Genomic DNA, 57,671 nt, shown 5'->3' on the forward strand with positions numbered 1-57,671 from the left:
TTGGGTGGAACTTTACAAAAAACAGCCTATGATACACCTCAAGTTATTTTTGAAGCTGATGGTTCTACAGCTAATGAAACAGATATTATTGTTGATGAATTTGTAAGAAATCCCAATTTTTATGGATATTTTAATACAGCTTGGATTCCTAACGAAAAGTTTAATCTAGATGTTACAGGAACTTATACAGGATCTATGCTAGTTCCTAAAGTGATTAGTGACTCGGGTTTTTTACAACTCAATAACGTAGATTCTTTTTTTGATGTAAATGTAAAACTAGAATCTCATTTCGATTTTAGTGAAAACTTTATGACTACATTTTCAGTTGGGGTTAAAAACATATTCAATAACTATCAAGATGATTTCGACTCAGGCCCAACAAGAGATTCTGATTACGTGTATGGTCCAGGAACTCCAAGAACCTTTTTTATCGGTGTAAAGTTTGGTAAATTGCATTAACATGAAAATGATTTCTTTTATTTGTTTTTGTATGATGATGATCACATCAACTAAAATCATTGCGCAGAAAAAAGAAATTAATTGGATAACTTTTGAGCAACTTGATGATTCATTAAGTCGAAAACCTAAAAAAGTATTCATTTCTTTTTACGCAGATTGGTGCACATATTGCAAAAAAATGGATAGAGTTACTTTTAAAAATAACGAAGTAATTGATATTTTAAATTCTGAATATTATGCCATAAAAATGAATGCTGAATCAAAAGACACCATTTTATTTGGAGGGAAAACGTACGTTAATAAGGAAATTAAAATCAGTAGAAGACCAAATCATCAAATATCGCTTTTGTTGGCATCAAGAAAAAACAGGCCATTTAGTTTGCCTGTAAACATAGTTTTAGATGAAAATTTTAAAGTAAAAAAACGATTTTTTGAATACTTATCACCCCAAAAAATGGCATTTATATTAAAATAGATTTTTACAATAATTGTAAACTAGCTACTATTTTTCCCAAAGTCTTTTATTTCTAGAAGGGCTAAAACTATACACAATACCTGCAGAACCAAAAATATGAGACTTCTGTAATTCTCCTCCTATCGTACTGATTTTATACATTAATTGTGCATTCAAACCTATATTTTTAGCCACCCAAAGTGTTCCTCCTCCACCCGCATTTACTGTTAAGCCAGTATCTAAAAGATTTACTACACCTACACCTCCTAAAAGATACGGCCTTAAAAAAGAATCCGGATTAAAAATATCATAGCTTAAATTAAAATCAGAAGAAAAGTATTGCTGTGTATCATTAATAGAGTTAGAAAACATTACAGAAATCGTCATTTTATTTCCTAAATACCTACTTATACTAATGCCTGGTACAGTAGCAATATATCTACCACCAACAGTAGCACCATCTTCGGCAGAATATAAAACTGAAGCTGAGTTTAGCCCAATTCCCCATTTTTCCGTAAAATCTTGTGCGCTTGTAATTAAAACATTAAACAGTATAAAAAAAACGCAAAATTTAATTGAATTAGATTTATTCATAATCATAGAATTCTACAATACAATTTAATACAAATGTAATTAATTACTAAACTAATTTATATCAGAAATATTATTTTTATTAAAAGATTTATTTTTTCATACTAATGTTTCATATCCCATAATCGAGTTCGCGATTTTTTTCTTGATTGATATTTATTACCCAACGAAAAACGATATACAATCCCTCCACTAGCAAAAATATGAGAAGCCTGACTTTGAAAACCTGAGTTATTGTACTTATATAACAACTGCCCCTGTAAACCAAAATTTTCAAAAACCCAAAGCGATCCACCAACACCAAAATTAACAAGTGGTAGCGTAAAACGAGTATCAATTAAACTACCTCCCACTACAGCGTATACATTTAATAAATTTTCTGAAGTACCAAAATCGTATCGTATTTCACCATCAAAAGTTACGTATTTTTTTTGTTCTTGAATAGATTGCGAAAATGAACCAGCAATTGTTACATTTTTAAACATATACCTTGCAATATTCAATCTTGGAAATTGCTCTGAAAACCGATAACCAATTTTTTCTAAATCTTTTTCAGAATACAGTAAACCTCCTGCACCTAAGCCAATAGCCCACTTATTTATTCTATCTTGACTTTGAATAGATAGGGCTAAAAAAAGTAGTAAAGTAAATAAGTGTGTTTTTTTAACCTGTATGTATTTTTTTTTATCTTTCTTTTCCATAATGTCTTAATTTAACAGCTTTTAAAAACAAATATATTGTATTCGACAAGAAAAGAAAATTCTTGAGGGCTTTTTTATTACATAAGTATAGTACATTTGTAAAAATTTATTACGTTGAGCAAGCAGAACATTGTAAACCAATATCAAAAATCTGCGAGTGTATCGCAGTTCGTTAAAGCCCTTCAACAAGACAAAAACCATTTTCAAATTACGAATTTGGTTGGGTCTTCATTGTCTTTTGTTATTTCAGAAACTTTTAAAAAGGCAGACAAACCTTATCTTTTAATTTTTAATGATAAAGAAGAAGCTGCATATTATTTAAATGATTTAGAACAACTTTTAGGCGATAAAAATGTTCTTTTTTATCCAGGTTCTTACAGAAGACCTTACCAAATAGAAGAAACAGACAATGCCAATGTATTGTTGCGTTCAGAAGTATTAAACAGAATAAATTCTCGTAAAAAACCTGCAGTAATTGTTACTTATCCAACAGCATTAATCGAAAAAGTAGTTACCAAAACAGAACTAGAAAAAAATACGCTAAAAGTGGGAGTTAGCGATAATTTATCTTTAGATTTTGTAAATGAAGTTTTGTTCGAATACAAATTTAAACGTGTAGATTTTGTTACAGAACCAGGAGATTTCTCTGTAAGAGGTGGAATTATAGATGTTTTTTCTTTTTCTAATGATGAACCTTATCGAATTGAATTTTTTGGTGATGAAATAGACAGCATCAGAACTTTTGATGTAGAAACTCAATTATCTAAAGAAAAACTGAAAAAAGTTTCGATAATGCCAAATGTAGAAAACAAGGCATTGCAAGAAAAAAGAGAAAGTTTTTTAAAGTACATATCATCTAAAACCATCATTTTTACAAAAAACACAGAATTACTTTCTAATAGCCTCGACAAATTTTTTAGCAAAGCTGATGTTGCTTTTAAAGAGTTATCTAAAGAAATTAAGCATGCAAAACCGTCTGAGTTATTTTGTGATGGTAGCTTCATCAAAAAACAATTGCAAGATTTTACATTAGTAAATTTTGGAAATCCCAATTCTGATGAAAAATCTGATATCGTTTTTAATACACAACCTCAACCCTCTTTTAACAAACAATTTAATTTATTAATTGATAATTTAGAGGAATACCACAAAGCTGGTTTTACCAATTATATTTTTTGCGCTAACGAACAGCAAGCCAAACGTTTTCATGATATTTTTGATGATGCAGAGCAAGAAGTACATTACGAAACTGTTGTTTTTCCTCTTTATCAAGGTTTTGTAGATGTAGATCGTAAATTAGTTTGTTATACAGATCATCAAATTTTTGAACGCTATCATAAATTCAGATTAAAAAATGGTTACGCTAAAAAGCAAGCTATTACGCTTCAAGAATTAAATAAGCTTGAAATTGGCGATTATGTAACACACATGGATCATGGAATTGGAAAATTTGGTGGTTTGCAAAAAATTGATGTTCAAGGCAATAAACAAGAAGCTATTAAATTAATTTACGGCGAACGCGATATTTTATATGTAAGCATTCACTCACTTCATAAAATATCAAAATTTAATGGTAAAGATGGTAAAGCGCCTAAGATTTACAAATTAGGTTCTGGTGCTTGGAAAAAAATCAAACAAAAAACAAAAGCAAGAGTTAAACACATTGCTTTTAATTTAATTCAGTTGTATGCCAAAAGAAAATTACAAAAAGGATTTGCTTTTGGCCCAGACACGCACATACAACACGAATTAGAAGGTAGTTTTATGTACGAAGACACTCCAGATCAATTTACAGCAACTCAAGATGTAAAAAATGATATGGAAAAAGAACAACCCATGGATAGATTGGTTTGTGGTGATGTTGGTTTTGGAAAAACAGAAGTAGCTGTAAGAGCCGCATTTAAAGCTGTAGATAATGGAAAACAAGTTGCCATTTTAGTACCCACTACAATTTTGGCCTTTCAGCATTACAAGACCTTTTCTGAAAGATTAAAAGATTTTCCGATTAAAATTGATTATTTAAATCGCTTTAAAACTGCCAAACAAAAAACTATTGCCATTGATGGTGTAAATAATGGTGAAGTAGATATTATAATTGGTACACATCAATTAACCAATCAGCGTATAAAATTTAAAGATTTAGGGCTTTTAATTATTGATGAAGAGCAAAAATTTGGAGTTGCTGTAAAAGACAAACTAAAAACGCTAAAAGAAAATGTAGATACTTTAACCCTAACTGCTACTCCAATTCCGAGAACTTTACAATTTAGTTTAATGGCTGCCAGAGATTTATCAGTAATAAAAACTCCACCACCAAACAGACATCCCATAGAAAGTCATGTAATTCGTTTTGGTGAAGAAACCATCAGAGATGCCATTTCTTACGAAATTTCTAGAGGAGGCCAAGTTTTCTTTATTCATAATAGAATCGAAAATATTAAAGAAGTGGCTGGTTTACTGCAAAGATTGGTTCCATCAGCAAAAATAGGAATTGGCCATGGACAAATGGAAGGCAAAAAACTAGAGGAATTAATGCTTGGTTTTATGGCTGGTGATTTTGATGTTTTAGTATCAACAACCATTATAGAAAGTGGTTTAGATGTGCCTAATGCCAATACAATTTTTATAAATAATGCCAATAATTTTGGTTTGTCTGATTTACATCAAATGAGAGGAAGAGTTGGACGTTCTAACAAAAAAGCCTTCTGTTATTTTATAACACCTCCTTATCATATGATGACAGATGATGCCAGAAAACGTATTGAAGCTTTGGTGCTATTTTCTGATTTAGGAAGTGGAATTAACATTGCCATGAAAGATTTAGAAATTCGTGGTGCAGGAGATTTATTAGGTGGTGAACAAAGTGGATTTATAAACGATATTGGATTTGATACGTATCAAAAAATATTACAAGAAGCCATTGAAGAATTAAAAGAAAATGAGTTTAAAGAATTGTATCCTACAGATAATTCTAAACCAAAAGAATACGTAAAAGAGGTTCAAATTGATACGGATTTCGAAATTTTATTTCCTGATGATTATATCAATTCCATTACAGAAAGGTTAGCCTTGTACAACAAGTTAGGTACGTTAAACGAAGAAAAAGAATTGCAAGTTTTTGAATCTGAAATTACTGATAGATTTGGAGAAATACCTACTAAGGTTGAAGATTTATTAGATTCTGTGCGTATAAAATGGTTGGCAAAAGATTTGGGTTTAGAAAAAATCATCTTAAAACAAAAAAGAATGATTGGCTATTTTGTATCAGACCAACAAAGTGATTTTTATCAAACAGAAGCTTTTTCTAGAATGTTAAAATACGTTCAACACAACCCAAAAAGTTGTGTTATGAAAGAAAAACAAACAAAATCTGGTTTGCGTTTAATGATAACTTTTATTAAGATTAATTCTGTAAAAACTGCTTTAACAATTTTACAAAAGATATAATTCAATTGCATTGTTTGCATTGCTATAAATTAAAATACAGTTCCTTTACAAACCATTATCACAAACAAAATAATGCAAAATCAACACGCGAAAAATTTATCCATTTTACTTTTAGGAACACTCTTTGTAAGTACTTCTGGTGTTTTAGGCAGGTATATAGCAATGCCAGCAGAAGCTATTATTTTATGTAGGGCTTTTTTAGCTTCAATTTTAATGTTTGTATTTTGTAAGTACCAAAAAATTGACTTTACCATAAAATCTAAAAAAGATAAAATCTCTTTTCTAATTAGCGGATTTCTAATGGGTGCTCATTGGGTAACCTATTTTTACGCATTAAAACTATCTAATGTTGCCTTAGGAATGTTGTCTATTTATACTTATCCTGTAATTACCGCTTTTTTAGAACCTTTTTTCAGCAAACAAAAAATAAATGTTATTCATATTTTCTTGGCTATTTTGGTTCTAATTGGTGTTTATATTTTAGTTCCTGAGTTCTCTTTAGAGAATAATGAACTACAAGGAATTTTATTCGGAATACTTTCTGCATTCTTTTATGCACTCAGAAATTTAATGGTTAAAAATGAAGTAAAAACTTACAATGGTAGTTTGCTAATGTTTTATCAAATGATTGTGGTTACCGTGTTTTTGATACCAACTTTGTTTTTCAGTGATTTTTCTAATGCTATTGATGAACTGCCTTTATTATTGCTAGTTGCTTTATTAACTACAGCCATTGGGCATACATTAATGGTAAATTCTTTACAACACTTTTCTGCCACAACCACAAGTATAATTAGTAGTGTACAACCAATTTTCGGAATTATTATCGCTTATCTATTTGTAAATGAAATACCAAGCTTTAATGTATATATTGGTGGTAGTTTAATTTTACTAACTGTTGTTATTGAAAGCTTACGCAGTAAAAAGTAGATAAATGTCGTTTTTATCTAGTATAGACTGACTTGAAAAGACTACCTCTTCAACTACTAAAAGTAAAATGGCTTTCGTGTATTTATATGGCCACTTTTCCTTTTATATGAGGATGTGGATTATAATCTAACAATTCAAAATCATCAAAAGTAAAATCTTCTATATTTTTTATACTTGGATTGATTTTCATTTTTGGTAATGGTCTAATATTTCTAGACAATTGCAATTCTAATTGTTCTATGTGATTATTATAAATATGAGCATCACCAAAAGTATGGATAAATTCACCTGCTTTGTAACCACAAACTTGCGCAATCATCATTGTAAATAGTGCATAAGAAGCAATATTAAAAGGAACGCCTAAAAAGATATCAGCACTTCTTTGATAGAGTTGACAAGATAATTTTCCGTCAGAAACATAAAACTGAAAAAAAGCATGGCAAGGAGGTAAAGCTGCTTTTCCATTGGCTACATTTTCTGAAAATGAAACTGATGTATCTGGTAATACTGATGGATTCCAAGCAGAAACCAACATTCTCCTTGAATTTGGATTTTTCTTTAAAGTTGCTATCACTTCTTTTAGCTGATCTACCTCATCACTATTCCAATTACGCCATTGATGCCCATAAACGGGTCCTAAATCTCCATTTTCATCAGCCCATTCATTCCAAATTCTTACACCATTTTCTTGTAGATATTTAATATTGGTATCTCCTTTTATAAACCAAAGTAATTCATAAATTATAGATTTTAAGTGTAGTTTTTTTGTAGTTACCATAGGGAAACCTTCACTTAAATCAAAACGCATTTGATACCCAAAAACACTTTTGGTTCCAGTTCCTGTTCTATCTCCTTTTTCATTTCCGTTTGCTAAAACGTGTTTTACTAAATCGTGATATTGTTTCATAAAAAGCCCATCTTAATCTTCCCAAAGGGAAGAAATACTGTTGTGTTATTAGTACCTGTAAAAATAAAAAATGATATAATTAATCTCTTTTTTTTAATAAGATTTTATCAATAGGTTATTAACTAAATTAAAAACTTGCTAAATTTTCCCTTTTGGGAAATGTATGAAAGACAAAGGGGCTTTTAACCTATAATCATCCCTGCAATAGTTGCAGACATTAAAGAAGCGATAGTACCACCAATTAAAGCTTTCATTCCGAATTCTGATAAGGTTTTACGTTGCCCAGGAGCAAGAGATCCAATACCACCAATTTGTATGCCTATGGATGCAAAATTTGCAAAACCGCACAACATATAAGTTGCCATAATTACAGATTTATTAAAGGTTAAGTGACTAGCACTAGCTGCATTTTTCAATTCTGCTAATTGTATATAACCTACAAATTCGCTAGCTGCTAATTTAATTCCTAATAATTGCCCCATTAGTGCCATATCTTCTGCTGCAACACCAATTAACCACATTAAAGGCGCAAAAATATACCCTAAAATAAATTCTAAAGAAAGCTGTTTATACCCAGTATTTGCAGCTATAATATCATTTAAAGTAGTAACATTTCCTGTCCAACCCAAAATACCATTTACCATTGCAATAACTGCTACAAATACCAACAACATAGCACCAACATTTACAGCCAATCGTAAACCTTCTGTAGTACCGTTTGCAATAGCGTCTAATATATTTGAACCTATTTTTTCTTGAGAAACAGTAACATCTGTATTCACATCTTCCGTTTGTGGATACAAGATTTTAGAAATTACAATAGCACCAGGTGCAGCCATAACAGAAGCTGCTAATAAATGTTTGGCAAACACCAATTCTAATTGTTTATCTCCACCACCTAAAAAGCCAATATATGCTGCTAAAACAGCACCAGCAACTGTGGCCATTCCACCAATCATTACCAAAAGCATTTCAGACTTATTCATTTTTTCTAAGTATGCTTTTATCAATAAAGGCGCTTCTGTTTGTCCTAGAAAAATATTTCCGGCTACTGATAAACTTTCCATTCCAGAAATCCCTAAAAATTTAGAAAGGCCAATGGCGAGTATTTTCACTACTTTTTGAATAATACCTAAATAAAACAATAGTGAGGTAAGCGCAGAGAAAAAGATAATTGTTGGCAAAACTTGAAAAGCAAAAATATAGCCAAAAGTATCCATATTACTAACCATTCCTGAAAACAAGAATTCACTACCTGCTTTTGTGTATTCTAAAATCTCAATAAAAATCCCCCCAATAAACTCAAATATTGCTTGAATAAATTTTACTTTTAAGACGCCTATTGCAATTAACAATTGCAAGGCTAAACCAATACCAACTTTTTTCCAATCAATAGCTTTTTTGTTGCTACTAAATAAAAAAGCAATCAAAATTAAAACTAACATTCCTAAAACACCTCTCCACAAACTATGTATAGAAAATCCCTTACTAGGAATAATTTCTGAGGTTGCTATTACTGCATCTGCCTCTTGAGAAAATATTGAAACGGATAAAAAACAAAGAATTAAGACAACTAATTTTTTCATTATTGGTTCTATAATTTAAGGACGTTTACTAATTTCGTCTCTAATTTTGGCTGCAAGTTCATAGTTCTCGTTCGCTACAGCATTATTTAGTTGATTGTGTAATTCCTTTAATGATAAGGTTGAAAAATCATTTGCTTTTTGGGGTGAAGAAACCTCAAAATCTATTGGTAATTCAGAAGATTCATCCTTATTCTCTATATCCATTTCCTCTTCTACCTTTAAATAAATACCAGCTTTATCTAAAATATTTTCGTAGGTGTAAATTGGTGAATTAAAACGAACAGCAATAGCAATGGCATCTGAAGTTCTAGTATCAATTACTTCTTCAACACCTTCTCTTTCGCAAATTAAACTAGAAAAGAAAACTCCATCTACCAGCTTATGAATAATTACTTCTTTTACAACAATACCAAAGGTATCTGAAAAAGTTTTGAATAAGTCGTGTGTCAAAGGTCTTGGTGGTCTAATTTCGGTTTCTAGAGCAATTGCTATAGATTGTGCTTCAAAAGCTCCAATTATAATGGGTAAGGTTCTAGTTCCTTCAATCTCACTTAAAACTAAAGCATAGGCTCCTGTTTGTGTTTGACTGTATGAAATTCCTTTAATGGTTAGTGGTATTAAACTCATATATCATTCTACAAAATCAAAAAAAAGAAATTTATAAGTGGTTTATAAACCATACTTTTTTGAAGGGCACAATTTAATAAAAATAATAGACTGAGCCTTTTTATTTTACGAGTTTTTACCAAAAGAAAAAACCTATTAGGTTACTAAGCTAATAGGTTTTCATTAAAAAACTGTGTTTGAATATTTGAATTAAGCTTGCTTAAAAGCTTTTAGCTTCTCTATTAATTGCGGAACCACCTCAAAAGCATCACCTACAACCCCATAATCTGCAGCCTTAAAAAATGGTGCTTCTGGGTCTGTATTAATAACTACCTTTACTTTAGAGGCATTAATACCTGCTAAGTGCTGAATGGCACCAGAAATTCCAATAGCAATATATAGGTTAGAGGCTACTGGTTTACCTGTTTGCCCCACATGTTCTCCATGAGGTCTCCAGCCTAAATCTGATACTGGCTTAGAACAAGCTGTTGCAGCTCCTAAAACATCTGCAAGTTCTTCTACCATACCCCAATTTTCTGGTCCTTTTAAACCTCTACCTGCAGAAACAACAATATCTGCATCTGCAATGGTTACTTTACCTGTAACTCTTTCTACTTTTGTTGATGTTACTCCTGAATCTACAATTGTAGCTTCGAAATTTTCTGTTGTACCAGCTACAGTATTTTCAAAAACTCCGTAAGAATTTTTAGCAACACCAATAATTTTATTTGCTGTTGTTATTACAGTATTGCTAAAACCTTTATTTGAAAAAGCTTTTCTTTTAACAGTAAAAGGACTAGTAGAACTTGGTAATGCAACTACATTTGATGCATAACCTGCATCTAGAGCAACTGCCAATATTGGAGCTACGTGTAAAGTATCTATACTAGAATCTAAAATTACCGTATCTGAACCTTGTGCTTCTGCAACTTGCTGAATTACTGATGCATATTGTTTGGCATTAAAAGTTTTTAAGATTTCATTAGAAACAGCTACCACTTTTTCTGCTCCATAAGCGTATAACGCATCATTATTATCGGCATTTATTGTTAGAGCCACAATCTTACTCCCTAATTGTTCTGCAACTTTTTTTCCATATGAAACCACTTCAAAAGCACTTTTTTTGAATTTACCATCTGTTGCATCTGCAAAAACTAAAACTGACATATTTTTATATTTTTATCCTGATATTATTTCAGGAACTTTTTAATAATTCTATTTATCTTGAAAAAGATTCCGAATCAAGTTCGGTTAAATTTAATCTTAGGCATTAAATTACTTTCGCCTCATCGTGTAACAAGTTTATCAACTCATCAATATTGTTAGCATCTATTAATTTAACAGTTCCTTTAGGTGCAGGTTTTTCGAAAGATTCAATTAAAGTTGCTGGTTCTGCTTGCACTGGCTCAACAATGTTTAGTGGCTTTTTACGAGCCATCATAATACCACGCATATTTGGGATACGTAAATCTTTTTCTTCAACAATTCCTTTTTGTCCTCCTACAACTAATGGTAAAGATGTACTTAAAGTTTCGTTTCCACCATCAATTTCTCTAATAGCTGTTACAGAAGTTTCATCAATCTCAAGTCCTACACAACCGTTTACAAAGTTATAATCAATTAAAGTTGCCAACATTCCAGGCACCATTCCTCCATTATAATCTATAGATTCTCTACCGGCTAAAACCAAATCATATCCTCCATTCTTAACAACTTCTGCCAATTGCTTGGCAACCGCTAAACCATCTGTAGCCTCCATGTTTACCCTCACAGCATCGTCTGCACCAATTGCTAAAGCTTTGCGCAAAGTTGGCTCTGTAGCTAATGTTCCTACACTTACAACTGTAACTTTTGCACCTTGCTTTTCCTTAAACCACATTGCTCTTGTTAAACTAAACTCATCATAAGGATTGATCACAAACTGAACGCCATTTGTATCAAATTTCGTATCGTTTTCAGTAAAATTAATTTTAGAAGTGGTATCAGGAACATGGCTAATACATACTAATATTTTCATAAAATTCTATTTTGTAGTTGTCTTTATTGTTTACAAAACTACGGCTTTTTTTTAAAAAATACTATGCATGCATAATAAATTTTAAATAATTTAACATTTTTCGAAAACGATTGAGTATACATTGCATTGTAAATATTTCATCTAAAGATTAAACTCTTTTTAAAAACAACTACAATATAAATGCAATTAAAATTAGGTAGGCAATTAAAAAACTAAAACAGCAGTTTTGATTGATGCATTATTTGAAAACTATCTTAAAGAAAAAACAAATTTGGTTTTTGAGTAAATTTATTTTTTAAAGTTTTTATCAAAATATTATTACTTTTCAATGTCATTTTGCATCAAAAAAAGCCTTTTAGATGATGATTCTTTGTTGATTCAAAAAAATTCTAAAATAATTCACAAGATTCTTTAACTTTATAAATAGTATTCTTAAAAAATGTCAATTAATTGCTTATTTTTGCTTACCAAAACAAACAACAATTAATTCTATATGAAAACAGTTCAATTCAGGGAAGCAATTTGCGAAGCAATGAGCGAAGAAATGCGAAGAGATGATAGCATTTACCTTATGGGTGAAGAGGTTGCCGAGTACAATGGTGCCTATAAAGCAAGTAAAGGAATGCTAGATGAGTTTGGTGAAAAACGTGTAATTGATACTCCAATTGCTGAACTTGGTTTTGCAGGGGTTGCTATTGGTTCTGCAATGAATGGAAACAGACCAATTGTAGAATATATGACCTTTAACTTCTCTTTAGTTGGGATTGATCAAATTATAAACAATGCTGCCAAAATAAGACAAATGTCTGGAGGCCAATTTAATTGCCCAATTGTATTTAGAGGACCTACTGCTTCTGCTGGTCAATTAGGTGCTACTCACTCTCAAGCTTTTGAAAACTGGTTTGCAAATACACCTGGTTTAAAAGTAATTGTACCCTCAAATCCTTATGATGCAAAAGGCTTGTTAAAGGCAGCTATTAGAGATGATGATCCTGTAATTTTTATGGAATCAGAACAAATGTATGGTGACAAAATGGAGATTCCAGAAGGAGAATATATCATACCAATTGGCGTTGCCGACATTAAAAGAGAAGGTACAGACGTTACTATTGTATCTTTTGGTAAAATTATTAAGGAAGCCTACAAAGCTGCAGACGAATTAGCTAAAGAAAATATTTCTGTAGAAATCATAGATTTAAGAACTGTACGTCCTATGGATCATGATGCCATCTTAACATCAGTAAAAAAAACAAATAGATTAGTTGTTTTAGAGGAAGCTTGGCCTTTTGCAAGTGTAGCTTCAGAAATTACCTATAGAATTCAAGACCAAGCATTTGATTATTTAGATGCACCTATAAAAAGAATAACTACAGCAGACACACCTGCACCTTATTCTCCTGTATTATTAGAAAAATGGATACCAAATTCTAATGATGTTATTAAAGCTGTAAAAGAAGTAATGTATTTATAGAGTGCAATTTTAACACTTAAAAATCCTTCTTGATTTATGTTAAGAAGGATTTTTTATTCTATTAACTTTTTATTTCAACCGAAAACAATTGCGTAAATAATTTTCTATTTTACTTTATAAAACATAACAGTTTCGCTACATTTGTTTCAAAATTTTAACAAATTGATTTAATTATGAGCGAAAGTAAACCTTTGACCTTTGATGTTTTAATAGAAATTCCTAAAGGAAGTAGAAATAAATATGAATACGATTTTGCACTAAACAAAATTCGTTTTGATAGAATGCTTTTTTCATCAATGATGTATCCTGGAGATTATGGATTTATTCCTGAAACTTTGGCTTTAGACTCTGATCCTTTAGATGTTTTAGTTTTAGGTCATCAACCAACTTATCCAATGGTAGTAATGGAGGTGAGACCTATAGGTGTTTTTTATATGACAGATGAAAAAGGCCCTGATGAAAAAGTGATTTGTGTACCTGTTTCTGATCCTATCTGGAGTAAAAAAACCGATATTTCTGACCTAAATCCACATAGATTAAAAGAAATTGAACACTTTTTTCAAGTGTATAAAGATTTAGAAGAGAAAAAAGTTGATACTGGAGGTTGGGGAAATGCAGAGGCTGCTTTAAAAATTTATCACGAATGTGTAGAACGTTATGATAATAGCGAACATAAGAAGAAAAGAACCTTCACAATTTAAATTATCATATTCTTAAAATTTAAATAAAATATTAAGCTATCTTAAATTTAAGATAGCTTTTTTTATCATATATATTTTCATATTTTTACTGCCGTTTTAAACTAATCAAATTCAAAAAAAAATATGGAATCATTAATGATTTGGATGCCAATTGTAATGGCACTCCTAGGCCTAATCTACATGTGGATTAAACAATCTTGGGTAATGAAACAAGATGCTGGTGATGGTAAGATGAAAGAAATTTCAGATTACATTTATGAAGGAGCTCTGGCTTTTTTAAGTGCAGAGTATAAATTACTTGCAATTTTTGTTGTAATTGTAAGTATAGCACTAGCCGTAGTTTCGTTTGTTGTACCAACTACACACTGGTTAATTGTAATAGCTTTTATTTTTGGGGCTGTATTTTCTGCTTTTGCAGGCAATATTGGAATGAAAATAGCTACTAAAACAAATGTTAGAACTACACAGGCTGCAAGAACAAGTTTACCAAACGCTCTAAAAATATCTTTTGGCGGAGGAACAGTTATGGGATTGGGAGTTGCTGGTTTAGCCGTTTTAGGATTAACTGCTTTTTTTATCGTTTTTTACCAAAAATTTATGGGCGGAATATGGACTACTACTGCAGATATGACCATAGTTCTAGAAACTTTAGCTGGTTTTTCTTTAGGTGCAGAATCTATTGCTCTTTTTGCTAGAGTTGGTGGTGGTATCTATACCAAAGCTGCTGATGTTGGTGCAGATTTAGTAGGTAAAGTAGAAGCTGGAATTCCCGAAGACGACCCTAGAAATCCAGCTACAATTGCAGACAATGTTGGTGATAATGTTGGAGATGTTGCTGGTATGGGTGCAGATTTATTTGGCTCTTATGTAGCCACAGTTTTAGCTGCTATGGTTTTAGGTAACTATGTAATTAATGATATGGGTGGAAGCATTACAGATGCTTTTGGAGGCATTGGGCCAATCTTATTACCAATGGCAATTGCGGGTGCTGGTATTATTATTTCTATAATTGGTACAATGCTGGTAAAAATTAGCTCTAATGATGCTAAAGAAGATCAAGTAATGGGCGCTTTAAATAAAGGAAACTGGACTTCAATTGTTTTAGTAGGTCTTTCTTGTTTTGGTTTGGTTACTTGGATGTTGCCAGAAACTATGCAGATGGAATTTTTTGGTGAAGGTTTACAAGAAATCTCTTCCATGCGCGTATTTTACGCAACCTTAGTAGGTTTAGTGGTTGGTGCTGTTATATCATCAGTAACTGAATATTATACAGGGTTAGGTAAATCTCCAATCTTAAAAATAGTGCAACAATCATCAACAGGAGCTGGAACAAATATTATTGCTGGTTTAGCAACTGGTATGATATCTACATTTCCGTCAGTATTATTATTTGCTGGTGCAATTTGGGCTTCTTACGCTTTTGCTGGTTTTTATGGTGTTGCTTTAGCTGCTTCTGCAATGATGGCTACAACTGCCATGCAATTAGCTATTGATGCTTTTGGTCCTATTTCTGATAACGCAGGTGGTATTGCAGAAATGAGTGAGCAAGAACCTATAGTAAGAGAACGTACAGATATTTTAGATTCAGTAGGTAATACCACAGCAGCAACTGGTAAAGGTTTTGCGATTGCTTCTGCTGCATTAACCTCATTAGCGCTTTTTGCTGCGTATGTAACGTTTACAGGAATTGACGGAATTAACATTTTTAAAGCACCAGTTTTAGCCATGTTATTTGTAGGTGGAATGGTACCTGTAGTTTTTTCAGCTCTTGCTATGAATGCTGTTGGTAAAGCTGCTATGGAAATGGTACAGGAGGTTAGAAGACAATTTAAAGCTATTCCAGGAATAATGGAAGGTACAGGCAAGCCTGAATACGATAAATGTGTGGCAATTTCTACACAAGCCTCTTTAAAACAAATGATGTTACCTGGCTTATTAACTATTGGATTTCCTTTAATAATTGCTTTTTTACCTTTGGTTTTTGGTATGGATAAATTGGCTATTGCAGAAATGTTAGGTGGCTATATGGCTGGTGTAACTGTTTCTGGGGTACTTTGGGCAATTTTCCAAAATAATGCTGGTGGAGCTTGGGATAATGCTAAAAAATCTTTTGAGGCTGGTGTTGAAATCAATGGTGAAATGACTTATAAAGGTTCTGATGCGCATAAGGCTGCTGTAACTGGAGATACTGTTGGAGATCCTTTTAAAGACACTTCTGGCCCATCAATGAACATCTTAATTAAATTAACGTGTTTAATTGGCTTGGTTGTTGCTCCTATTTTAGGAGGACATTCAGAGCATTCAAATGCAAAAAATGATATAAGAAACGAAGTAAAAATAGAAGCTACAACTACTAATAGTAATAATTTAATTGCTGCTACCATTACTACTACAAGAAATAGAAATGGTAAAACTACTACAGAAACAGAAAAATTTACAGGAACTCTAGAAGAAATTGAAGCTAAAGCTAAAAAAGCCGGAGAAATTGTTTCTATGGATGTTCATAAAAACAAAAAAACGAATACTAAAGAAATTGAAATTATTATAAACGATAAAAAATAATTTCTCTTTCTTTAAAAAAATCAAAAAAGCCACTTTTATGTGGCTTTTTTTACGCACTATATGTACCTTTAAACAAAAAATGTCAATTTTTTCTAACGATCCTTTACAAATAATTGTGTTTCAAAGTTATGGTACTGCCAACCATTTTTACGCCAGAGGTAGAGCTTTAGAAGATGAAAAAATAACTTTAGAAAGTAATAATATTTTTAAAATACTACTAAATACCTGGAAACGTTTTGAAAGTGACGAAATTAAACACACAGCGTTAGTGATAACCTTACCAAATCTGCATACAATAAAAACAATAACAGATAAAGATGGCTATTTTTTAGTTGATGAAAAAGTAGAAGGTTTGCAAAGTTTAACAACTTCTATGGGGTGGTTGCATTTCGAATTGTCTTACGCCAACACAAAAATTAATAAAATTATAAGCAAAAAAAATAAATTTAAAGGTAGTTTATTAATACCATCTAAACATGCAGATTTTGGAGTTATAAGTGATATTGATGATACTATTTTACACACTGGTGTTGTGTCTTTATTAAAGTGGAGACTTCTTATTAACACCTTTTTTAAATCACCTTACAATAGAAAAGCATTAGAAGGTACCTCTAAATTTTATAATTTATTACACCTGGGTAACTCTGGTAAGAATAGAAATCCTTTTTTTTATGTAAGCCACAGTCCTTGGAATATGTACAGGTATTTAACTTACTTTTTAAAGAAAAATAATTTTCCAAAAGGAGCCATTTTATTAAGAGCAATGAGATCTGTTTTTTCTAAAAAGAAAAATAGTAAACCACAAAAACAAAAAGAAATTATCAATATTTTAAAAACGTATAAAAAACTGCCTTTTATTCTAATTGGAGATGCAGGAGAGAAAGATGCAGATATTTATATGGAAACAGTAACTCAATTTCCGAATAGAATTAAAGCCATTTATGTAAGAAGTGTAGCTAAAAACAGAAACAATGTTAGAATACAAAATTTGATGCAAAATTATAAAGACACTGAATTTTTATTTGTTACCAATAGCGATGAAGCTATTGCACATGCAAAAAAGCATAAGTTTATTTCATAAAATCAAAAAATGAAAACAAGTAAGCTCTCGATTTTATATTTTCGCTATTTTCTAAAAAAGGCTGGTTGAAAAGTAAATTTACATGTCATTTTTCTCAAAATCAAAAAATCTATACATTAAGTTATCAATTTATAAGTTTTTTCTATTACAGTCCAAACAACAAATTTTAATACTTTTCAGACAGCCTCTTACTATTTTAAATTATAGTATGGTTTATGCTTTTTTTCTTCCGGTAATTAATGAAATTAAAAAAAGTATAATAAATACTACAAATACTATTTTAGCGATTCCTGCAGCTGCTCCTGCTATACCTCCGAAGCCTAATACTCCAGCTATTAATGCTATTATCATAAATGTGATTGCCCAACGTAACATAGTTTAAGTTTTTAGTGATTAATATTTAAATAGTTGTATTACTATTTCTTACATATCAAATTTAATTTATTAATAAAGAGCGCATTAACTCGTTTCGCTTTAATTTTAACTCAAATAAACTCTTAAAAAATCACATCATTACATAAAAAAAGTTGCCCAAAAGGCAACTCTTTTATGTACTGTAAAAGGAATTTGTTTTAATGAATATCTTCTAAAGTTTTGATATTATCTAAACCAAATTCTATTTTGTTTTTCTGTGTTTCTAACAACGATTTTGTGCTACTTGGTAAGTGATTTTCATTTAATACCTCTTCATACTCTTTAACGGCTGTTTTTTCTCCTCTAATAGATTCTTCTAACATGGACGCTTCGTTGTCTAAAGATAACATGGCTTTGATATCCATCCAAGCTCTGTGTGCAGAACCTTTTAAGCTACCACCTTTGTCTACATCTTGATTATAAGATTTAATCTCTTCTTTTAAATCATGTCCAAAATTATATCTTTCTTGTGCTTTTGATTTAAAATAATTTTTTAGAGCTGTGTTTTCAATATTATCAGCAGCATTTTTAAAACCTTTTTCTGCGTCGTAAGTTTTTTCTAAAAGTTCATTTAATTTTTCTCCTACATGTTCTGTGTACGTATTCATTGCATTGTAATTTATTATGAACGTTTATCTTATTTTTTTGATGCTAAACGTTTTACATCATGTAAATTTTATTTTACTTTTTCTTTCACATCAAAAATACTATGAAACAAGATGTTCTTTTTGTTCAAAAGATGTAACCTTTAACTCAAATAAAAAACGATAGACTGATAACTAGTTCATAATCTCTAAAACGTATCTGTCAGTTTACTTTTTCAACATTCTAGTATCATAGCCCAGTTCTGCTAATGATTTTTATCAATAAAAAATGACAATAACTTAATGTTACTCATCTTTTAAATGATGTTCAAGTTTGCCTTTTTAGCTGTTTTTCTAGCTGTTTCGTATGCTATTATTTTATTAGAAATAATTTTTAATCTAAATATTAATTTAAAATGTAAAATCTATTAAAAATTATTTTACTTTTACCATTATCTTATTATTGGTAATTAATTTAACAGTGTAATAAATTATGGTACATATTGAGATTATTGCTGATAGTCCTAAAGACTTTTTAGAGCAGCTTCAAGATGCTATAGGTGGAGAAATAACAGAACGTTGGAGTGAGTTTGTTTTAAGAATGAATAATGAAAATGGAATTGGATATATAAGATATATCCCTTTTGACTGGGGTGTTCATTTACTTGATTTTGAAATAAAATTTCATAAAGAAATACATTTAAACGTAAAATCTCATGACGTATTTAACCCTATTCGTTTTATATATCCTTCTCTCGGTAGCTTAAAACACAAATTTGGTTTACACAATAATGTAAAAGAAGTTGGGCAATTTCAATCTTTAATCTATACAAATAAAGATGGTGGTTTTAATGATATTATTTTTCCAAAGGATGAACAATTGGCAATTAACATCATTCAAATCATTAGAAAACAGTTCCTTAAGAAAAGAACTACAAATGTTTCTACCTTAAATGATAAACTCTATGAAGTTTTTGTAGATACAGATCATGATAACAGGTTTGCTAGCTATGGTACTTTAAATTTAAAAATGGCAGACCTTATTAAGGGAATGCACAAAATAAAAGCTAAAGGTATGCTTAGAATTTTAAAAATAGAATCTCGAATTTATGAGATTTTATCTATGCATATTCAACAACACAATAAAATATTAGCTGGAAATAAATTACCAGAGGGGGTCAATAAAAGCGATTTAAAAATTGTTAGAAAAATTGGCAATGGCATTTTAAGCAATCCTGCTAAAAACTACTCTTTAGATCAGCTTTCATTTAAATCTGGCCTTACGCAAGCCAAGTTACAAGAGGGTTTTAAATTTTTATATCATAGAACTGTAACAGAATATATTAGGCATGTACGTTTAGAATCTGCAAGAGATATGTTAAAAAATACAGATTTAAATATTTCTCAAATTGTATATAGTATTGGTTTTAGTAGTAGAAGTTATTTTTCTAAGATATTCAAAGAAAAATATGGTATCACTCCAAATCAATTTAAAAAAAAACTAAAAAAAGTAGCGTAATAAAAAAGCCCTGATATTTCATAAAATATCAAGGCTCTAATCAACCAACCATTATAATTACATAATTTAACTTATTTTTCTTCTTATTTTAAAATTTTTTTTATCAACATTAAAATACCATATTTACTAATGGTCCTAAAAGCTGACGTTAACCAGTTTACAGGTTTTAAGAATTCCTCAAAATTATGTTTTACAATTTTTAATTCTTCTTTTGCAATTTCTTTTTCAAGTTCTAACTTTCTTAAATCTTTTTCAATTTCAGCAAAAGAGGTGTACGTTTTCATAATGGTTATGGTTTAGATTTAAAAAATTGTTGAGATATTTTTATAATGATTTTCTTATCGATAAGTTGTCTGAATAAATAAACGACAAAACCAAATATCATTAAGGCAAAACCAACAAGTAAATATCCTAGAGACGTATTGTTTAAGTAATCTCCTAAAGCAATTGCTCCTGCAATAGACATAAATATTACACCTACACAGAGCAAGCTACCTATTAAAAAAAGTTTGGTTAAGCTACTTATAGAATGGGTTAAAATCTGAAATACCTTAAGTTTACTATACTTGTAAGAAGCCTCTATATACTTCTTACCAATATCAGCTCCGTCTTCAGAGGTATCTTTTAAAGATTTTAAAATATCCATATTTTAGGCTGTCTTTTGTAATTTTTTATTTTTTTCTTTCAAGTCTTTTAACTTCTTTTCTAAAGTAGTAATTACATCTTCGGTTTTATGACTTACGTTAGATACTACAGACTCTAATTGCGAGTCTAATGTTTCTTTTTTATCTGAATATGTAGCAGCTACTTTTTCTTTAACATCTGCTGCAGTTTCTACTATTTTATCTTTTGCGTTTACAGCTTCGTCTGCAATTTTTTGTCGGGTTTTTACCCCTTTATCTGGTGCAAACAAAATTCCTAAAGTTGCTCCAATTGCTGTTCCTGCTAATAATCCTACTATTGTATTGGTGTTGTTATTACTCATTTGTAATGGTTTTAATGGTTAAACTTAAATATTGTAATTCTATGACTTACATATCAATTACACTACAAATGTAAAGGAAGAGTGCAGTTGTGCTTAACTCTATTAAAGTGAATCTTAACTCAAATGCCAAGGACGGCAAATTGCAGCGCATCATGGGTTGATTTTTGTGCCAATATATTGATAGATCTTTCTGTGAGTTGTAAAACTCTTGGATACCCACCTGTTACCTGACAGTCTTGCATTAACACAATTAGCTTGCCAGATGGAGTTAATTGAACTGTACCTGGCAATACTGCAGAAGTTAAAATTTGTGGCAGAGTATTAGCTATTTCCTCATTAAGCTTGTATCCCATTCTACTATTTTCTTTAGAAATGGTAAATTTCAGTTGGGCAATACTTCTTTGTTGATGTGCATTTAGCAAATCAAACTCAGGCCCTTTATAACAATTCATTATGTTAGATTCAAAATGAGTTTTGTTGATTTTTATGGATGATTGGGAAGCATCACCATCACTATAAAAAGATTTATAAGGAATTACATCATTTTTTCTGAGGATAAAATCTTTAGTAATATGAGAATAAAAACTTATGCTGTTAAGTTTTACATCAGATTGAAAACCTCCTTGAACTGCTAAATAGCATCGAACACCGTAATTTACTTTTCCAAAGGATAAAATAGCACCTTTATTTACATAAATTCTTTTATTGAGTTGTATAGATTTGTTATTGATTTTGGGCGAAAAATCTCCACCTGTAATACTTATTGATGTTGGGGCTAAAAATTCTAACTTACAACCTCCAAATGTAATTTCTAAAACAGCAGCATCAAAAGAATTGTTTACAATACCATTAGCTAAATCTGCTGAGTAAGCATCCATAACCCCTGAAATAGGCACGCCTTTTGATGCAAAACCATACCTACCTTTATCTTGAATAGAAGTATAAAAACCAGCTTTTAAAACTTTAAGCATGTTGTAAAGTTTTTATAAGTTGATATTTTTTTTGCGCAATTTGTTTTTCAATTTTAAAATACTCATCCAAAGAAATGGAGATAAATTTTATAGCATCTCCAGCTTTTGCAAAACAAGGATTGTCTTTATTTACATCAAAAAACTCGATGGGAGTTTTACCAATAATATTCCAACCTCCTGCAGAATCATTAGGATAAACGCCTGTTTGCATCCCTCCTATACCAACAGAACCTTTTGGTACCTTTAATCTCGGATTTGGCTTTCTATCAAAAAATAAGTGTTGATGTAAACCTCCTAAATATAAAAATCCGGGTAAAAAACCAATAAAGTAAATTGTATAATCTTTGTTTGTATGTAACTTAATAATTTCGCTAATTTCTAAATTAGATTTTTCAGACATTTCTTTTAAATCAATTCCGAAAGTAACATCATAACAAACAGGAATTTGCCATTGATAATATTGTTGATTCTTTGTTATTAATTTAGATGCATAAATTGATTTTAATACACCAACTTGAGTGTTAAAATCAGTAACAACATCCTCAAAAATTAGGGTTAAGGAATTATATCCTTGAATAATATCTACACAAGCAATCGTTTGGTTTGATGTAATTTTATCTTTAAAAAGTAAAATATCTTTTAAAATTTTATCATCAATAATAGCTTGCCATTCAATAAGAATTGCTTTTGCTCCAAATGGTTTATATGTAAGATTATTAACCAATAGTTAAACCTTTTTTTGTTAATTCTTTATGTATATATTTTACAATTTCTAGAGCATTTTTAGAATCTCCATGAACACAAAAAGTATCTGCTTTTATAGATACTTCTATGCCTGAAATTGTTTTTACCTTCTGATGTTTTATCATCTGTAAAATATGATTCAAAACGGCTTTTTCATCAACTAATAAAGCATTTTTTTGTTTTCTAGAAACCAAAGTTAAATCGTTATTATAATTCCGATCCGCAAAAGCCTCATACATTATCTTGATGTTATTTTTAAAAGCAATTTTCTCTATTACAGAATGATATGGCACATATAAACAAGCCTGTTTTAAATACGGTTGTATAACATCAATAAAGAAAATAGCCAACTTTTCATCTACAGCAATTGCATTATACAAAGCGCCATGTGGTTTTATGTGATGTAATTTTGCATCAAACAAAGACAATCTTTCTAAAAATAAATTCATTTGATTTTGAATACTTTTCTTTAAGTTTTCGTCAGAAATTTGTATCAACTTTCTACCAAAATTTTCTTTGTCAGGAAAAGACGGATGTGCACCAATTTTTACGTTGTTTTTAATTGCGAGCTTGATGGTTCTATCAATCGAAATTACATCACCAAAATGACCTCCGCAAGCAATATTGCAAGACGAAATATAAGGCATTAACAAATGCTCGTTTGTAACACCTTCACCAACATCACAATTAATATCAATATTCATTTTATAAGAAGTTAAAGACTTTTAAAATACCTTTTGCACCTAAAAATATAGAAATTGCTAAAATTACAAATCCTAAGATATTTTGCGTTTTTGTATTTACAAAATTGCCTAAAACATTCTTTTTATTCATAATCCACAATAAAATTCCTGCAATAATTGGTAATAACATTCCATTAGCCACTTGCGCGAATTTTATAATTTCTATGGGTTTTATACCAATTGATGAAAATAAAACGCCTAAAAATAGAATTGTAATCCAAACTGCTCTAAAAGATTTCGATTGCATATTTCCTTTAAAACCTAAACAACCTTTGACTACATAAGCAGCTGCTAAAGGCGCTGTAATTGCAGATGTAATTCCTGCTGCAAACAAAGCTAAAGCTAAAAAATATTTGGCAAATTGGCCATATAAAGGCACCAAACCCTCTGCTAAATCTGCTGCATTTAAAATGTCTTTTGACGAAATTGAAGCTGCTGAAATGATAATTGCCATAGAAACCAATCCTCCTAAAATAATAGAAACTATCGTGTCTTTTTTTGCAAACTTTACATCTTCTTTTTGATGCCATCGTTCTTTTACCAAAGAGGCGTGTAAAAACAAATTGTAAGGCACCACTGTTGTACCAATTAAACCAATAATGGTGAGTAAACTTTTTTCTGGAAATTTGGGCACAAACATTACTTTTAAAATCTCTAAAACATTGGGTTTCGTTATAATTGCAGTAATTACGAAAGAAAAACTCATCAACAAAACCAGTGCAACTAATGCTTTTTCTAAGAATTTATAATTGCCTATGTACAATAATATAAAAGCAATTATACCAATTACAATACTCATCAAATTGATAGAAAATGAATCAAAATTATATTTGAATTCGCCAAAAATGGTTTCTAATCCTAAAATACCTCCACTAATATTTCCTGCTTCGTAAGATGCATTTCCAATAACAATAGCTGACAATATTAAAATGGTAATAATTTGTTTTAAAAACGGAATTTTAATTTCTTCCCTAATAACTTCCGATAATCCTTTTTGAGAAATAACACCCAATCTTGCAGCCATTTCTTGTAAAACAATGGTTGCAATGATTGACAATAACATTGCCCACAACAAATTGAATCCAAAATTTACACCAGCCAACGTACATAAAGTTACTGTGCCTGGACCAATAAAAGCTGCTGCTACTAAAGTGCCTGGACCTATATTTTTGAAGTACTTTTTTAGCATAAAAAATATTATTTCGTTTACTGAATAAAGATACTTTTTTAAATAGAAAATATACTTTGGTTAAATTAAAACTTATAATTTAATTCAAATAAGAAAACTCTGGGTAAGGTAAATATTTGATTAGAGATAAATACGTTACTACTAAAATTATTTCTAACAATAACACCATTATCATAAATGTTTCTGAAGTTAATGTTGTAAGAGAAAGGACTATTTGGTTTTGAGTACCCTAAAAACAAATTTTGAATGGTATAATTTTGTGTACCTTCATCAAAATTTGAGACAAAATTTGTAGAAAAATCGGTTTTAAAAATTAAGTTTTTAAACAGTTTTGTATCGAAGTATAGTGAAAATGTGTGTTCACTAGAGTTATTATCTCCCTCAGCTACTACATTATAACCAGAATATTTATATTGTAAATTTATTTGTGATACTTTAGTTAACTTATAAAGCCATTTCGTTTTTAGATAGTATTCGTAAGAATTTATTTGTGTAACATTATTGTTGATAACTTGATTAGTCTTAAACCAATCTAAACTAAAGGTAAAGTCTAAACTCGATTTGTTGAAAACAAAACCAAACTCATTAAAAGAACTCAAACTTTGCTCTGCCAAACGTAATAAAATGGGTGCATTCAATTGATTAATTCCATTTTGAAAAATACCATTATTTCTTACTGGATTATTAATACTGTAATCCAAAGATGAGCTAAAAAAGTACTCGTCAACATTTTTGTAATTACTATAAAATAAGCCAAAATTATGAGACCTTTCATCTACAAGGTTAGGATTACCTTGTAAAACTGCATTAAAACTCAATATTTTTAAATTCTCTAAATAGTCTAAATCATTCAGAAACTTGTTGCTGTAGTTATAATCTAAATCTAGTTCAATATCATCATCAATTTTGTAAGTAAGTGTAAGTTTTGGTTCTATAAAAAAGATGCTATTTTCAAACTGTACTCTGTTGAAGTTATAAAAATGAGGTCTGCCTTCCAAAGTAAACTCAACTTTACCTATCAATGATTTAATACCTAACCCAAAACTAGCATCAGAAAGTTGTAAAACATTGTTATTATCTAAATTTGAAAAGCTTACCACTGTTGCATCAGGAAGAATTTGACTAATATTGGTGTTTATTGTGGAATTTTTCTTAGAGTATTTTACATCGTAAAACAAATGAAAATACCTACTTGCTAACCAATAGTCCTTAGCTAAAAAAGCAACTTGTTTTGCATCAATATCATTATTTTGACGTATTTCATAATTAGATGCATTTTGTAAAGGTAAAAAATCATTCAAGAAAATATTGTTGCTTGACCAACTATTAGTTGAGTTCGTTTTTACCAAATTTTGATAAAAAGCTACACCTAATGTATGTTTTTTACCTACTTTAAAATACCCTTCTAAGTTGTGGGAAAAATTGTAATTATCACCATTAACGTCTGTAAAAAATTGGTTTGCATCGTCTAAAGTGGATCGTGATTCTTTATCGAAAAGGGAACTATTAGTTAAATAGTTCGCATTGTACAACCACTTTTGATTGCTATTTGGGTCATAATCTAATTTTATGGTAAACATTGAAGCTTTATTAGCTGTATTACTAAAATCTTCTCTATTTTCCTCTATGGAAGTATCATTAACTATATATTCTCTTTGAGAAATTGCTTTGTTTTGAATATCATTATTTGAGTGAACAGCATAACCAGAAATGGTAAATTTACCACTAATTTCTTTTTGAAAATTAAAAGCAGAAAATCTTGTTAACGATTGAAAACGTTCTTCATTACCAGTTGCTAGACTTAATAAACTGTTGGCTGAACTTCCTTGTCTTAATAGATTGCTGGCATTACCAACCAATCTTGAAAGGTCACTAAAACTTAAACTATTGTCATTAAAGTTATTTACATCTGCAATAAAGCTAAAGTTTGATTTTGGATTGTATTTAAATAGTGCAGGATGCAACTTATAAAACTCATCTAAAGCGACACCTGAGCCTGTTTCAATATCACCAAAAATAAAATTCTTTTTATCTTCTTTCAATACTACGTTTAATGCCAAATCTTCATTGTCTGCCAAATTTCTTAATAGCTCAGATTCTTTGTAGTTGGATATGATTTCAATTTTATCCATAACATCTGCAGGTATGTTTTCTATGGCAAGTTTTGTGCTCCCATCAAAAAAAGGCTTACCTTCTACCAACAGCTTTGTAACAGTTTTACCTTGAATTTTAACGGTGCTATTTTCTACTTTTACACCAGGTAACTTTTCTAAAACATCTTTCATTTTAAATTCGTTACCATTGGTAAACGCATTAAGTTTATAAGTTATGGTATCTTTCTTTTTTACAATGGGTTGATAATCATAATTAATGATAACCTCATCTAACTGCTCATCTTTTGAAGTTAAAATGATATTGTAGTTGTCTATATTTTTATCAAAAACAACTTCTCTTTTTAAGCTATTATAACTTATATGAGATATACTTAATGCATAAGTTACATTACTAACAAGATTTAACTTATAAATCCCAATTGAATTTGTAATAGCATATACTATTTTAAAATTGCCTTCTTTTGGTTTGGCAATAATTGTAGCACTCTCTATAGGTTCTTTATTTTCATTTAAAACAGTTCCTGAAAAAGTAATGTTTTTACTTTGTGCTAAGAAAACACTAGAAAAAAAAAAGAAAGCAATACAATATTGCTTTTTTGGATTTTGTCATCTTGATATTGAAAAATTAATTATTACGTTTACGCCAACGTTTTTCATCTTCTGCAGCCAGTTTTTCAAATTCCACTTCTGTTATTAGTTTTTTCTTTTTTAGCTTGGGCATTAGGTTCTTTTTATCTTCCCCTTCTATAAATTCAATTTTTTTTACACCATAGGTAAAACTTTCTCCTTGTAGTTCTATAATTAAACCAGGTAGATTTCCATAACCTATTGGGCCAAATTTATAAGGTAACTCAGGTGCATACCAAGCTGTAAAATCTTTTCTAAATATTTTTCCTTTCGGATTAGTTACTGTACTAAAAGAGGTTGCTTTAAAACACAAATAATCCCCTATTTGTTTAGTTTCTTCGTGCAATTTCCATTCTTGGTATGCACGTGATACTAGAAACTTACCAAAAGCTTCATTTAACTCTTCCGTTATATAATTTTCAGAATTTTGAATAATACGACCATAATATTTAGCATCTAATAAAGCAAAGGCTGCAATTGAATTATCAGAAAAAAGTTTTTCTTCTAAATAAAATACTGACGTTGTATCATTAAAAACTAGTGTAAAATCGAATTCTGAAGATATGCTTTCTTTTTTCATTGCAACTTCAGGCATTCGCTCGAGCAAAAATTTATAGCTTTTTTTTGTTTTATCTACTTTAGTCTTTACACCATAACTTGCTTTTACTTTAAAATATTGTTTTTTATTTTGGGATGTTAGAAGACCAAAATAAAAAAGAAAAAAAATACTGAAAATAATATTTTTCATTTTTTAAAAATTAAAAAGGCTTAACTAAAAAGTAAGCCTTATGTAACGTTTATAGTTTTAATTGTTTAAAGTCCGATTGTTCCGAAAGTCCATATACCAAAAACCCAATTCCAACCACCACCTCTACATTTTCTTACATAAGCTCTTCTAGACTCTCTCGCGTCTCTATGAGTTTCGCCTTCCATAATAAGCATACTATAGTAGGCATTTCCTTCTGAACCACAACCAAAAAAAGCGATGTTTTCAATATTTTCTTTTAGTTTTACTTCTTCTTTTTCAATTTTAGTAGTGCTAGACATAAGCACAATACTAAACAATGTAATACATAATAATTTTTTCATAGTGTAATAATTTAATAGTTAATATTACACCAAATAAATAAATAAATAAATAAATAAATATGCAAGGAAAATTTATACTTTTTCTTAAAAAGAAAGCTATTTCTAATTTTCTCTACTAATTTTTAAATATTCTATACTTTTTTCTTTAAATAATTTTATAATTTCGAGCATTTTATTCTGTTTGTACAAACTTTTTAATTTATACATTTTACAATACCCTATAAAAAAGAAAATATTTTTCTTTAGGTATTTTTAAAGTTTTAGTAAAAAAATCTTCGCCTAACTCTTTCTCTATTTTTTCAGAAAACTCTTTGTCTGATAAATCTTTATGTTTTTGTACAGGTTCATAAGTTTTTCGTTTTTTAAAAAGGGAAAGCAGACCAGAAAAATTAAGCCCTTGATATCTTTGTGTAGGGTTAGTAATTACTATTGGTGGTTTCATTCTATCAATCTCGTCTATTCTATAATCTTTCATAGAAAAATCTACTTTACTAAAATCTAAATTGTCTTTTACAATAGAATCTATTTTATCTTTTGGAGCTTTTTTAGCGTCAATATCTAAAATTTTGGATAATGTGTGGTTTTTTAGTTTTATTTCTTGTAATAAATAGGTTTTAAATTTTAACAAAATATCTAACTTGTGATTTTTATAAATATGCTTTGTAACAATAATTTTTTTACTACTATGCTGTATAGAGGAAATCATAATTGTATCTCAAGTAACAGCTAATATTTCGAACTCTCCTTTATAGTTGGTATTTGTTCCTTGAGATGTATTCAGATTAATATTTTCAGTTAGTCCCAAAGAATCTCTAACTATTCCTTTTACAAGATTTCTACTATTTTGAGAGGAGATAGTAAAAGAAAATAGAAAAAATATTAAATAGCACTTTTTAATCATACAAATTAAATTTCTGAAATTTAAGGTAATTATAATGTAACGAACAGAATAATTTTGTTAAAAAATAGTTTAAATCTTCAACAAAACATTAATGAGTAGTGTGTTTTTTCAATAATATAATCTCACACCAATGAAAAAACACCTCAAAAATTGAGGTGTTTCTGTCTAAACAAAAATCAATAACGGCTCGTTAATGAGCATAACGTTGAGGACCTCCTCTACGTATTTCTTCGTTCGCAAATTCCTCAAATTGCTTAAAATTGTGTCTAAATGCGTTTGATAATTTAAAAGCGGTTTCATAATACGCTTCATCGTTATTCCATGTTGCTCTTGGGCTCAATAATTCTGTGGGCACTCCAGGACACGTTCTTGGTTGTGCAACACCAAATACAGAATGAATATGGTATTTTTCATAAGTATAATCTCCTAACTCTCCGTCTAAAACAGCATTAATCATTGCCCTGGTGTATTTTAAAGGCATTCTTCTACCTACTCCGTATTTTCCACCAGACCAACCTGTATTAATTAGCCAAACATTTACGCCTGCATCTTTCATTTTTTTACTTAGCATTTCTGCATATTTTGTAGGATGTAAAGGCATAAAAGGTGCACCAAAACATGCTGAAAAACTTGGTGTTGGTTCTGTAACACCTGCTTCTGTACCTGCTACTTTTGCTGTATAACCAGAAATAAAATGATACGCTGCTTGTGCTGGTGTTAATTTAGATATTGGAGGCAACACCCCAAAAGCATCTGCAGTTAAAAAGAAAATATTTTTTGGATTTTTACCTATAGATGGCTCTTGTATATTATCAATATGACAAATAGGATAACTTACTCTTGTATTTTGAGTGATAGAAGTATCTGCAAAATCTACAACTCCATTTTTATCTAGAACCACATTTTCTAAAATGGCTCCCTTTTTTATGGCTGCAAAAATTTCTGGTTCTTGTTCTTGTGATAAATTAATCACTTTGGCATAACAACCTCCTTCAAAATTAAAAACCGTGTTTTCTGCTGTCCAGCCATGTTCATCATCACCAATTAAACTTCTATTTGGGTCTGTAGAAAGCGTAGTTTTTCCTGTGCCTGATAATCCAAAGAAAATAGCTGTATCACCAGCTGTACCAACATTTGCAGAGCAATGCATAGGTAATGTATTTTTATAAACAGGTAGCACAAAATTTAAAGCAGAAAAAATTCCTTTTTTAATTTCACCTGTATATCCTGTACCCCCAATTAAAGCTATTTTTTTACTAAAATTTAAAATGGCAAAGTTATGTTGACGCGTTCCGTCTACTTCAGCATCTGCCATAAAACCTGGCGCATTTATAACAGTCCACTCAGGTGAAAAGTCTTTTAATTCTTCTTCTGTTGGACGTAAAAACATATTATACGCAAACATATTGCTCCACGGATATTCGTTTACAACTCTAATATTTAATTTATAGTTTTCGTCTGCACAAGCATAACAATCTCTAACATAAATTTCTTTTTCAGATAGGTAATCAACAACTTTATCGTAAAGTTTATCAAATTTTTCTTCTTCAAAAGGTAAGTTGATTTTACTCCACCAAACTTTATCTTTTGTAATTTCATCTTTTACAATAAAACGATCCATAGGAGAACGCCCTGTAAACTCACCTGTATTTACGGCAATTGCTCCTAAAGAAGACGTTTCACCTTGTTTTTTTTGTATTGTTTCTAGGTGCAATTCATTAGAGGTTAGTTGGTAACGAATTGTAGCATTTTTGATTCCTAGACGATTTAACGAAATCGATTTCGTATTTGTATCTACCATATCAATATTTTTTTATTTTAAGTATAACACAAAATTACACAATAATTTAAAATAGAAGTATTTTAACCAAAAAAATATCAAATTTTTATCACTTTTTCAATTTCTTTACGAATATTACAATCATTGAAAGCCAACCGATTATAAAAAACAAACCGCCTAAAGGTGTAATAAACCAAATTGATTTTGCAGTAATTGAGGTAATTTGTATAAGATAAATTGAACCTGAAAAACAAAAAATTCCAGCAAATAAAAGGGAACTAATGGTGTTTTTTTGTTTTAACGAAAAACCATCATAAATATTTACAAACAATAAAACAAGTGTATGATACATTTGATAACGAACTGCGGTTTCAAAACTCTGTAACTGATCTGCAGTTAAAGTTTCTTTTAACGCATGTGCACCAAAAGCACCTAAAATAACTGCTGACAATCCTAAAAAACATGTAATTACTAAATTTTTAAACATTTATTATTCTTTTTGTTTAATTTTAAACATTATTGATATCTTTACAAAAAGACAAAAATACGGTATTCTTTATGAAAAATATATTGCTTGTTGGTGCAGGAAAATCTAGTTCTTATTTAATAAAATACTTGCTAGAAAAATCTGATGAAGAACCTATTTTTCTAACCATTGGAGACATTGATATTGAAAACACCAAAAAGTTAGTACAAGAACCAGAAAAAGTGACTATTGTACAATTTGATGTATTTGACAAAAACCAAAGAAAGAAATATATCGAAAAATGCGACATCGCTATTTCTATGTTGCCTGCAAGGTTGCATCTAAAAATTGCCAAAGATTGTTTAAAATTGGGCAAACATTTAGTTACAGCTTCTTACATTTCTAAAGAAATGAAAGCTTTACATAAAGAGGTAAAAGAAAAAGGCTTGGTATTTATGAATGAAATTGGTTTAGACCCAGGTTTAGATCATATCAGTGCAATGAGAGTAATTGACAGAATAAGAACTAATAATGCCAAACTGTTATTATTTGAATCTTTTTGTGGTGGTTTGGTGGCTCCTGAAAGTGATACCAATTTATGGAAGTATAAGTTTACTTGGAACCCAAGAAATGTGGTTTTAGCTGGTCAAGGAGGTGCTGCTAAGTTTATTCAAGAAGGTACCTATAAATACATACCTTACCATAAATTATTTAGAAGAACTGAGTTTTTAAACATCAACAATAACAAGTTTGAAGCTTACGCCAATAGAGATTCTTTAAAATATAGAAGTATTTATGGTTTAGATGATATACCAACCATGTATAGGGGTACTATTAGAAAAGTAGGATTTTCTAGAGCTTGGAATATTTTTGTGCAATTAGGAATGACTGATGATTCGTATGCCATTGAGCATTCTGAAAACATGAGTTATCGCGATTTTGTGAATCTATTTTTAGCGTATTCTCCTTCAGATTCTGTAGAGTTAAAATTACGCTCTTACTTAAAAATTGATCAAGATGATGTGATGTGGGAGAAATTAGTTGAGCTAGATCTTTTTAATCCGAAGAAAAAAATTGGGCTTAAAAACGCTACTCCTGCTCAGGTATTACAAAAGATTTTAGAAGATTCTTGGACACTGCAACAAGAGGATAAAGACATGATTGTAATGCAACATTTGTTTGGTTATGAAATTGATGGTAAAAAGCATCAAATTGAAAGTAGCTTAATGGTGATTGGTGAAAATCAAATTTATACAGCCATGGCTAAAACTGTTGGTTTACCAGTTGCAATTGCGACTTTAAAAATTTTAAAAGGTGAAATAAAATCGCCTGGTGTACAATTGCCAATCTCTAAAGAAGTGTATATTCCTATTTTAAAGGAATTGGAACATTATGGTATACAGTTTACTGAAAAAGAAGTCCCTTATTTAGGATATAACCCCAATCATGTAATTGGGTGAAAAATTAGATCTAATTAAGGATGTGCATTAACCCAAATTTCACCGTCAGAAAAGTGCTCTTTTTTCCAAATAGGCACAGTTTCTTTTAAGGTGTCAATCGCAAATTCACAGGCCAAAAAAGCAGCTTTTCTGTGTTTGGCAGATGCTGTTATAATCACTGGTATATCTTTTATTTGCAACATGCCTTCTGCATGATGAATGGCTATTTTTTTAATATCGAATTTTTCTAAAGCCAAATTAGCGATTTTCTGCATTTCTTTAATCGCCATTGGTTTGTAGGTAGAAAAATCGAGTTGGGTAACTTCTTTGCCTTGCGTATCATTTCTTACGGTGCCCACAAATGCTGCTATACCTCCACAGGCATTATCTTCTACAAAATCGTAACATGCTTGTAGGTTTAATTTTTCAGAAGTTATTTTTATATAAGTTCTTTTCATCTAAGCGTAAAAATAACAATTCATATTTTATCTTTGCCAAGTAATTTTCTATACTTTACAAAATGAAAAATATATTTAGAATTGTTAGTTTTTTAGAGGGCGTTTCTTATTTACTTTTATTGTTTATTGCAACTCCAATTAAATATCTACAAGGTAATGCTGAATATGTAAAAATTTTAGGGATGCCTCATGGAATTTTATTTATGTTGTACATTGTTTTAGCTATTGTGATAAAAAAAGAAATGGGTTGGGACAATAAATCACTAAGCATCATCATGTTGTGTTCAGTAATCCCATTTGGTACTTTTTATGTTGATAAAAAGTATTTACGTTAAAATTTCGATTTGATTTTTCTTCCCTTTGGGAAGCCTTTATCCTCCACTTACAGGCGGAATTATAGCCACAACATCGCCATTTTTTAACAGGTAGTCATCATCTGTATACGCTTCATTCACTGCAATTGCATAAGAATTTATCTTTGCTAAAGTTGAAAAATTATGCTGTACAATAGTTTTAAAGGCTTCAATTGAGGTGTTTTTAGCAACCTCAATCTCTAACTGAGTGGCACCCACTAAATCTGTTGTTATTCCAAAAAAAAGTGTTTTAATTTTCATAAGCTACAAATATATACAACTTAAAAAGATAAATCTAATCCCAATAGAATGCCATCTTTTTTAGAAGTTCCGTGAAAAGATCGTATAAAATCTACTCTTAAAAACTTCCATTTTCCAATACCTATATTTTCTAAACCTAAAGAAAACTCAGAATACGGTTTTATATCTGACATAACCATTGCTTTTGCACCAGCAATTAAATGAAAATTCAACTTATTTATCAACGGTACTTTACCCAGCAATGCTCCTTTAAAATTATGCTCTATATGCCCTTCTGCATATTTATCATTGGTATAAAATTTATAATAGTCAAGCAATCCAAAATTATTTTTTCGATTGGTATCGGTTACAACAAACATTTGGTTTCCTTTCACTTGTAAATGATCCATAAATGCAATGTTCTTTTGCTTTAAAAACACACCACCTCTAACATAGTAAAATAACTTTCCATAATTTCCTGCATTCATATTTTGCTTTAAACTTGCAATAAAAACATCAGCATTAAATTCAGAATTATCTGCCGCAAATGTTTTTCTATAATTTACACTTAATGTAGGATATTTATCATTACCAACATTAAATTTTTGATTAGGATAAGACAAGTATTTTTGGCCAAATACAAACCTTGCTCCAATATTTAAAGTAGCTATTTTATGGGTTTCAAAAACTGAACTCGTAAAATTGTTAGGCTCTAAAGGATTGTTAGATGTGTACGGATCATTTTTACTTTGCCTTGCAAAAGAGTAATTTGAAGTATTAAAAAGCGGTTTTCTGTTGGCGTACTCTAAAGATGATGAAAAGAAAACACCATTTGTAATTTCTTCAGAATATCCAATTCTGGCAAATTCTTTTTCATAAATTTTAAGATAATTTAATCTTCTTGTTAACGAACGAATTAAATTATCTAATTTTTTTATTGGGTTTCTTCTATTAAATTGAGCAGTAGTTACACCACCAGTAATATACATTCTTGGCCTAGAAATATTATTCCATTTTTTACTAAAATAAAAAGTAGGTCTAACTTTTTTTTCTGAAAAACCATAATCAACATCAAAACCAGCTGACCACCATTTGCCTTTATCATCTTGACTTTTAAAATAACTAGCTCCTAAAGAAGTATGAAATCCTTGCACCGTATTAAAACTCAAAGTTTCAATTAAGCCATTAAATGATAGCGACCATTTTTCGTAAGAATTTCGATAGGTGTACCCTGTTATAGGTGATAAAAAATTGAACTTGTTTTGTTTTTTATTAATAGAATCTAAATACGGTTTCGATTTGCGAACTACCTTAATACTATCTTTTATTTTATAGTCTTTAACTTCTTCTTTTGTTAAAGGAACAGGACGTAACTGATTCCAATACACAGAATCTTTTTCGGTAGCTTCTTTTTCAAAAGTTAACACTTCATTGGTAAATGTATTTTCATTAAAATCTGGTGAAAAATTGTAATTGGAATAAGCTGATGAAAATCGACCATCAAACTTAAAACCAAAAGCATTTACCTTAAAATCGATACTTTGACTGATTAAAACCCAGGCATCATTTTCTGCTGAATAATTATAGTTTTGTTTTAGTTGTAAAGCATCTACCACTGGTATATTTACCTGTGTGCCAGTTACTGTAACATCTGCACCATATAAAGCCCAATCATCTTCTACTATATATAAAGAACCACTAAAAACGGCATCGTTTTTACGTTTAGGTATTACATTAATTTTATCGATAAGTTTGCCATTCTTATCATAAAAAGAACCTTCTAATTTATAGGTATAATAGCTAAATGCATTTGTAGAAATTGGTGATACTAAATAATTACCAAATTCAACACTGTTGTTATAAAAATTGATATTTGCATCTTCTGCCCTATTAAAACTGATGCCATTATCTCTACCACTTACCTTAGATGCAATGATGTTTTCTTTAAACTTTTTTGGCTTTTTCTGGAATTTAATTTCAGAAACAGTTTCAGAGAGGTAAATAATACCACTTCTGGTAGAATCTAAACCTCCACCAAAATCTCCCATAGTTTGTCCAAGAAACTTCTTTGGTGCGTCTTTAATTCTGTATAACCCTCTGCTGTAAAATTTTGCGGTGTACTTGGCAAACTTGTCTGTATTTTTATCCTTATTGGCAATTACATTTCTGATGATTCGATTCGCAGGATTGTCTTTCGTAGAAATCGAAATTTCATCCAACTGAATATTTTCTTCTTCTAATTGTATGTTTAACGTAAAGGGTAAAGTGGTAATGTTGATCTCTTTTTTTTGAGTTTTGTATCCTAAAAATTGATAAACAACAGTGTATCTTCCTGTTTTATTGAGTTCTAAAACATAATCTCCATTATCATTAGAAGTTGTTCCTGTTACAGTGTTATCTAAATAGATACTCACAAAAGATAGAGGTTCTTTGTTAATATCTGTAATTTTTCCTTTTACTTGTGCAATACTTATCCAAGATGTAAACAATAAAAGCAGATAAAGATTTCTTTTCATTTGGTTGGCTTTAATTGATAGACGCAAACATAAAGTATATGTTACAATCATACCTTTAAAAATTGTTAAACATCTTACAATTATTTACGAATTCAAAATATGTAACAACTACGATTTCACAGGTTATTTAAAATTACCTTGTAGAATTTCTAACAATTAAATCTGTTTCTAAAACTATTTCTTTAAATGCAGTTTTTTTATTCTTTTTTTTAGCTTTTATCTCTTTGTATAAAGTTTTAAAGGCTTTTTTTCCCATTTCAAAACCTGGCTGATTTATTGTGGTTAAAGTTGGTGATATTACTGAAGACATAAACCAATTACTAAAACCTACAACACTGATATCTTCTGGCACTTTAATGCCGTTTTTTATAAATTCTGTCATAGCACCAATGGCTACTAAATCTGTATTGATAAAAATACCATCTACATCGTTATGTTCTTTAAGTAACTGACGTGCATTATTTTTACCTTCTTCAAAACTCATATCACCACAATCATTCGTATACACTAATGAGGCATCATAAGTAATATTGTTATCTAACAAAGCTTGTTTGTATCCAAGAAATCTGTCAATAGAGTTTTGTGGCAATAAAGGTCCTCTAAAATGAGCAATTCTTTTACAACCTATTTGTATTAAGTATTCTGTTGCTTTATAAGCTGCTTTTCTATCGTCAATAATCACTTTAGAGCATTTTACCAATTTTGCTATTTTATCAAACATCACTAAAGGTGTTTGTTGCTCAATAATTTCCTTTAAATGTTTATAATCTGCAGTACTATTGGCTAAAGAAATTAAAATGCCATCTACCCTTTTACTTAATAATAAATCCAATTGCTTTTTTTCGAGTTCAAAAGATTCATTAGATTGTAAAGTAATTACCAAATACCCTTTTTTTTCTGCTTGAGAAATAATACCTTTAATAACACTCGAAAAAAAATGATGTACAATCTCCGGAATTATTAAACCAATAGTTTTAGATTCTTTAGTTCTTAAATTTACAGCAAACGAGTTGGGCTTATAATTTAACATAGCAGCCGTTTCTCGAACTAGTTTTCTAGTTTTTTTACTAACATCAGGGTATTCTTTTAAGGCTTTAGATACTGTGGTTATAGAAATACCCAACTCTTCTGCTATTTGTTTTAATGTTACCAAACTATCTTATTTTTGTACAAATTAAACATTGCTTTTTTACCCTATAAATATAGTAAATTATCTTTACCGAAAACGTTTTCGGTAAATCGAAAACGTTTTCGATTTATTTATTTGATAATTAATAAGCGAATAAAAATACATTTGACAAAAAATAATTAACTTTTTTACTAAATTAATACTAAAATGAAAAAACAATTAAGCTTTAAAAAATTGCTTTTAATGATGTTTATGCTAACATCAACAGTTTTTGTTGCGCAGTCAACAATTTCTGGTACTGTAAAAGATGACAGTGGCAACCTCATTCCTGGTGTAAACATCCTTTTAAAAGGAACCACAAAAGGTGCCAACACTGATTTTGATGGTAATTACGAAATTACAAACGTAACTAATGGAAACTATACAATTATAGCGTCCTATATTGGTTATGACAATTTTACAAAAGAAATTACAGTGAATGGTAATCTAAAACTAGATATTATCATTAAAGAAAACGCTCAATCATTAGATGAAATTATTGTTACAGGAGTTGTAAATCCTAAATCTAAAATAGAGTCGAGTGTTTCTGTTTCTACAGTAGGAGTTAAACAAATTGCGCAAGCATCGCCAAGATCTGCGGGTGAACTTTTTAGAAGTATTCCTGGTATACGTGCAGAATCTTCTGGTGGTGAAGGTAATGCAAATTTTAACGTACGTGGTGTACCAGTTTCTTCTGGTGGTTCTAGATATTTACAATTGCAAGAAGACGGACTTCCGTTAATGTTATTTGGTGATACTTCTTTTGGTAATGCCGATAACTTTTTACGTATAGATTCTAATATCGGAAGAGTAGAAGCTATTAGAGGGGGTTCTGCGTCTACGCAAACTTCTAATGGTCCAGCAGGTATTATTAACATGATTAGCAAAACTGGTAGAAAAGAAGGTGGTACAATTGGTGCAACGTATGGTTTAGATTTTCAAACTAGTAGATTAGATTTTGAATATGGTACTCCAATTGGAGATGGATTATATTATCACATTGGTGGTTTTATGAGAGTTGGAGAAGGACCCAGAGACATTGGTTACCAAGGTAATAAAGGTGGTCAGCTAAAAGCAAACATAACTAAAGAATTTAAAAATGGTTATGTACGTACATACTTCAAATATTTAAACGACAGATCTGTAATGTACATGCCTATGCCAGTAGCGTTAACAGGTACAAATGCTGATCCAACTTTTGGTAATCTACCTGGTTTTGACATAACTTCAGATAGTCCTCATTCTGTAAACATGCAAAATACATACAGTGTTTATGATGGTAATCCTACACAAAATGATATGAGAAGTGGTAACAACCCTGTTAGTGCTTCTGTTGGTGCAGAGTTTTCTTTTGATTTAGGAGATGACTGGAAAGTAAATGGAAAAGCAAGATACTCTAACAATTCTGGTCAATGGAATGCTCCATTTACTGCAAACGTAGGTACAGTAGCAGATATTGAGGCTTTAGTAAGAGGAGCTTCTGGAGCAACTGGTGCTTTAACTTTTGAAGACGGTACACCTTTTAATCCAGCAAATGGATTGGCTCAAGATATTAGATATTTTGATGTAACTATCGAAGATTTAAGTAACTTTTTTAGCGATATTAAAGTAACAAAAGCTTTAAATGATAATATTGGTCTTACAGTAGGTATGTTCTCTGCAACACAAAACACTAAAATTGGTTGGCAATGGAGTTCTGCAATTTCTGAAGTAGCAGGAGATGGTCAAGCTAGATTAGGTGTTTTTGAAGGTTTCTCTGAAGGTGGAGCTTACTCTTATGGTCAACCTGTTTGGGGTAACTGTTGCCAAAGAAAATACAATACTGTACACAATGTAAATTCTCCTTATGTAGGTGTTGATGCAGAAATTTCTGAAAAATTAAATTTTGATGGAAGTGTACGTTTCGAAAACGTAAATGTAAACGGTTCAATAAACTCAGGACAATTAAGTAATTTAGATGCAAACGGAAATTTAATTGGTTTTGACTATAACAGTGATGGAGTGATTAGCCCTTTTGAATCTACAATACCTACAATAGCAGGTAATCCAGGACAAGCAATTAGCGATGATTATAATTTTGTTTCTTATTCTGCAGGTTTAAATTATAAAATTAATGACGGAGCAGCTGTTTTTGGTAGATATAGTAAAGGTGCATCTGGTAGAGCTGCAGACAGAAATACTTATGGTTCAGACGGCTTAGCTGATGTACAGTTTGATGAAATCTCGCAACTTGAAGTTGGTTTAAAAAAGAGATTAGAGAATGGTGTTTTAAATGTTACAGGTTTTGTTAGTAACACAGATGAAGGTATTAGTAACGAGTTAAACAGAACTGTAGGAAACCCTTTTAAAGCATTAGGTTTAGAGGTAGAATCTGCTTTAGGGTTTGGAGATTTTAGCATAAATGGATCTGTTACTTATACAAAAGCAGAGATTGATGGTGGCGCTAATAAAGGTAACAAACCAAGAAGACAAGCAGACTTTGTATATAACTTTGCTCCTTCTTATGCTTTTGGATCTGAAAAACAACACCTTTTAGGAATTACAGTTTTAGGTACATCTAAATCGTTTGCTCAAGATGATAACGACCTTGTAATGCCAGGTTACGCTTACATTAATGCTGTAGCAAAAGTTAGCTTAACAAAAGGATTATCTTTAAGTGTAAACGCAAACAATTTATTCGATACCATTGGTGTTACTGAAGTAGAAGGAAATGGAAACATTGCTGCTGGTTTAGCTGCTGCAAGAACAATTTCTGGTCGTTCTACAACAATGACATTGCAATATAGTTTTTAAGTAACAAGTAGTTTTTTATTATTGATTTTGAATGAGAAATAGAGCCAATGAAATATTTATTGGCTCTGTTTTTAAAACTTTAAAAAACTAAACCTAATAAATCTTATTTTAAAATGAAATATTTCATCATTACCATCCTTTTACTTAGTTCTCTTCAAAATATTGCTCAAGAAGTGGTGCATCAAAAAAAAGAATCAGAAAAAGAAAAAATGATTGTGTATGGTAGTGATAGTTGCCATAGTTGTTTAGATACTAAAGCTTTTTTAAAAGAAAAAAATATCAAATTCACGTATTATGACATCGATGTAAATAAAGTAAAAGAGCAAGAAATGTTAGTAAAACTACAAAAAGCTAACATTCCTATTTACACTCTAAGTTTGCCTGTAATAGACAATAAAGGAGATGTATTTTTAAACAAAGGTAATCTTAAAGAATTTCTAATCGTATTAGGTAAAAAAATTGAAGAAAATGAAAATTAAAAAACCCACATTAAGTTTCTGGCAAATATTTAACATGAATGTTGGTTTCTTAGGCATTCAATTTAGCTTTGGTTTACAACAAACTGCGGTAAATCCAATCTTCTCTTTTTTAGGAGCAAATCACGAAGATTTGCCACTACTCAACTTGGCAGGTCCAGTAACAGGTTTAATTATTCAACCAATTATAGGCGCAATTTCAGACAAAACTTGGTCTCCACGTTTTGGAAGAAGAAAACCATTTTTCTTAATAGGAGCTTTAATTGGTAGTTTGTGTTTATTCGCATTTCCATACAGCCCTTCTTTATGGTTCGCTGTAGGTTTACTGTGGATCTTAGATGTTGGTAACAATATGGCAATGGAACCCTATAGAGCCTTTGTTGGAGATAAACTACCAAATAAACAATTAAGTTTTGGTTATCAAATGCAAAGTTTATTTGTTGGTGCAGGTATTGTGTTGGCAAACGCATCTATATTTATTTTTCAAGATCAATTTGGTGGCGCAGAAAATGTAGATGAAACTGTAAAAGCAATTCCTAGATGGTTGTATTACTCCTTTTTTATAGGGGCAATTTTATCTATTGCAACCATACTTTGGTCGGTAGTAAAAACTCCAGAAATACCTCCATCAGAAGAAGAATTAAAAGAAATAGAACAACACAACAAACTATCTTTTATAGATAGAGTAAAAACGCCTTTTAAAGAAATAGTTGGCGCTATAAAAGACATGCCAAAATTTATGTGGAAGTTAGCAGGAGTCTATCTTTTTCAATGGTATGCCCTATTTATTTATTGGCAATTTATTTCGCCAATGTTCGAAGAAAGTATGGGTTTTAATAAATCAGAAGCATTAAGTCAGGCCGCAAAAATGAATACAACCTATAATATTTCTACCATTGTTTTTGCTTTGGCATTAGTGCCTTTTGCTCTAAAATGGGGTGGTAAAAAGGTGTATGTAATTAGCCTCTTTTTAACAGGTATTGCCATGTTAAGCATACCCAATATTCAAGACCCAACATTAGTTATTTTACCTATGATTTTATTTGGTATTGGTTGGGCAGCAATGATGGGTATTCCGTATTCTATGGTATCTAAAATTGTACCTCAAGAAAGACGTGGTGTATACATGGGTATTTTAAATATGATGATTGTAATTCCAATGGGAATTCAAACATTAACTTTTGGGCCAATTGTAAAAAACCTTTTAAATAATAGTGCAATAAATGCCATTTTACTAGGAGGTGCCTTTTTTATAATTTCTGGTTTTTTAGCACTTAGACTTAAAGAACCAAAATCAATTGCAGATTAAATTTAAGATGCAATTTGCATCCAAAAAGAAATAACTGATAAAGAAATTAATTTTGAAAAACAGTAATAAAAACATAGATATTTTATGCGTTGGCGAAGTCTTAATCGATTTTATAGGCCATCAAAATAATGTACTCATCAACGAAACAAGAGATTACCATCGCTATTTAGGAGGATCTCCTGCCAATGTTGCCATGAATTCAGCAAGATTAGGATTAAATCCTTATATGATTTCTGCTGTTGGAAATGATGGTTTTGGAGAGTACATTTTTAAAAGATTAAATGAAGTAAAAGTAAACACAAACCATTTAAAAAAATCAGAAAATAATTCTACGAGCGTAATTTTTGTATCTCGTTCTAATGGCACACCAGATTTTATGCCTTACAGAAATGCAGATTATCACATTTCAGAAGATCAAATTACTGCTGAAATGTTATCAAAAACAAAAATATTTCACACAACTTGCTTTGCATTAAGCAAAAACCCAGCTCAAACCACAATTCTTAAAAAAGCAAAAGAAGCCGTTAAAAATGGTTGCACATTAAGTATTGATATTAATTATGCTAAAAAACTTTGGTCTAGCAAGCAAGAAGCACTAGATGTTATTAAAACCTATTGCAGTTTAAACCCTTTAATTAAAATTAGTGAAGATGATATGTTACGTCTTTTCGAAAAACAACTTCCTCATGAAGAAATTTTTGAGTTCTTTCACAATTTAGGGGTAGAAACTGTTTGCCTTACACTTGGAAGTGAAGGTGTAAAACTTTCTCAAAAAGGAAAAAACATGATTCAATTACCCGCTATAAAAATAGAAAAGGTAATGGATACAACAGGAGCTGGAGATGCTTTTTGGTCTGGTTTTTTATTTGCATATATGAAAGAAAAAACCATCGAAGAATGCTTACAAATTGCATTAAAATTAGCAGCATTAAAACTACAAAATGTAGGTAGATTACCAGATAATATCAATATTTTATCAAAACTCTTATAATTTTATTTAACAAATTATGAATCAAGAAAAAATGAAGAGTATCTCAAATGGTGTAATGTTAAATGCATACCCAGATAGCATTGGTCATAAATTAAGTGACACGATTAAAATGTTGCAAAAGCCAGAATTTAAAGATGTTTTTTCTTTATTTTATGTGCTACCTACTTTTTTTAATAGTGATTTAGATAGAGGTTTTTCTATTATTGATTATAACATCAATAAAGAATTAGTTTCTAAAGAAGATTTAATAGCTCTAAAAGAATTAAATATCGATCTAAAATTTGACATTGTTTTAAATCATCTTTCTGTAGCTTCTCCTCAATTTAAAGATCTTTTAAAAAACGGAAAAAATTCTAAATTCAAAGATTTTTTTATCAACTGGAATGAGTTTTGGAAAGGTAATGGCGAGGTTAATGATGATGATATCGTTATTCCAAAAGAAGAATTTCTCAATAAATTATTTATGAGAAAATCAGGACTTCCAATTTTAAAAGTTCCTTTTCCAGATGGTACAGTAAAACCATATTGGAATACTTTTTATCAAAAAATCAAATACAATAAAATTACAGAAAAAGATATCATTGAAGTTATCCCCCAACTTTCAGAAAATGCTGAATTGGTTTGTAATAAAATCAATTCAGCTATTCTTAAAAATGAAAATCTATCTACTATAAACTTTGAAGACCTTAATGAGTATAAAGAAGAAGTATTGTTATTAGTTGCCCGTAAAGCAACTTATCTAGGTCAGATGGATGTAAATGCCAAATCTGAATTGGTTTGGGATTTTTACAAAGAAACCCTAGCAAAAGTAAAAAGCTTTGGATGTTCTATTTTAAGATTAGATGCTTTTGCCTATCTGCATAAAGAAATTGGGCAAACTAATTTTTTTAACAAACCTGGTACTTGGCAATATTTAGAAAGAATTAAACAAATTGCAGATAAAAACAACTTAACACTATTGCCAGAAATTCACGCAGAATATGGCCTACATTTACACGATGAAGTAGCAAAAGAAGGCTATCAAATTTACGACTTTTTCTTACCAGGGTTAATGATTCATACCTTAGAAAAAGCAAGCAATAAAGCCATTTTACATTGGGCGAAAGAAATTGTTGCAAAAAACTATAAAACAGTAAATATGCTGGGTTGCCATGATGGTATACCTGTTTTAGATTTAAAAGGCAAAGAAGTTAATGGCAGTTACAACAAAGGTTTATTAGAAGATGCTGAGATTGAATTTATAATGAATACCATTATAGAACGAGGAGGAAGAGTTAAAAATTTATACGATCCTGCAGGAAACAAAATCTCTTACTATCAAATTAATGCAACCTTTTTTAGTGCTTTAGGTGAAAATGAACAAAAGTTTTTACTTGCCAGAGCTATTCAATTATTTATGCCAGGTATTCCACAAATTTGGTATTTAGATGTATTTACTGGTAAAAATAATTATGCTGCTGCAGATAAAGGTGGCGCAGGAGCTCACAAAGAAATTAATAGAACCAACTTATCTATGCAAGATATAGAAGCAGGTTTAAAAACAGAAATTGTTTTACATCAACTTCAATTAATGCAGTTAAGAAATACCTTAGAAGCGTTTTCAGGTAAAATTACATTTCATGATTGCCCAGAAAATCAACTGCATATCAGTTGGCAACATAACAGTGCTTTTGCAGAACTAAAAGCAAATCTTAACACCTTTGGTTTTACCGTAAACTTTTCAGAAAATGGTACAATAAAAACTTTAACCTTTTAAACCGATTTTCTTTAAAAGAAAAGAATAATTATTTGCTCTTTACATGAAAAGCCTATATTTGTGAACAACTTAATATAAGCTAAATAAGAATGAGCAATTCAAGAAAAAGACACGAGGCTTTACTGTATCATGCAAAACCAAAACCAGGTAAAATAAAGGTTGTACCTTCTAAAAAATATGCTACTCAACACGATTTAGCATTGGCCTATTCACCAGGTGTTGCAGAACCTTGCTTAGAAATTAAAAAAGATGTTAATAATGTATATAAATACACCTCTAAAGGAAATTTAGTTGCAGTAATTTCTAACGGAACTGCTGTGTTAGGTTTAGGTGATATTGGCCCAGAAGCCTCTAAACCAGTAATGGAAGGAAAAGGCTTATTGTTTAAAATTTTTGCGGATATTGATGTTTTTGATATCGAAGTAGATGCTACAGATGTAGATAAATTTGTAGAAACCGTAAAAGCAATTGCACCCACTTTTGGTGGCATTAATTTAGAAGATATCAAAGCTCCCGAAGCTTTTGAAATTGAAAGACGCTTAAAGGAAGAACTTGATATTCCTGTAATGCATGATGACCAACATGGTACAGCAATCATCTCTGCAGCTGCTTTAAAAAACGCTATAGAAATTACAAGAAAAAATATTGCAGAAGTAACCTTTGTAGTAAATGGTGCAGGTGCTGCAGCAATTTCTTGCACTCGCTTGTATGTAGAGTTAGGTGCTAAAAAAGAAAATATTATAATGTGCGATAGCAAAGGGGTTATTAGAAAAGATAGAGAGCATCTAACCTCACAAAAAGCAGAGTTTGCAACAGATAAAAACATCAACACCTTAGAAGATGCCATGCAAAATACAGATGTTTTTATTGGTTTATCTATGGGTAATGTAGTTACTCCAAAAATGCTACTTTCTATGGCTAAAAACCCTATTGTTTTTGCCATGGCAAATCCTGTGCCAGAAATAGATTACGATTTGGCTGTTGCCACAAGAAAAGATATTATTATGGCTACTGGTAGGTCAGATCATCCTAACCAAGTAAACAATGTACTTGGTTTTCCTTTTATTTTTAGAGGTGCTCTAGATGTTAGAGCTACCAAAATTAATGAAGAAATGAAATTGGCAGCTGTACATGCCTTGGCAGATTTAGCTAAAAAATCTGTTCCTGAACAGGTAAACATTGTTTATGACGAAGTGAGTTTAACTTTTGGCGAAGAATATATTATTCCTAAACCTTTTGATCCTAGATTAATTTACGAAATTCCACCAGCTATTGCAAAAGCTGCAATGGATTCTGGGGTAGCATTAGAGCCTATTACAGACTGGAACAAATACCGAGAAGAATTAATGGAACGCTCGGGTTCTGGTAGCAAAGAAATTCGATTAATTCATAACAGAGCTAAAAGCAATAAAAAAAGAATTGTGTTTGCAGAGGCAGATCATTTAGATGTGTTAAAGGCGGCTCAGAGAGTTCATGAAGAAAAATTAGGACACCCAATTTTATTAGGAAGAAAAGAACTGATTTTAGCCCTAAAAGATGAAATAGGTTTTACAGATGATGTGCCCATTTTTGACCCAAAAACAGATGAAGAAAGAGAAAGAAGACATCGTTTTGGTGAAGCCTATTGGGTAAAAAGGCAACGTAAAGGAAAAACGCTTACAGAGGCAAAAAAATTAATGAGGGAGCGCAACTACTTTGGTGCCATGATGGTAAATGAAAACGAAGCTGACGCACTAATTACGGGCTACTCCAGACCTTATCCTACAGTTGTAAAACCTATTTTAGAATTGATTGATAAAGACAAAGGCATTTCTAAAATTGCAGCATGTAATTTAATGCTAACACAACAAGGTCCAATTTTCTTGGCAGACACCACTATAAACATCAACCCAACTGCTAAAGACTTGGTTAAAATATCTCAGATGACTTCTAAACTCGCCAAAATGTTTGGAATGAAACCTCATGTAGCCATGCTTTCGTTTTCTAATTTTGGATCGTCTAATACAGAAACCTCTAAAAAAATCAGAGAAGCAATTTCATACATTCATCGTCATTTTCCGGATGCTGTGGTAGATGGAGAAATTCAAGCCGATTTTGCATTAAATCCAGAAATGTTAGCAAAAAAATTTCCGTTTTCTAAACTAAATGGTAAAAATGTAAACGTATTAATTTTTCCAAATTTAGAGTCTGCAAACATTACCTATAAATTATTAAAACAAGTTGATAAAGCAGAATCTATTGGCCCAGTTATTTTAGGATTAAGCAAAGCTGTACATGTTTTACAATTAGGGGCAAGTGTTGATGAAATGGTTAATATGGCAGCATTAGCAGCTGTTGATGCGCAACAAAGAGAAAAGAATAAAAAATAGTACTTTTGGGGCGTTAATAATATTTTATGATTACACAAATTAGAGGAAGGCTCGTTGAAAAAAAGCCAACAGAAGTAGTTGTTGATTGTAATGGTGTTGGATATTTACTACATATTTCTTTACACACTTTTTCTAGTTTACCTGCAGATGAAAACGTGGTTTTATACACTCATTTAGCTATCAGAGAAGATGCTCATACGCTTTTTGGATTCATCAATAAAACAGAAAGAGAAATTTTTAAATTACTAATTTCTGTTTCTGGTGTAGGGCCAAGTATTGCTAGAACCATGTGTTCTTCTATGACATCCGAAGAAATTCAAAATGCAATTGCCTCAGAAAATGTAAAAGTCATCCAGTCTGTAAAAGGAATTGGCGCAAAAACAGCACAAAGAGTTATTGTAGATTTAAAAGATAAAGTGCTAAAAACTTTTGATATTGACGAAGTTTCTGTAACTAAAAACAATACGAATAAAGATGAAGCGTTATCAGCTTTAGAAGTTTTAGGCTTTCAGCGAAAACAATCTGATAAAATTGTAACAGCTGTTTTAAAAGAAAACCCAGACGCAACTGTAGAAAAAATCATAAAACTAGCTTTAAAAAACCTATAATCAATTGATTCGATTATTAAAACACATACTTTTATTAGTTTTATTTACTTTTTTGGTAAATTCATCTGTATTCGCACAAACTCAACAAACAAAAGATTCTACTAAGGTTAAAAAAGACACCTTAACATTAAGGTACGACTTTAAAAACACACAAAAAGGTGGGCTCTTTTTAGATGATTTAGCAAAGAAAGAAGTCATTTTTGACAAAGCCTTAAATAAATATGTAATCCTAGAAAAAATCGGCGATTATTATACCAAAACACCTATTTTTTTAACCCAAAGAGAATATGCACAGTATCGCTTAAAACGAGACATGTTGCAGTATTTTAAAGATAAAGTAAGCGCAACAAACAGTAAAAAGAAAGGTGCAGAAGCCGCTCAAAGAGATCTACTGCCTGAATACTATGTTAACTCTAAATTTTTTGAATCTATTTTTGGAGGAAACACTATTAAGGTAACCCCAACAGGAAATTTAAACTTAAAACTTGGTTTTATCTATCAAAATACCGAAAACCCGCAAATTTCTGAAGATAATAGAAGCAGTTTGGTTTTTGATTTCGACCAACAAATTAATGCCAGCCTTCGTGCAAAAGTTGGTGAGCGTTTAGAATTTAGCGCAAACTACGATACACAATCTACTTTCGATTTTCAAAATTTAGTAAAAATAGATTACACCCCAACCGAAGATGATATTTTACAAGGTATAGAAGCAGGTAACGTGGCAATGCCTATTAAAAACTCATTAATTAACGGTGCACAAAGTCTATTTGGTGTAAAAGCAAAATTACAATTTGGCAACACCAATGTAACCGCTGTTTTTTCTCAACAAAATTCAGAAAGTAAAACTGTTGTGGCAGAAGCTGGCGCATCAATTGAAGAGTTTGAACTCCAAACCACAGATTATGACAATGATAGGCACTTTTTCTTATCGCAATTTTTTATCGATAATTATGCCAATTCATTAAAGCAATATCCACTAATTAGTAGTCAGGTAAATATAACTAGAATAGAAGTTTGGATTACCAATAGAAACGCAACTACCGAAGATTTTAGAAGTATTGTTGCCTTTGCTGATATTGGTGAAACCAATACCCCAAATGCCGATAATAATTTTTACAGCAATTTTGTAAATAGCTCTGGTGAGGTTGAAAACGCTACCAATCCAATAACGGTAAATGCTAATGGTGAGGCATTATATCTTCCTCATAATAATGCAAATAACATTTACCAAGACAATATTTTAAACTCCATTCGAGATGTATCTTCTGTTGAATCAACATTAAGACAAGAATTCTCTATGTCTTCAGGAACAGACTATTCTATTTTAGAAAATGCTAGAAAACTGAACCCTAACGAATATCGTTTAAACGCTCAATTGGGCTATATTTCTTTAAACAGAAGGTTAAATGACGGAGAAGTTTTAGCAGTTGCATACGAATATACAGTTGCTGGGACTGTAAATGGCAGTACCCAAAAATCTTTTAAAGTTGGTGAGTTTTCTAATGATGGTGTACAAGCCCCTAATAACTTAGCTGTAAAACTTTTACGTTCAGAAATTTTACAAACTGTGCGTAAAAACCCAAATACTGGCGAAAATGAATCTTTTCCTACTTGGCGTTTAATGATGAAAAACGTGTATGCTTTGGGCGCTTTTCCACTAACGCAAGACGGTTTTCGCTTTGAGATTCAGTATAGAGATGATGATACTGGTATCGCATCTAATGTGCTACAAAATGCAGCTACTCAAGATATCGCGAATACTCCATTAATTCAAGTTTTAGATTTAGATCAACTAGATCAAAGTCAATTTAGAACCGCTGATGGTTTTTTCGATTATGTTGAAGGTATTACTGTAAATTCTCAAAACGGATATGTTATTTTTCCTGATCCTGAACCATTTGGAAGTGGATTGGCAAAAGATTTAACCAACTCTTTAGATGATAAATTTATTTTTAATGAATTGTATTTAAATACCAAAATCAACATTAAAAACAATTTTCAAAACAAAGACAAATACTTCTTAAAAGGATATTTTAAATCTGAAAGTGCTGGCGGAATTCCTATTGGCGCGTTTAATGTGCCTAGAGGATCTGTAAGAGTTACTGCTGGTGGTAGGCAGTTGGTAGAAGGTGTAGATTACGTAGTAGATTATCAATTGGGTAGAGTACAAATTATTGATCCTGGTTTACGAGCTTCAGGGACACCAATAAATGTATCCACAGAAAATAACGCGGTTTTTAATCAACAAAGAAAAACCTTTATGGGGGTTGATATTGAGCACAAATTTTCTGATGATTTTGTAGTGGGCGGAACTGTGTTAAACGTAATGGAACGTCCTTTAACGCCAAAGGTAAATTTTGGTTCAGACCCTATAAACAACACCATGTTTGGGGTAAATATTGATTATGCTACAGAAGTGCCTTATTTTACCAAACTGGCAAATAAACTGCCATTTGTAGATACAGATGCGCCTTCTAACATCTCAGTAAGAGCGGATATGGCCTATTTATTGCCTGGAACTCCCAGCGGAATTGATGTGGCTGGTGCAGCTACTTCTTATATTGATGATTTTGAGGCTTCTCAAATACCCATTAGTTTATTATCTGCTTTAGACTGGTACGAAGCAAGTACACCAAAATATAACGATATTACAGACCGTTTTAATGGTACTGCAGATGGCTTAGCATACAATGATAAAAGAGCAAAATTGGCTTGGTATAGCATTGACCAAATTTTCTATGGTTTGGGTGATACACCTGCTAGTATTAATGCTGATGAACTTTCTAGAGCAGAAACAAGACAAGTAAATTACAATGAATTGTTTCCTAATCAACAGTTTGACATCACACAAAACACCTTATTAAGAACATTAGACTTGGCATATTTTCCTGAAGAGAGAGGTTCTTACAATTTTAATATTGATGCCAATGATGTGAATGACGATGGTACTTTAAAAAACCCTGAAGAAAATTGGGGTGGAATTATGAGACCATTAAACACCAATAATTTTGATCAAGCTAATGTTGAATTCATTCAGTTTTGGGTGATGGATCCTTATCAAAATTATTCTATTACACCAGAAGAAGGTTTACCTGCAGGTATAAACCCAAATGATATATCTAATCAAGTAGGTGATTTATACATCAATTTAGGAAATGTTTCTGAAGATATTGTAAAGGATAGCCGCAAAATGTTTGAAAATGGTTTACCTGAAGATGGTATAAAAGTAAACGATGTAAATGTAAATAGAACAATTTGGGGAGATGTGCCTAGAAACCCTTCAATCATTTATGCATTTAGTGAAGAAGATGATGCAAGAAACAATCAAGATTTAGGTTTTGATGGTTTAACAGATGCTGAAGAGTTGGCCAATTTAGCCACTAATTTAGGCGTTGATCCGCAGACTTTACCTAACTATCTTATTAATGACCCTGCTTCTGATAACTTTCAATTTTTTAGAGGCAGTAATTTAGATGCTATTAATGCATCTATTGTAAGAAGATATAAAAATTTTAACAATACACAGGGCAACTCACCAACCTTAAATCAATCTCCTGAAACCTACCCTACTTCATCTACAACCTATCCAGATGTAGAAGATATCAATAGAGATCAGACCATGAATACTGTAGAAAGTTTTTATGAGTATAAAATTTCTATGAATAGAAACGATTTACAAAAAGGTAAAAATTTTATTGTAGATCAAAAAACAACCACAGTAACTCTAGAAAACGGTAACACACAAGAAACCACTTGGTATCAATTTAGAGTACCAATCAGAAATGGTACTCCAATTAACGGAATTTCTGACTTTAACAGCATTCGTTTTGTGAGAATGTATTTAACCAACTTTAAAATGCCTGTGGTTCTTCGTTTTGGTGAGTTAGATTTGGTTAGAGGAGATTGGAGACGTTACTTAAAAACTATAGATCCAGACATTGACCCAAGTAGAGATTTAAATCAAGCTGAACTTGAAAGTTTTGAGGTTGGTGTGGTTAGTATTGAGCAAAATAATGGAACCTATCAAACTCCACCAGGTATTGAACGAGAACGTTTACAAGGTACAACTACAGTTCAGTTACAAAATGAGCAATCTGTAACGCTAAAAGTAAACCAACTTGAACCTGGAAAAACAAGAGCTATTTATAAAAACATTAGTGTAGATTTAAGACGTTTTAAAAATTTACAAATGTTTATGCACTTGCAAAGTGTAGAGGGTGAAGCCCCTGCTGCAGACAATGAATTTGCAGGAGTTATTCGTTTAGGAACAGATTTAGATGAAAACTATTACGAATTAGAACTGCCCTTAAAAGTATCTGAAAATGGGAATACAGCCGAGCAAATTTGGCCAGAAGAAAATAACTTGAATGCCTTTTTAGAAACATTAGGTAAAGTTAAGCTAGAAAGAGATGGTTTAGGAGCAGCTATTAACGAACCTTTTACTTCTCAAAATCAGGGAGATTTACCTTATAAAGTAACTGTAAAAGGTAACCCTACTTTAGCGCAATTAAGAACCATTGTTTTAGGGTTAAAAAATATTAGCCTTAGCAATAAAAGTGGAGAAATTTGGTTTAACGAATTACGTTCGTCTGATTTTGATAACGAAGCTGGCTGGGCTGCTGTGGTAAATGCAGATGCCAATTTTGCTGACGTTGCCAACGTTTCACTGTCTGGTAGCATGCAAACCATTGGTTTTGGTAATGTAGAAGATAGAGTAGCGCAACGTACCTTAGATGAAACCAAACAATACGACATCAACACTTCTGTGAATTTAGGAAAAGTACTAACCCCTCAAAAATGGGGCGTTCAAATACCAATGAGTTATAGTGTTGGTGAAACGTTTATTGATCCTAAATTTGATCGTCAATATCAAGATGTTGAATTTAGTGAGGTAAAATCGTTCTTTGAAAGTCAAACTGATAGCCCACAAAAAGAACAGGCTCTAGAAAACATCAATAATTCTCAAGATTACACAAAACGAACTAGCATTAGTTTCATCAATGTAAAAAAGAACAGAAACCCAAATACTACTAAAAAGCCTAAATTTTATGATATTGAAAATGTAGCGGTTTCCTACTCACACAATCGCGAATTTCGACGCGATTATAACATTCAAAAGTTTATCAACGAAAATGTAATGGCTTCTGCTGGGTATAATTTTAATTTCGATGCTAAACCTATTGAACCTTTTAAAAAGAACGATTCTTTATTTAGAAGTAAGTATTGGAAATTTTTAAAAGACCTTAATTTTAATCCAGTTCCCACTACTTTAGCCATCAATTCTAGAATCAATAGAAGTTATAACGAACAACAATCTAGAAATTTAATTGAGGGGTTATCACCACAACCAGAACTAATTCAACGCAGGTTTTTATTTGATTGGGATTATACCATTGGTTTTGATTTAACAAAATCGCTACAACTCAACTTTAACGCTACCAACAATTACATTTATGATGCCTTTGGCAGTGGAGAAGAATTGCAAATTTTTGATGATTTCTTTAATACAGGTAGAGCCAATCAATATCACCAAAAGTTAAACGGAACGTATCAATTGCCTTTAAACAAATTCCCTTTCTTAAAATTCATTAAAGCAGATTATGCATATACAGCTGATTTTGATTGGCAAGTATCTTCGCAAGACAAAACCATTGCAGCACAAATTGGTAATGTAATTCAAAATGCCAATACCCATAATTTAAACACCACCTTTACGTTTGATAAGATTTACAAAAGTATCGGTTTTGAACGATTGTTGTTAACCAAAACACAACGTAAAAATGCAAAAGGAAAAAACTTATCTAGAATAAGACCCAAGAAAAAATTACCCATTGGTAAACAAATTTTAAAAACTACTTGGGGGTTATTAACTTCTGTAAAACAAGGTAAAATTAGTTATACCGAAAATAATGGCCAATATTTACAAGGTTATGATCAGGGCGTTGGTTTCTTAGGTGGCCCTCCAACAGCATTTGCCTTTGGTAGTCAAGTAGATATTAGAAACAAAGCGTTAACAAACGGTTGGTTAATAAACCCAAGAGCAGCATCAGAAGAATACTTTAACAAAAGATATAGCAGAACACATTATAACAAATTAGATTACAACTTTACCTTAAAACCAATTAACGATTTAAATATTGATGTGCGAGGTAATAAAATTCAAACACAAGACATATCGCAACAACTCGATGTTATTACTGCTCCAGATCCTTTAGCAAATCCAAATGGTATTTTAGACGATACGATAGACACCTTTGAAACAGGTAACTTTAGCACAAGCCACTCCATGTTTGCTACCGCTTTTACAGATGGTGATGCACTGTTTCAAACCATGAAAGATGCACGAGTTGAAATTTCGCAAAGGTTGGCATCAGAGAGTGGTATAGACACCAACGACCCCACTAATATTAATGACGATGGTACAGTAAAAGGTTTTGGTGGTAATAGCCAACAAGTTTTATTACCGGCTTTTATGGCAGCATATTCTGGTAAGAGTCCTGCAAAAGTAAATACAGGCTTGTTTAGAAATATACCAATTCCTAATTGGACTTTACGATATAATGGATTTATGAAAATGCAATGGTTTAAGAAAAACTTTTCATCATTTGTGGTTTCTCATGGCTATAAATCTTCATATACCATTTCTAACTTTACAAATAATTTGCAATACAACGAGGCCACTGCATTCACAGAAACGAATGCTGCAGGCAACTTCGAGTCGCAAAGATTAATCGCAAGTGCAACTTTAGTAGACGAGTTTTCGCCATTGCTTAAAGTTGATATGAAAATGAAAAACTCTTTCTCTTTTAGAGGAGAAGTGAAAAGAGACAGAACCTTAACCATGAATTTTAACAACAGTACTTTAACAGATATTACTGGAACAGAATATATTTTTGGACTAGGTTATGTATTTAAAAATGTAAAAATGAACACCCGTTTTACGGGTAAAAAAACAACCTTAAAAGGTGATATCAATTTAAGGGCAGATGTTTCATTACGAGATAATTTAACGCAAATTAGGTATATAGATGAAGATAATAATCAAATTAGTGGTGGACAACGATTATTTTCTATTAAATTTACGGCAGATTATATTTTAAGTAGAAGTTTAACCGCCTCTTTTTATTATAATCACCAAACATCTAGATTTGCAATATCTACCACATTCCCAAGACAGGCAATTAATGGTGGTATTAATATTATTTACAATCTAGGAGGAAACTAAAATAAGTACATTCAAATTTATAAAAAACAGTAAAAAATGAACATTCCATCAGAATTAAAATATACCAAAGATCACGAGTGGATTAAAATTGAAGATAGCATTGCAATAGTAGGTATTACAGACTTTGCGCAAGGCGAATTAGGAGACATTGTTTATGTTGATGTTGATACTTTAGACGATACTGTTGAAGAAGGTGAGGTTTTTGGATCTGTAGAAGCCGTAAAAACGGTATCTGATTTATTTATGCCCTTAACAGGTGAGGTAATTGAATTTAATGAAGGCCTAGAAGATGAACCAGAATTGGTAAATTCTGACCCTTACAACAAAGGCTGGATGATTAAAATTCAAATTTCTGACAGCTCACAAATAGAAAACTTACTCGATGCTGAAGCGTATAAAGATCTTATTACTCAATAACGTAATTCTTATTGCAATAATAATTACCATAGGTATTTTATGCTTAAGTTTAATAAAAGTTTCTAATGTACCAAGTATGGAAATTAAAAACGTAGATAAAGCTTACCACTCAATTGCCTATTTTACATTAGCTACAGCATGGTTATTTAGTTTTTATAAAAAGCCTCAAAAAAAATATACTATCGTTATTTCGTGTATCATTTTTGGCATAATTATTGAAGCTTTACAGATGAATTTAACTGTATACAGATCTGGAGATCTTTTAGATGTAGTGGCCAACAGCGTAGGTGTTCTCTTAGCTTTAGTGGTTTTTAATATTTTTTTAAAAAAAAATCGCATTAATTCATCTTCATAGTTGTATTTAACACAATAATTTAATTAAATTAGCAAACTATAAAACTCTCTATAATGGAAATTAAGAAAAATCCTAAATCGAACTTAGAAAATTTTAGTAAAATTTTTATGCAAATAGGGTTAGTGTTAGCCTTATTTGTTACTTACATTGCCATAGAACAAAAAACCTATGACAAAACTTATGGTGAATTAGCAGTTGTAAATATGAATGCTGAAATGGAAGAAGAAATTCCTATTACAGAAAGAGTTGAACCTGTAAAACCTAAAACACCACCACCACCAACTCCAGAAAAAATAGAGATTGTAGAAGACGAAAAGGAAATTGAAGAAACTGTAATCGAATCTACTGAAACAGACGAAACCGAAGCAATTGAAGTGGAAGAAATTGAAGAGGTAGAAGAAGTAGAAGAAGTAATTGAAGACGTAAGTTTTATGATTATTGAAGATGTACCGGTTTTTCCTGGATGTAAAGGAAATAAGGCAGAACTAAAAAAATGTTTTAGCCAAAAAGTACAAAAACATTTTTCTAGAAAATTTGATGCAGATTTACCAAATGAATTAGGGTTATCTCCAGGTAAAAAAAGAGTATTTATTGCTTTTAAGATTGATAGAAGTGGAAATATTACCAACATTCAAGCAAGAGCACCACACCCAAAAATTAAAAGTGAGGTAGTTAGTGTAATGAATCAACTGCCTAAAATGAAACCAGGTAGACAGAGAGGTAAGCCTGTAGGTGTTAAATACAGTATTCCATTTACTTTAATTGTTGAATAACAATTAAAATTGAATTCTTATAAATAAAAAAACGTTTAGATTGGTCTAAGCGTTTTTTTTGTACTTGTACTTAAAGTTTACTTTTTTATACCAGAATTCAGACGATTAAAAAATAAGGTTCTAAAAGATATTCATTATAAGAAAGATACACCAAAACTACGATAATTTATCCTGTTTGCTTGCCAGAATATTTTAAACCAAATAGACGTTGTTTTCAAGTAATACGAATTATAACAGCCCATTGGTTTTTAAAAGTAAAATACTTCCAAACCAAAAAGTGATATTGAAATCGAGTTCAATCACCCATAAAATCTAACAGGTTCTAAGCCAAATAAAAGTTATTCAGCCATTTCTAGCAATTTTAAAACGGTATTGTAATTTCTTGTGGTAGCTGTTACTTTTAATTTTCTTTCAAATAAATGATTAGTGATTTTTGAGCTTCCAAATCCGTTTGGGCAATACATATAAATGACATTTCCATCAATTTTAAAATCATCTTCTGCAATATTCTTGATTTCAATTTCAGTGATTTTTGGTGATCTATCTAAAAAAGTAAAAGCAACTATTTTTTTATTCTCGGTAGAAAAAGGATAATTCTCAATGGCTTTTTTCCATTCCGAAATTGTTCTTGCTATTACAGGAACCTCATGGCCGAATTTTTCTTTAATTGCTATTTTTATAGTATCGCAAATAACATTGGTACTTAAATTAGATTCTAAGATAATATTACCACTTTGAATGTAAGTTTGTACTTTTTGAAATTTCAATACTGTTAATAACTGACGT

At 30.9% G+C, this 57,671-nt stretch carries 49 protein-coding genes and 1 pseudogene (2 of these 50 cut by a window edge); 22 read left to right on the forward strand and 28 right to left on the reverse strand.

Going from position 1 to position 57,671, the window contains the following annotated elements; all coding sequences use genetic code 11:
• Both ACW9UN_RS07990 and ACW9UN_RS07995 read left to right on the forward strand, forming a co-directional pair.
• Nucleotides 1–459: the 3' end of a TonB-dependent receptor gene (locus ACW9UN_RS07990; RefSeq protein WP_459485568.1), read on the forward strand. The gene continues 1,893 nt to the left of window position 1, outside the view; 459 of the gene's 2,352 nt are visible here — the last part of the coding sequence; its start codon lies beyond the left edge, outside the window; it ends in the stop codon at nt 457–459.
• Nucleotides 460–496: 37 nt separating this feature from the next.
• On the forward strand, nt 497–934 hold the full coding sequence (locus ACW9UN_RS07995) for a thioredoxin family protein (RefSeq protein WP_459485723.1): 438 nt from the start codon (nt 497–499) through the stop codon (nt 932–934).
• Between the two features lie 27 nt (nt 935–961).
• Here the strand turns inward: ACW9UN_RS07995 and ACW9UN_RS08000 are convergent, their stop codons facing one another.
• On the reverse strand, nt 962–1,507 hold the full coding sequence (locus ACW9UN_RS08000) for a hypothetical protein (protein WP_459485571.1): 546 nt from the start codon (nt 1,505–1,507) through the stop codon (nt 962–964).
• Between the two features lie 101 nt (nt 1,508–1,608).
• Nucleotides 1,609–2,205, reverse strand: a complete 597-nt coding sequence (locus ACW9UN_RS08005) for a hypothetical protein (protein ID WP_459485573.1) — start codon at nt 2,203–2,205, stop codon at nt 1,609–1,611.
• 114 nt (nt 2,206–2,319) lie between these two features.
• Here ACW9UN_RS08005 and mfd point away from each other — a divergent pair, with 114 nt between their 5' ends.
• A complete protein-coding gene (gene mfd / locus ACW9UN_RS08010; protein ID WP_459485575.1) occupies nt 2,320–5,652 on the forward strand; it encodes a transcription-repair coupling factor in 3,333 nt (1,110 codons plus the stop codon).
• Nucleotides 5,653–5,724: 72 nt separating this feature from the next.
• Complete coding sequence (locus ACW9UN_RS08015) at nt 5,725–6,582, forward strand: DMT family transporter (RefSeq protein ID WP_459485576.1); 858 nt, start codon at nt 5,725–5,727, stop codon at nt 6,580–6,582.
• Nucleotides 6,583–6,664: 82 nt separating this feature from the next.
• Here the strand turns inward: ACW9UN_RS08015 and ACW9UN_RS08020 are convergent, their stop codons facing one another.
• From ACW9UN_RS08020 to ACW9UN_RS08040, 5 genes are all read right to left on the reverse strand, one after another.
• On the reverse strand, nt 6,665–7,489 hold the full coding sequence (locus ACW9UN_RS08020; RefSeq protein WP_459485578.1) for a thymidylate synthase: 825 nt from the start codon (nt 7,487–7,489) through the stop codon (nt 6,665–6,667).
• A 182-nt stretch (nt 7,490–7,671) separates the two neighbouring features.
• Nucleotides 7,672–9,075 carry a NupC/NupG family nucleoside CNT transporter gene (locus tag ACW9UN_RS08025; protein WP_459485580.1) on the reverse strand — a complete coding sequence of 468 codons (1,404 nt, stop codon included), beginning with the start codon at nt 9,073–9,075 and terminating at the stop codon, nt 7,672–7,674.
• Nucleotides 9,076–9,090: 15 nt separating this feature from the next.
• A complete protein-coding gene (locus tag ACW9UN_RS08030) occupies nt 9,091–9,702 on the reverse strand; it encodes a bifunctional nuclease family protein (RefSeq protein WP_459485582.1) in 612 nt (203 codons plus the stop codon).
• 189 nt (nt 9,703–9,891) lie between these two features.
• Complete coding sequence (locus ACW9UN_RS08035; protein ID WP_459485585.1) at nt 9,892–10,848, reverse strand: electron transfer flavoprotein subunit alpha/FixB family protein; 957 nt, start codon at nt 10,846–10,848, stop codon at nt 9,892–9,894.
• 103 nt (nt 10,849–10,951) lie between these two features.
• Nucleotides 10,952–11,698, reverse strand: coding sequence for an electron transfer flavoprotein subunit beta/FixA family protein (locus ACW9UN_RS08040; protein ID WP_459485586.1), 747 nt, complete (start codon nt 11,696–11,698; stop codon nt 10,952–10,954).
• A gap of 493 nt (nt 11,699–12,191) precedes the next feature.
• On the opposite strand from ACW9UN_RS08040, the gene ACW9UN_RS08045 reads away from it, so the two are divergent.
• The 4 genes from ACW9UN_RS08045 to ACW9UN_RS08060 all read left to right on the forward strand — a co-directional run bounded on the left by ACW9UN_RS08045 (nt 12,192) and on the right by ACW9UN_RS08060 (nt 17,513).
• A complete protein-coding gene (locus tag ACW9UN_RS08045; RefSeq protein ID WP_459485588.1) occupies nt 12,192–13,169 on the forward strand; it encodes a pyruvate dehydrogenase complex E1 component subunit beta in 978 nt (325 codons plus the stop codon).
• A gap of 173 nt (nt 13,170–13,342) precedes the next feature.
• The gene (locus tag ACW9UN_RS08050) at nt 13,343–13,870 is read left to right on the forward strand and encodes an inorganic diphosphatase (RefSeq protein ID WP_397445477.1); all 528 of its coding nucleotides are present in this window, start codon (nt 13,343–13,345) and stop codon (nt 13,868–13,870) included.
• A 123-nt stretch (nt 13,871–13,993) separates the two neighbouring features.
• Nucleotides 13,994–16,432, forward strand: a complete 2,439-nt coding sequence (locus ACW9UN_RS08055; RefSeq protein WP_459485590.1) for a sodium-translocating pyrophosphatase — start codon at nt 13,994–13,996, stop codon at nt 16,430–16,432.
• 79 nt (nt 16,433–16,511) lie between these two features.
• A complete protein-coding gene (locus ACW9UN_RS08060; RefSeq protein ID WP_459485592.1) occupies nt 16,512–17,513 on the forward strand; it encodes an App1 family protein phosphatidate phosphatase in 1,002 nt (333 codons plus the stop codon).
• Between the two features lie 213 nt (nt 17,514–17,726).
• Here the strand turns inward: ACW9UN_RS08060 and ACW9UN_RS08065 are convergent, their stop codons facing one another.
• Both ACW9UN_RS08065 and ACW9UN_RS08070 read right to left on the reverse strand, forming a co-directional pair.
• Nucleotides 17,727–17,888, reverse strand: a complete 162-nt coding sequence (locus tag ACW9UN_RS08065; protein WP_459485593.1) for a DUF1328 domain-containing protein — start codon at nt 17,886–17,888, stop codon at nt 17,727–17,729.
• A gap of 197 nt (nt 17,889–18,085) precedes the next feature.
• The gene (locus ACW9UN_RS08070; protein WP_459485594.1) at nt 18,086–18,535 is read right to left on the reverse strand and encodes a ferritin-like domain-containing protein; all 450 of its coding nucleotides are present in this window, start codon (nt 18,533–18,535) and stop codon (nt 18,086–18,088) included.
• A 469-nt stretch (nt 18,536–19,004) separates the two neighbouring features.
• Between ACW9UN_RS08070 and ACW9UN_RS08075 the strand changes: the two genes are divergently transcribed.
• The gene (locus ACW9UN_RS08075; RefSeq protein WP_459485596.1) at nt 19,005–20,030 is read left to right on the forward strand and encodes a helix-turn-helix transcriptional regulator; all 1,026 of its coding nucleotides are present in this window, start codon (nt 19,005–19,007) and stop codon (nt 20,028–20,030) included.
• Nucleotides 20,031–20,113: 83 nt separating this feature from the next.
• On the opposite strand, the gene ACW9UN_RS08080 is transcribed toward ACW9UN_RS08075, so the two are convergent.
• The 14 genes and pseudogenes from ACW9UN_RS08080 to ACW9UN_RS08145 form a co-directional block, all read right to left on the reverse strand.
• On the reverse strand, nt 20,114–20,314 hold the full coding sequence (locus ACW9UN_RS08080; RefSeq protein ID WP_459485598.1) for a DUF6327 family protein: 201 nt from the start codon (nt 20,312–20,314) through the stop codon (nt 20,114–20,116).
• A 5-nt stretch (nt 20,315–20,319) separates the two neighbouring features.
• Nucleotides 20,320–20,676, reverse strand: a complete 357-nt coding sequence (locus ACW9UN_RS08085) for a hypothetical protein (protein ID WP_459485599.1) — start codon at nt 20,674–20,676, stop codon at nt 20,320–20,322.
• A 3-nt stretch (nt 20,677–20,679) separates the two neighbouring features.
• Nucleotides 20,680–21,015, reverse strand: coding sequence for a YtxH domain-containing protein (locus ACW9UN_RS08090; protein WP_459485600.1), 336 nt, complete (start codon nt 21,013–21,015; stop codon nt 20,680–20,682).
• 119 nt (nt 21,016–21,134) lie between these two features.
• A complete protein-coding gene (locus tag ACW9UN_RS08095; RefSeq protein WP_459485602.1) occupies nt 21,135–21,986 on the reverse strand; it encodes a 5-oxoprolinase subunit C family protein in 852 nt (283 codons plus the stop codon).
• Nucleotides 21,979–22,710 (reverse strand): 5-oxoprolinase subunit PxpB, encoded by a 732-nt coding sequence (pxpB, locus tag ACW9UN_RS08100; protein ID WP_459485604.1) that lies wholly within the window; start codon nt 22,708–22,710, stop codon nt 21,979–21,981. Before pxpB ends, ACW9UN_RS08095 begins: the two co-directional genes overlap by 8 nt.
• Nucleotides 22,703–23,434 (reverse strand): 5-oxoprolinase subunit PxpA, encoded by a 732-nt coding sequence (pxpA, locus tag ACW9UN_RS08105; protein WP_459485606.1) that lies wholly within the window; start codon nt 23,432–23,434, stop codon nt 22,703–22,705. The genes pxpB and pxpA overlap by 8 nt, the downstream gene beginning before the upstream one ends.
• Nucleotide 23,435: 1 nt before the next feature.
• Nucleotides 23,436–24,662, reverse strand: coding sequence for an Nramp family divalent metal transporter (locus ACW9UN_RS08110; RefSeq protein WP_459485608.1), 1,227 nt, complete (start codon nt 24,660–24,662; stop codon nt 23,436–23,438).
• Nucleotides 24,663–24,727: 65 nt separating this feature from the next.
• A complete protein-coding gene (locus tag ACW9UN_RS08115) occupies nt 24,728–26,947 on the reverse strand; it encodes a hypothetical protein (RefSeq protein WP_459485610.1) in 2,220 nt (739 codons plus the stop codon).
• Between the two features lie 96 nt (nt 26,948–27,043).
• A pseudogene (locus tag ACW9UN_RS08120) lies at nt 27,044–27,358 on the reverse strand (carboxypeptidase-like regulatory domain-containing protein); the annotation flags it as partial.
• 43 nt (nt 27,359–27,401) lie between these two features.
• On the reverse strand, nt 27,402–28,151 hold the full coding sequence (locus ACW9UN_RS08125) for a GLPGLI family protein (RefSeq protein ID WP_459485611.1): 750 nt from the start codon (nt 28,149–28,151) through the stop codon (nt 27,402–27,404).
• Nucleotides 28,152–28,216: 65 nt separating this feature from the next.
• Nucleotides 28,217–28,492 (reverse strand): hypothetical protein, encoded by a 276-nt coding sequence (locus ACW9UN_RS08130; RefSeq protein ID WP_459485613.1) that lies wholly within the window; start codon nt 28,490–28,492, stop codon nt 28,217–28,219.
• 208 nt (nt 28,493–28,700) lie between these two features.
• Complete coding sequence (locus tag ACW9UN_RS08135) at nt 28,701–29,198, reverse strand: hypothetical protein (protein ID WP_459485615.1); 498 nt, start codon at nt 29,196–29,198, stop codon at nt 28,701–28,703.
• A 385-nt stretch (nt 29,199–29,583) separates the two neighbouring features.
• Entirely contained in the window at nt 29,584–31,194 is a 1,611-nt protein-coding gene (gene pckA / locus ACW9UN_RS08140) for a phosphoenolpyruvate carboxykinase (ATP) (RefSeq protein WP_459485617.1), read from the reverse strand.
• A gap of 88 nt (nt 31,195–31,282) precedes the next feature.
• Entirely contained in the window at nt 31,283–31,660 is a 378-nt protein-coding gene (locus ACW9UN_RS08145) for a DUF423 domain-containing protein (protein ID WP_397445463.1), read from the reverse strand.
• A 71-nt stretch (nt 31,661–31,731) separates the two neighbouring features.
• Between ACW9UN_RS08145 and ACW9UN_RS08150 the strand changes: the two genes are divergently transcribed.
• Complete coding sequence (locus tag ACW9UN_RS08150) at nt 31,732–33,099, forward strand: saccharopine dehydrogenase family protein (protein ID WP_459485620.1); 1,368 nt, start codon at nt 31,732–31,734, stop codon at nt 33,097–33,099.
• A gap of 14 nt (nt 33,100–33,113) precedes the next feature.
• On the opposite strand, the gene ACW9UN_RS08155 is transcribed toward ACW9UN_RS08150, so the two are convergent.
• Nucleotides 33,114–33,536 (reverse strand): molybdenum cofactor biosynthesis protein MoaE, encoded by a 423-nt coding sequence (locus ACW9UN_RS08155; RefSeq protein WP_459485622.1) that lies wholly within the window; start codon nt 33,534–33,536, stop codon nt 33,114–33,116.
• Between the two features lie 62 nt (nt 33,537–33,598).
• Here ACW9UN_RS08155 and ACW9UN_RS08160 point away from each other — a divergent pair, with 62 nt between their 5' ends.
• The gene (locus tag ACW9UN_RS08160; protein ID WP_459485625.1) at nt 33,599–33,871 is read left to right on the forward strand and encodes a DUF3817 domain-containing protein; all 273 of its coding nucleotides are present in this window, start codon (nt 33,599–33,601) and stop codon (nt 33,869–33,871) included.
• 36 nt (nt 33,872–33,907) lie between these two features.
• Here the strand turns inward: ACW9UN_RS08160 and ACW9UN_RS08165 are convergent, their stop codons facing one another.
• The 3 genes from ACW9UN_RS08165 to ACW9UN_RS08175 all read right to left on the reverse strand — a co-directional run bounded on the left by ACW9UN_RS08165 (nt 33,908) and on the right by ACW9UN_RS08175 (nt 37,798).
• Nucleotides 33,908–34,150 carry a MoaD/ThiS family protein gene (locus ACW9UN_RS08165; protein WP_459485626.1) on the reverse strand — a complete coding sequence of 81 codons (243 nt, stop codon included), beginning with the start codon at nt 34,148–34,150 and terminating at the stop codon, nt 33,908–33,910.
• A gap of 20 nt (nt 34,151–34,170) precedes the next feature.
• On the reverse strand, nt 34,171–36,645 hold the full coding sequence (locus ACW9UN_RS08170; RefSeq protein ID WP_459485629.1) for a DUF5686 and carboxypeptidase regulatory-like domain-containing protein: 2,475 nt from the start codon (nt 36,643–36,645) through the stop codon (nt 34,171–34,173).
• A gap of 133 nt (nt 36,646–36,778) precedes the next feature.
• Nucleotides 36,779–37,798: a LacI family DNA-binding transcriptional regulator gene (locus ACW9UN_RS08175; RefSeq protein ID WP_459485631.1), complete on the reverse strand. Its 1,020-nt coding sequence runs from the start codon at nt 37,796–37,798 to the stop codon at nt 36,779–36,781.
• Between the two features lie 183 nt (nt 37,799–37,981).
• Here ACW9UN_RS08175 and ACW9UN_RS08180 point away from each other — a divergent pair, with 183 nt between their 5' ends.
• The 11 genes from ACW9UN_RS08180 (at nt 37,982) to ACW9UN_RS08230 (ending at nt 56,885) form a co-directional block, all read left to right on the forward strand.
• Nucleotides 37,982–40,606 carry a TonB-dependent receptor domain-containing protein gene (locus ACW9UN_RS08180; RefSeq protein ID WP_459485633.1) on the forward strand — a complete coding sequence of 875 codons (2,625 nt, stop codon included), beginning with the start codon at nt 37,982–37,984 and terminating at the stop codon, nt 40,604–40,606.
• A 113-nt stretch (nt 40,607–40,719) separates the two neighbouring features.
• Nucleotides 40,720–41,085, forward strand: a complete 366-nt coding sequence (locus ACW9UN_RS08185) for a glutaredoxin family protein (protein ID WP_459485635.1) — start codon at nt 40,720–40,722, stop codon at nt 41,083–41,085.
• On the forward strand, nt 41,075–42,391 hold the full coding sequence (locus ACW9UN_RS08190) for an MFS transporter (protein WP_459485637.1): 1,317 nt from the start codon (nt 41,075–41,077) through the stop codon (nt 42,389–42,391). The genes ACW9UN_RS08185 and ACW9UN_RS08190 overlap by 11 nt, the downstream gene beginning before the upstream one ends.
• Nucleotides 42,392–42,443: 52 nt before the next feature.
• Nucleotides 42,444–43,382 (forward strand): carbohydrate kinase family protein, encoded by a 939-nt coding sequence (locus tag ACW9UN_RS08195; RefSeq protein WP_459485638.1) that lies wholly within the window; start codon nt 42,444–42,446, stop codon nt 43,380–43,382.
• 31 nt (nt 43,383–43,413) lie between these two features.
• A complete protein-coding gene (locus ACW9UN_RS08200) occupies nt 43,414–45,138 on the forward strand; it encodes an alpha-amylase family protein (protein WP_459485640.1) in 1,725 nt (574 codons plus the stop codon).
• A gap of 89 nt (nt 45,139–45,227) precedes the next feature.
• Nucleotides 45,228–47,507, forward strand: coding sequence for an NADP-dependent malic enzyme (locus ACW9UN_RS08205; protein ID WP_459485642.1), 2,280 nt, complete (start codon nt 45,228–45,230; stop codon nt 47,505–47,507).
• Nucleotides 47,508–47,533: 26 nt separating this feature from the next.
• On the forward strand, nt 47,534–48,115 hold the full coding sequence (gene ruvA, locus ACW9UN_RS08210; protein WP_459485645.1) for a Holliday junction branch migration protein RuvA: 582 nt from the start codon (nt 47,534–47,536) through the stop codon (nt 48,113–48,115).
• 4 nt (nt 48,116–48,119) lie between these two features.
• Nucleotides 48,120–55,340, forward strand: a complete 7,221-nt coding sequence (sov, locus tag ACW9UN_RS08215; protein ID WP_459485648.1) for a T9SS outer membrane translocon Sov/SprA — start codon at nt 48,120–48,122, stop codon at nt 55,338–55,340.
• 36 nt (nt 55,341–55,376) lie between these two features.
• On the forward strand, nt 55,377–55,757 hold the full coding sequence (gene gcvH, locus ACW9UN_RS08220; RefSeq protein ID WP_459485650.1) for a glycine cleavage system protein GcvH: 381 nt from the start codon (nt 55,377–55,379) through the stop codon (nt 55,755–55,757).
• Nucleotides 55,723–56,112 (forward strand): VanZ family protein, encoded by a 390-nt coding sequence (locus ACW9UN_RS08225; RefSeq protein WP_459485653.1) that lies wholly within the window; start codon nt 55,723–55,725, stop codon nt 56,110–56,112. The genes gcvH and ACW9UN_RS08225 overlap by 35 nt, the downstream gene beginning before the upstream one ends.
• 53 nt (nt 56,113–56,165) lie before the next feature.
• Complete coding sequence (locus ACW9UN_RS08230; protein WP_459485654.1) at nt 56,166–56,885, forward strand: energy transducer TonB; 720 nt, start codon at nt 56,166–56,168, stop codon at nt 56,883–56,885.
• A 338-nt stretch (nt 56,886–57,223) separates the two neighbouring features.
• Here the strand turns inward: ACW9UN_RS08230 and ACW9UN_RS08235 are convergent, their stop codons facing one another.
• On the reverse strand, nt 57,224–57,671 hold the 3' portion of the coding sequence (locus tag ACW9UN_RS08235) for a DUF1697 domain-containing protein (protein ID WP_459485657.1). Its footprint extends 71 nt past the window's final position; the window shows 448 of its 519 coding nt (coding positions 72–519); its start codon lies beyond the right edge, outside the window; its stop codon occupies nt 57,224–57,226.

Source organism: Polaribacter litoreus (assembly GCF_054584775.1).

Excerpts from the sequence above, each read along its gene's own strand:
- ACW9UN_RS07995 (WP_459485723.1), top strand. The coding sequence starts at position 497 with ATGATCACATCAACTAAAATCATTGCGCAGAAAAAAGAAATTAATTGG.
- ACW9UN_RS08000 (WP_459485571.1), bottom strand. The coding sequence starts at position 1,507 with ATGAATAAATCTAATTCAATTAAATTTTGCGTTTTTTTTATACTGTTT.
- ACW9UN_RS08005 (WP_459485573.1), bottom strand. The coding sequence starts at position 2,205 with ATGGAAAAGAAAGATAAAAAAAAATACATACAGGTTAAAAAAACACAC.
- ACW9UN_RS08015 (WP_459485576.1), top strand. The coding sequence starts at position 5,725 with ATGCAAAATCAACACGCGAAAAATTTATCCATTTTACTTTTAGGAACA.
- ACW9UN_RS08020 (WP_459485578.1), bottom strand. The coding sequence starts at position 7,489 with ATGAAACAATATCACGATTTAGTAAAACACGTTTTAGCAAACGGAAAT.
- ACW9UN_RS08025 (WP_459485580.1), bottom strand. The coding sequence starts at position 9,075 with ATGAAAAAATTAGTTGTCTTAATTCTTTGTTTTTTATCCGTTTCAATA.
- ACW9UN_RS08030 (WP_459485582.1), bottom strand. The coding sequence starts at position 9,702 with ATGAGTTTAATACCACTAACCATTAAAGGAATTTCATACAGTCAAACA.
- ACW9UN_RS08035 (WP_459485585.1), bottom strand. The coding sequence starts at position 10,848 with ATGTCAGTTTTAGTTTTTGCAGATGCAACAGATGGTAAATTCAAAAAA.
- ACW9UN_RS08040 (WP_459485586.1), bottom strand. The coding sequence starts at position 11,698 with ATGAAAATATTAGTATGTATTAGCCATGTTCCTGATACCACTTCTAAA.
- ACW9UN_RS08045 (WP_459485588.1), top strand. The coding sequence starts at position 12,192 with ATGAAAACAGTTCAATTCAGGGAAGCAATTTGCGAAGCAATGAGCGAA.
- ACW9UN_RS08050 (WP_397445477.1), top strand. The coding sequence starts at position 13,343 with ATGAGCGAAAGTAAACCTTTGACCTTTGATGTTTTAATAGAAATTCCT.
- ACW9UN_RS08055 (WP_459485590.1), top strand. The coding sequence starts at position 13,994 with ATGGAATCATTAATGATTTGGATGCCAATTGTAATGGCACTCCTAGGC.
- ACW9UN_RS08060 (WP_459485592.1), top strand. The coding sequence starts at position 16,512 with ATGTCAATTTTTTCTAACGATCCTTTACAAATAATTGTGTTTCAAAGT.
- ACW9UN_RS08065 (WP_459485593.1), bottom strand. The coding sequence starts at position 17,888 with ATGTTACGTTGGGCAATCACATTTATGATAATAGCATTAATAGCTGGA.
- ACW9UN_RS08070 (WP_459485594.1), bottom strand. The coding sequence starts at position 18,535 with ATGAATACGTACACAGAACATGTAGGAGAAAAATTAAATGAACTTTTA.
- ACW9UN_RS08075 (WP_459485596.1), top strand. The coding sequence starts at position 19,005 with ATGGTACATATTGAGATTATTGCTGATAGTCCTAAAGACTTTTTAGAG.
- ACW9UN_RS08080 (WP_459485598.1), bottom strand. The coding sequence starts at position 20,314 with ATGAAAACGTACACCTCTTTTGCTGAAATTGAAAAAGATTTAAGAAAG.
- ACW9UN_RS08085 (WP_459485599.1), bottom strand. The coding sequence starts at position 20,676 with ATGGATATTTTAAAATCTTTAAAAGATACCTCTGAAGACGGAGCTGAT.
- ACW9UN_RS08090 (WP_459485600.1), bottom strand. The coding sequence starts at position 21,015 with ATGAGTAATAACAACACCAATACAATAGTAGGATTATTAGCAGGAACA.
- ACW9UN_RS08095 (WP_459485602.1), bottom strand. The coding sequence starts at position 21,986 with ATGCTTAAAGTTTTAAAAGCTGGTTTTTATACTTCTATTCAAGATAAA.
- pxpA (WP_459485606.1), bottom strand. The coding sequence starts at position 23,434 with ATGAATATTGATATTAATTGTGATGTTGGTGAAGGTGTTACAAACGAG.
- ACW9UN_RS08110 (WP_459485608.1), bottom strand. The coding sequence starts at position 24,662 with ATGCTAAAAAAGTACTTCAAAAATATAGGTCCAGGCACTTTAGTAGCA.
- ACW9UN_RS08115 (WP_459485610.1), bottom strand. The coding sequence starts at position 26,947 with ATGAAAGATGTTTTAGAAAAGTTACCTGGTGTAAAAGTAGAAAATAGC.
- ACW9UN_RS08125 (WP_459485611.1), bottom strand. The coding sequence starts at position 28,151 with ATGAAAAATATTATTTTCAGTATTTTTTTTCTTTTTTATTTTGGTCTT.
- ACW9UN_RS08130 (WP_459485613.1), bottom strand. The coding sequence starts at position 28,492 with ATGAAAAAATTATTATGTATTACATTGTTTAGTATTGTGCTTATGTCT.
- ACW9UN_RS08135 (WP_459485615.1), bottom strand. The coding sequence starts at position 29,198 with ATGATTTCCTCTATACAGCATAGTAGTAAAAAAATTATTGTTACAAAG.
- pckA (WP_459485617.1), bottom strand. The coding sequence starts at position 31,194 with ATGGTAGATACAAATACGAAATCGATTTCGTTAAATCGTCTAGGAATC.
- ACW9UN_RS08145 (WP_397445463.1), bottom strand. The coding sequence starts at position 31,660 with ATGTTTAAAAATTTAGTAATTACATGTTTTTTAGGATTGTCAGCAGTT.
- ACW9UN_RS08150 (WP_459485620.1), top strand. The coding sequence starts at position 31,732 with ATGAAAAATATATTGCTTGTTGGTGCAGGAAAATCTAGTTCTTATTTA.
- ACW9UN_RS08155 (WP_459485622.1), bottom strand. The coding sequence starts at position 33,536 with ATGAAAAGAACTTATATAAAAATAACTTCTGAAAAATTAAACCTACAA.
- ACW9UN_RS08160 (WP_459485625.1), top strand. The coding sequence starts at position 33,599 with ATGAAAAATATATTTAGAATTGTTAGTTTTTTAGAGGGCGTTTCTTAT.
- ACW9UN_RS08165 (WP_459485626.1), bottom strand. The coding sequence starts at position 34,150 with ATGAAAATTAAAACACTTTTTTTTGGAATAACAACAGATTTAGTGGGT.
- ACW9UN_RS08170 (WP_459485629.1), bottom strand. The coding sequence starts at position 36,645 with ATGAAAAGAAATCTTTATCTGCTTTTATTGTTTACATCTTGGATAAGT.
- ACW9UN_RS08180 (WP_459485633.1), top strand. The coding sequence starts at position 37,982 with ATGAAAAAACAATTAAGCTTTAAAAAATTGCTTTTAATGATGTTTATG.
- ACW9UN_RS08185 (WP_459485635.1), top strand. The coding sequence starts at position 40,720 with ATGAAATATTTCATCATTACCATCCTTTTACTTAGTTCTCTTCAAAAT.
- ACW9UN_RS08190 (WP_459485637.1), top strand. The coding sequence starts at position 41,075 with ATGAAAATTAAAAAACCCACATTAAGTTTCTGGCAAATATTTAACATG.
- ACW9UN_RS08200 (WP_459485640.1), top strand. The coding sequence starts at position 43,414 with ATGAAGAGTATCTCAAATGGTGTAATGTTAAATGCATACCCAGATAGC.
- ACW9UN_RS08205 (WP_459485642.1), top strand. The coding sequence starts at position 45,228 with ATGAGCAATTCAAGAAAAAGACACGAGGCTTTACTGTATCATGCAAAA.
- ruvA (WP_459485645.1), top strand. The coding sequence starts at position 47,534 with ATGATTACACAAATTAGAGGAAGGCTCGTTGAAAAAAAGCCAACAGAA.
- gcvH (WP_459485650.1), top strand. The coding sequence starts at position 55,377 with ATGAACATTCCATCAGAATTAAAATATACCAAAGATCACGAGTGGATT.
- ACW9UN_RS08225 (WP_459485653.1), top strand. The coding sequence starts at position 55,723 with ATGCTGAAGCGTATAAAGATCTTATTACTCAATAACGTAATTCTTATT.
- ACW9UN_RS08230 (WP_459485654.1), top strand. The coding sequence starts at position 56,166 with ATGGAAATTAAGAAAAATCCTAAATCGAACTTAGAAAATTTTAGTAAA.